This window comes from Stenotrophomonas maltophilia, from assembly GCF_004920835.1.
GTDB classification, from domain to species: Bacteria; Pseudomonadota; Gammaproteobacteria; order Xanthomonadales; family Xanthomonadaceae; genus Stenotrophomonas; species Stenotrophomonas maltophilia_AQ.
In genome coordinates, this window is the sequence record NZ_QFHO01000003.1 from 1 (window position 1) to 57671 (window position 57671).

At 66.1% G+C, this 57671-nt stretch carries 45 protein-coding genes (1 of these 45 running past the window's edge); 25 read left to right on the forward strand and 20 right to left on the reverse strand.

The genetic code is table 11. The features are described 5' to 3' along the window. Positions 1-527 precede the first annotated feature (527 nt). The 6 genes from DI041_RS02940 to DI041_RS02965 all read left to right on the forward strand — a co-directional run bounded on the left by DI041_RS02940 (position 528) and on the right by DI041_RS02965 (position 6613). Positions 528-1115: a glutathione peroxidase gene (locus tag DI041_RS02940; RefSeq protein WP_046982654.1), complete on the forward strand. Its 588-nt coding sequence runs from the start codon at positions 528-530 to the stop codon at positions 1113-1115. A gap of 96 nt (positions 1116-1211) precedes the next feature. Next, the gene (locus tag DI041_RS02945) at positions 1212-2189 is read left to right on the forward strand and encodes an FKBP-type peptidyl-prolyl cis-trans isomerase (protein ID WP_046982652.1); all 978 of its coding nucleotides are present in this window, start codon (positions 1212-1214) and stop codon (positions 2187-2189) included. A 23-nt stretch (positions 2190-2212) separates the two neighbouring features. After that, complete coding sequence (locus DI041_RS02950; RefSeq protein WP_046982651.1) at positions 2213-3562, forward strand: UDP-glucose dehydrogenase family protein; 1350 nt, start codon at positions 2213-2215, stop codon at positions 3560-3562. Continuing rightward, positions 3555-3794: a SlyX family protein gene (locus DI041_RS02955; RefSeq protein WP_136638281.1), complete on the forward strand. Its 240-nt coding sequence runs from the start codon at positions 3555-3557 to the stop codon at positions 3792-3794. Before DI041_RS02950 ends, DI041_RS02955 begins: the two co-directional genes overlap by 8 nt. A 10-nt stretch (positions 3795-3804) precedes the next feature. Next, positions 3805-4491 (forward strand): DUF2058 domain-containing protein, encoded by a 687-nt coding sequence (locus tag DI041_RS02960; RefSeq protein WP_136638279.1) that lies wholly within the window; start codon positions 3805-3807, stop codon positions 4489-4491. 49 nt (positions 4492-4540) lie between these two features. Beyond that, positions 4541-6613: an acyltransferase family protein gene (locus DI041_RS02965; protein ID WP_136638278.1), complete on the forward strand. Its 2073-nt coding sequence runs from the start codon at positions 4541-4543 to the stop codon at positions 6611-6613. A gap of 12 nt (positions 6614-6625) precedes the next feature. Here the strand turns inward: DI041_RS02965 and DI041_RS02970 are convergent, their stop codons facing one another. From DI041_RS02970 to DI041_RS02980, 4 genes are all read right to left on the reverse strand, one after another. Then, complete coding sequence (locus DI041_RS02970) at positions 6626-7810, reverse strand: MFS transporter (protein ID WP_136638277.1); 1185 nt, start codon at positions 7808-7810, stop codon at positions 6626-6628. A gap of 78 nt (positions 7811-7888) precedes the next feature. Continuing rightward, positions 7889-10573, reverse strand: coding sequence for a methionine synthase (gene metH / locus DI041_RS02975; RefSeq protein ID WP_046982646.1), 2685 nt, complete (start codon positions 10571-10573; stop codon positions 7889-7891). A 57-nt stretch (positions 10574-10630) separates the two neighbouring features. Further along, positions 10631-11722, reverse strand: a complete 1092-nt coding sequence (locus DI041_RS21295) for a homocysteine S-methyltransferase family protein (protein WP_136638275.1) — start codon at positions 11720-11722, stop codon at positions 10631-10633. 10 nt (positions 11723-11732) lie between these two features. Further along, positions 11733-12662 carry an ArsR/SmtB family transcription factor gene (locus DI041_RS02980; RefSeq protein WP_006376775.1) on the reverse strand — a complete coding sequence of 310 codons (930 nt, stop codon included), beginning with the start codon at positions 12660-12662 and terminating at the stop codon, positions 11733-11735. A 152-nt stretch (positions 12663-12814) separates the two neighbouring features. Between DI041_RS02980 and DI041_RS02985 the strand changes: the two genes are divergently transcribed. Continuing rightward, positions 12815-13963, forward strand: a complete 1149-nt coding sequence (locus tag DI041_RS02985; protein WP_046982644.1) for an acyl-CoA dehydrogenase family protein — start codon at positions 12815-12817, stop codon at positions 13961-13963. A 145-nt stretch (positions 13964-14108) separates the two neighbouring features. Next, entirely contained in the window at positions 14109-14396 is a 288-nt protein-coding gene (locus DI041_RS02990) for a hypothetical protein (RefSeq protein ID WP_046982643.1), read from the forward strand. A gap of 153 nt (positions 14397-14549) precedes the next feature. Here DI041_RS02990 and DI041_RS02995 read toward each other — a convergent pair whose 3' ends face one another. From DI041_RS02995 to DI041_RS03005, 3 genes are read right to left on the reverse strand one after another with little or no spacing between them, the layout of a single operon-like run. Beyond that, on the reverse strand, positions 14550-17723 hold the full coding sequence (locus DI041_RS02995) for a multidrug efflux RND transporter permease subunit (protein WP_046982642.1): 3174 nt from the start codon (positions 17721-17723) through the stop codon (positions 14550-14552). A gap of 15 nt (positions 17724-17738) precedes the next feature. Beyond that, positions 17739-19007, reverse strand: coding sequence for an efflux RND transporter periplasmic adaptor subunit (locus tag DI041_RS03000; protein WP_136638273.1), 1269 nt, complete (start codon positions 19005-19007; stop codon positions 17739-17741). Further along, entirely contained in the window at positions 19007-19663 is a 657-nt protein-coding gene (locus DI041_RS03005) for a TetR/AcrR family transcriptional regulator (RefSeq protein ID WP_046982640.1), read from the reverse strand. Before DI041_RS03005 ends, DI041_RS03000 begins: the two co-directional genes overlap by 1 nt. 250 nt (positions 19664-19913) lie before the next feature. On the opposite strand from DI041_RS03005, the gene DI041_RS03010 reads away from it, so the two are divergent. The 3 genes from DI041_RS03010 to DI041_RS03020 all read left to right on the forward strand — a co-directional run bounded on the left by DI041_RS03010 (position 19914) and on the right by DI041_RS03020 (position 26854). Then, positions 19914-24890 carry an NAD-glutamate dehydrogenase gene (locus DI041_RS03010; protein WP_136638271.1) on the forward strand — a complete coding sequence of 1659 codons (4977 nt, stop codon included), beginning with the start codon at positions 19914-19916 and terminating at the stop codon, positions 24888-24890. A gap of 199 nt (positions 24891-25089) precedes the next feature. Next, positions 25090-25863 (forward strand): NAD kinase, encoded by a 774-nt coding sequence (locus DI041_RS03015; RefSeq protein WP_025876850.1) that lies wholly within the window; start codon positions 25090-25092, stop codon positions 25861-25863. A 46-nt stretch (positions 25864-25909) separates the two neighbouring features. Continuing rightward, positions 25910-26854, forward strand: coding sequence for a 5'-nucleotidase (locus DI041_RS03020; RefSeq protein ID WP_033831508.1), 945 nt, complete (start codon positions 25910-25912; stop codon positions 26852-26854). 182 nt (positions 26855-27036) lie between these two features. Here the strand turns inward: DI041_RS03020 and DI041_RS03025 are convergent, their stop codons facing one another. The 12 genes from DI041_RS03025 to asnS form a co-directional block, all read right to left on the reverse strand. Next, on the reverse strand, positions 27037-27588 hold the full coding sequence (locus DI041_RS03025) for a DUF2939 domain-containing protein (RefSeq protein ID WP_046982637.1): 552 nt from the start codon (positions 27586-27588) through the stop codon (positions 27037-27039). 42 nt (positions 27589-27630) lie between these two features. Further along, positions 27631-28611, reverse strand: a complete 981-nt coding sequence (locus DI041_RS03030) for an aldo/keto reductase (protein WP_046982636.1) — start codon at positions 28609-28611, stop codon at positions 27631-27633. Continuing rightward, complete coding sequence (locus DI041_RS03035) at positions 28611-29297, reverse strand: DUF2461 domain-containing protein (RefSeq protein ID WP_046982635.1); 687 nt, start codon at positions 29295-29297, stop codon at positions 28611-28613. The genes DI041_RS03030 and DI041_RS03035 overlap by 1 nt, the downstream gene beginning before the upstream one ends. Further along, on the reverse strand, positions 29294-30733 hold the full coding sequence (gene sbcB / locus DI041_RS03040; protein WP_136638270.1) for an exodeoxyribonuclease I: 1440 nt from the start codon (positions 30731-30733) through the stop codon (positions 29294-29296). Before sbcB ends, DI041_RS03035 begins: the two co-directional genes overlap by 4 nt. Next, positions 30733-32100 (reverse strand): FAD-dependent oxidoreductase, encoded by a 1368-nt coding sequence (locus DI041_RS03045; protein WP_136638269.1) that lies wholly within the window; start codon positions 32098-32100, stop codon positions 30733-30735. Before DI041_RS03045 ends, sbcB begins: the two co-directional genes overlap by 1 nt. A gap of 31 nt (positions 32101-32131) precedes the next feature. Beyond that, entirely contained in the window at positions 32132-33406 is a 1275-nt protein-coding gene (gene kynU / locus DI041_RS03050) for a kynureninase (RefSeq protein ID WP_136638267.1), read from the reverse strand. 162 nt (positions 33407-33568) lie between these two features. After that, positions 33569-34090 carry a 3-hydroxyanthranilate 3,4-dioxygenase gene (locus tag DI041_RS03055; RefSeq protein ID WP_046982653.1) on the reverse strand — a complete coding sequence of 174 codons (522 nt, stop codon included), beginning with the start codon at positions 34088-34090 and terminating at the stop codon, positions 33569-33571. 19 nt (positions 34091-34109) lie between these two features. Further along, positions 34110-34772: a carbonate dehydratase gene (can, locus tag DI041_RS03060; RefSeq protein WP_014037740.1), complete on the reverse strand. Its 663-nt coding sequence runs from the start codon at positions 34770-34772 to the stop codon at positions 34110-34112. A gap of 72 nt (positions 34773-34844) precedes the next feature. Then, positions 34845-35483, reverse strand: a complete 639-nt coding sequence (locus DI041_RS03065; RefSeq protein ID WP_136638266.1) for an FMN-binding negative transcriptional regulator — start codon at positions 35481-35483, stop codon at positions 34845-34847. Between the two features lie 7 nt (positions 35484-35490). Next, on the reverse strand, positions 35491-35805 hold the full coding sequence (locus tag DI041_RS03070; RefSeq protein ID WP_136638265.1) for a hypothetical protein: 315 nt from the start codon (positions 35803-35805) through the stop codon (positions 35491-35493). A gap of 7 nt (positions 35806-35812) precedes the next feature. Further along, positions 35813-36112, reverse strand: a complete 300-nt coding sequence (locus tag DI041_RS03075) for a hypothetical protein (RefSeq protein ID WP_005417403.1) — start codon at positions 36110-36112, stop codon at positions 35813-35815. Between the two features lie 32 nt (positions 36113-36144). Next, positions 36145-37539, reverse strand: coding sequence for an asparagine--tRNA ligase (asnS, locus tag DI041_RS03080; RefSeq protein ID WP_046982630.1), 1395 nt, complete (start codon positions 37537-37539; stop codon positions 36145-36147). Positions 37540-37667: 128 nt separating this feature from the next. On the opposite strand from asnS, the gene DI041_RS03085 reads away from it, so the two are divergent. From DI041_RS03085 to zipA, 7 genes are all read left to right on the forward strand, one after another. After that, positions 37668-38006 (forward strand): HesB/IscA family protein, encoded by a 339-nt coding sequence (locus DI041_RS03085; RefSeq protein WP_006376495.1) that lies wholly within the window; start codon positions 37668-37670, stop codon positions 38004-38006. Between the two features lie 79 nt (positions 38007-38085). Continuing rightward, positions 38086-38628, forward strand: a complete 543-nt coding sequence (locus tag DI041_RS03090; protein ID WP_136638264.1) for a CbrC family protein — start codon at positions 38086-38088, stop codon at positions 38626-38628. Positions 38629-38857: 229 nt separating this feature from the next. After that, the gene (gene rpsF, locus DI041_RS03095) at positions 38858-39295 is read left to right on the forward strand and encodes a 30S ribosomal protein S6 (RefSeq protein ID WP_136638262.1); all 438 of its coding nucleotides are present in this window, start codon (positions 38858-38860) and stop codon (positions 39293-39295) included. 11 nt (positions 39296-39306) lie between these two features. Beyond that, positions 39307-39537, forward strand: coding sequence for a 30S ribosomal protein S18 (gene rpsR / locus DI041_RS03100; protein WP_002804494.1), 231 nt, complete (start codon positions 39307-39309; stop codon positions 39535-39537). A 104-nt stretch (positions 39538-39641) separates the two neighbouring features. Beyond that, a complete protein-coding gene (gene rplI / locus DI041_RS03105; protein ID WP_046982628.1) occupies positions 39642-40094 on the forward strand; it encodes a 50S ribosomal protein L9 in 453 nt (150 codons plus the stop codon). A gap of 262 nt (positions 40095-40356) precedes the next feature. Next, complete coding sequence (smc, locus tag DI041_RS03110) at positions 40357-43860, forward strand: chromosome segregation protein SMC (protein WP_136638260.1); 3504 nt, start codon at positions 40357-40359, stop codon at positions 43858-43860. A 46-nt stretch (positions 43861-43906) separates the two neighbouring features. Then, the gene (gene zipA / locus DI041_RS03115) at positions 43907-44647 is read left to right on the forward strand and encodes a cell division protein ZipA (RefSeq protein ID WP_046982626.1); all 741 of its coding nucleotides are present in this window, start codon (positions 43907-43909) and stop codon (positions 44645-44647) included. Positions 44648-44721: 74 nt separating this feature from the next. Here zipA and DI041_RS03120 read toward each other — a convergent pair whose 3' ends face one another. Continuing rightward, positions 44722-45846 (reverse strand): pyridoxal phosphate-dependent aminotransferase, encoded by a 1125-nt coding sequence (locus tag DI041_RS03120; protein WP_136638259.1) that lies wholly within the window; start codon positions 45844-45846, stop codon positions 44722-44724. Between the two features lie 278 nt (positions 45847-46124). Between DI041_RS03120 and ligA the strand changes: the two genes are divergently transcribed. The 7 genes from ligA to DI041_RS03155 all read left to right on the forward strand — a co-directional run. Further along, entirely contained in the window at positions 46125-48596 is a 2472-nt protein-coding gene (ligA, locus tag DI041_RS03125; protein ID WP_211195179.1) for an NAD-dependent DNA ligase LigA, read from the forward strand. A 50-nt stretch (positions 48597-48646) separates the two neighbouring features. Beyond that, positions 48647-49132, forward strand: coding sequence for a GNAT family N-acetyltransferase (locus DI041_RS03130; protein ID WP_006376440.1), 486 nt, complete (start codon positions 48647-48649; stop codon positions 49130-49132). Beyond that, entirely contained in the window at positions 49129-50085 is a 957-nt protein-coding gene (epmA, locus tag DI041_RS03135; protein ID WP_136638257.1) for an EF-P lysine aminoacylase EpmA, read from the forward strand. The genes DI041_RS03130 and epmA overlap by 4 nt, the downstream gene beginning before the upstream one ends. Before the next feature lie 139 nt (positions 50086-50224). Then, complete coding sequence (locus DI041_RS03140) at positions 50225-50956, forward strand: DUF3011 domain-containing protein (RefSeq protein WP_046986789.1); 732 nt, start codon at positions 50225-50227, stop codon at positions 50954-50956. Positions 50957-51003: 47 nt separating this feature from the next. Further along, entirely contained in the window at positions 51004-52068 is a 1065-nt protein-coding gene (gene mtnA, locus DI041_RS03145) for an S-methyl-5-thioribose-1-phosphate isomerase (RefSeq protein WP_136638255.1), read from the forward strand. A gap of 244 nt (positions 52069-52312) precedes the next feature. Beyond that, entirely contained in the window at positions 52313-55027 is a 2715-nt protein-coding gene (gene gyrA / locus DI041_RS03150; protein ID WP_012511546.1) for a DNA gyrase subunit A, read from the forward strand. 131 nt (positions 55028-55158) lie between these two features. Then, on the forward strand, positions 55159-57671 hold the 5' portion of the coding sequence (locus DI041_RS03155) for a membrane-bound PQQ-dependent dehydrogenase, glucose/quinate/shikimate family (RefSeq protein WP_136638253.1). Its footprint extends 10 nt past the window's final position; only the first 2513 of its 2523 coding nucleotides appear in the window; the start codon lies at positions 55159-55161; its stop codon lies beyond the right edge, outside the window.

Consider the following 57671-nt stretch of genomic DNA (forward strand, 5'->3'; position numbering starts at 1 on the left):
GGGGAGGGGGCAGCATTGCCTGCCGGTGAAGCGGTCGCGTCCTGCGCACTATCGGTTGAGGCGGGGGAGGTTGGCGCGGCCAGCCAGGCCAGCACGATCAGGGTCGAAACGGCAGCGGCCGCGGGTGCGGTGAGGTTGCGACGTATCCGGACGTTCATGGCTTCCCCCTGTCTCAGGTGACTGGTGTTGTATGCAACTATAACACCGGCACGCCTACGTGCAACCCCCTACCGTCCCCAACTGATGGCAGGGGTGGTCAGATTGCTGAAATATCCCTTTATTCAATTGATTTAAAAGAGAAATAAAACTGTCGCAGGGGGCAGTCCACATCCGCCTTGCATTCAGTGATGTCCATGCTATGTCATCACTGCGCCGTCGATCGCGCCCGGGCGGCGCATTCGCCACGCCGCGCAAAGCCCGGGTGGGCCTGTGCCATCAGGGGCGCCGGAGCCCGGTGCTATAGTTCGGCCGATCCCCGGCCGGTGCTGGCCGGGCCCCTGTTGAATGGCTACCGCGGACCGCTCCTGATGCCCCTGCCGACTGTTTCCCCGCGCCGCCTGCGCGGTCTGTCCCTGCTGGTCCTGATGGTGGCCGGCGCTGTTGGTTCCGGCAGTGCCCTTGCTGCCGATCTGCTCGACCTGGATTACCGGCCGCTGGCCGGCAAGCAGCAGGTCAACCTGCAGCAGCGCTACCACGGGCAGGTGCTGCTGGTGGTCAACACCGCCAGCAAGTGCGGCTATACCCCGCAGTACGAAGGGCTGGAAGCGCTGCAGAAGCGCTATGCGGGGCGTGGCTTCGCGGTGCTTGGCTTCCCGTCCAATGATTTCAAGGGCCAGGAGCCGGGCGACGAGAAGCAGATCCAGGATTTCTGCACCCTGACCTACGGCGTCAAGTTCCCGATGTTCGAGAAGGTGCATGTGGTGGGGGAGCAGGCAACGCCGCTTTATCAGCGCCTTGCCGCAGCCACCGGCGTAGCCCCGGCCTGGAACTTCCACAAATACCTGGTCGGCCGCGATGGCAAGGTCATCGCCCAGTTCGCCAGCAAGGTGACGCCGGATGATGCACAGCTCACCGCCGCCATCGACAAGGCGCTGGCCGCTACCGCCACGCATTGATATCCGGCATGTATGCCTCGACATCGACGGCATGCGTGCGACAATGACTCTTTTCGCGCCGACGTCGGCGCCCGGACACTTTCAGGAATGCAGCGAATGAAGATGGGAATGCGCGGCGCCGCGGCGTCGGTTCTGATTCTGGCAATGGGCACTTCGGGTGTCGCTCTGTCGCAACAACCGGCTGCCCCCGCAGCCGCCAAGGAGACCGCAACCTTGAATTCCCCCAAGCAGAAGCTCGGCTACGCCATTGGCCTGGACGTGGCCAAGTCGTTCACTCCGATTGCCGATGAGATTGACGTAGCTGCCCTGCGCACCGCCGTGGAGCGCTCCTTCGAAGGCCTGCAGCCCCAGATCACCCAGGAACAGGCCAAGGCCACCGATGCCGCACTGCGCCAGGTGGTGATGGCCCGCAGCGGCCAGCAGGTGCCGGGCATGGCGCCGGGCTCGCAGCCGGCGAAAGTGGACCGCGTCAAGGTGTCGCAGATGATCGGTTCCTATTCGGTCGGTCCGTCGCTGGCGCAGCTGAAGGACGACATCGACGTCGCCTCGCTGTTTGACGCGATCAGCACCGGCCTGAGCAAGGGCCAGCCGAAGATGACGGAAGCTGACGCGACCGCCACCATCCAGTCGTTCATGGGTGCCAAGCAGGCCGAAATGCAGGCCAAGGCCGCCGCCGCCGCGCAGACCAACCGCGAGGAAGGCAATGCGTTCATGTCCAAGAACAAGACCCAGCCGGGCGTGGTGACCACCGCCTCGGGCCTGCAGTACCAGGTGATCCGCCCGGGTAGCGGCGAGCGCCCGCTGCCGAGCAGCAAGGTGCGCGTGAACTACGAAGGCAAGCTGCTCAACGGTACCGTGTTCGACAGCTCCTACGGCCGCCAGCCGGCCGAGTTCGGTCTGGACCAGGTGATCAAGGGCTGGACCGAGGGCGTCGCGCTGATGCCGGTCGGCTCGAAGTACCGCTTCTGGATCCCGGGCAACCTGGCCTATGGCGAAAACGGCACCCCGGGTGGCCCGATCGGCCCGAACGCAACTCTGACCTTCGACGTCGAGCTGCTGGGCGTCCTGCCGTAAGTCATCCAGGAGCGAATACGGATATGCGCGTTGCGATTTTTGGTACCGGCTACGTTGGACTGGTAACTGGTACCTGCCTGGCCGATGTGGGTCATCAGGTGGTCTGCGTCGATATCGACCAGGCCAAAGTGGATGGCCTCAACCAGGGCATCATCCCGATCTACGAGCCGGGCCTGGAGCCCATGGTGAAGGCCAACCATGCCGCCTTGCGGCTGGCATTCACCACCGATGCCGCGGCCGCCATCGACCATGGCCAGGTCGTTTTCATCGCCGTAGGCACGCCACCGGACGAGGATGGCAGCGCCGATCTGCAGTACGTGCTGGCCGTGGCCCGCACCATCGGCCGGCACATGAGTGTGCCGACCGTGGTGGTCAACAAGTCGACGGTGCCGGTCGGCACCGCCGACAAGGTGCGCGCGGCCATTGCCGAAGAGTTGGCTGCGCGCAATGCGGACATCGCCTTCGACGTGGTGTCCAACCCGGAGTTCCTGAAGGAAGGCGATGCGGTTGCCGACTGCATGCGCCCGGACCGCATCATCATCGGTGCGACCAGCGAAGAATCGGTGGCGGTCATGCGCCGTCTGTATGCGCCGTTCAACCGCAACCACGACCGTGTGGTGGAAATGGACGTACGTTCGGCCGAACTGACCAAGTACGCGGCCAACGCGATGCTGGCGACCAAGATTTCGTTCATGAACGAAATCGCCAACATCGCCGAGCGTGTCGGTGCAGATGTCGAGCAGGTCCGCCAGGGCATCGGTTCGGACCCGCGCATCGGTTGGCATTTCATCTATCCGGGCGCCGGCTATGGCGGCTCGTGCTTCCCCAAGGATGTGCAGGCGCTGGCCCGCACCGCGCAGCAGTACGGCCTCGAGCCGAAGCTGCTGAACGCGGTGGAAGCGGTCAACGATGCACAGAAGGGCCATCTGTTCGCCCTCATCCAGCGCCACTATGACAAGGGCGAGGACGAAGGCGTGCGCGGCAAGACGTTTGCCGTGTGGGGCCTGGCCTTCAAGCCGAACACCGACGACATGCGCGAAGCCTCCAGCCGTCGCCTGCTTGCGCAGCTGTGGGAAGGTGGTGCGACGGTGCGTGCGTATGACCCGGAAGCGATGCATGAATCGCAGCGCATCTTCGGCGAGCGCGACGACCTGGTGTTCTGCAACAGCGCTGATGAAGCGCTGCAGGGTGCCGACGCACTGGTCGTGGTTACCGAGTGGAAGCAGTTCCGCAGCCCCGATTTCCAGAAGCTGCGTGAGCAGCTGAAGGACGCGGCGGTGTTCGATGGCCGCAATCTGTACGAGCCGGCCGAGGTGGAAGCTGCAGGCCTGGCGTACTACGGTATCGGCCGGGGGCGTTCGCTGCATGTCTGAGCTGCCGAGCGAACGTGAGCAGGCGCTGGAAGCGCGCCTGGTCGAGCTTGAAATGCGCGTGTCCTTCCAGGAACAGGCGCTTGCCGAACTGAGCGATGCGCTGGCTGATGCCCGCATGCAGGGCATGCGCAACGCCGATGTGCTGCGCGTGCTGCTGGAAGATCTGGGCAAGGTCCGCAACGCACTGAATTCTTCCGATCCGGCGAGCGAACCGCCGCCGCCGCACTACTGATCCGAACTCTATGAGCGATACCCTCCGCGACCAGCTGATGGGCCTGGGCTTCAAGCCGGCGCCCAAGCCCGAGCGCAAGAATGATGGCCCCCGCCGTGATGGCCGCCCGCAGGGCAAGGGTGGCAATGGCAATGGAAAGCCGCAGGGCGCAGTCAAGGGCGAGCACAAGCCCGGCGAGCGCCGTGGCCATGGTCACCACGCTGGAGCCGGCAAGCCCGGCGGCCAGGCGCGTGGCCAGGGCCAGCAGGGTCCTCGCAAGCCGCGCAGTGCCGAAGAGATGGATCTGGCCAAGGCCTATGCCATCCGTGCGCAGAAGGAAAAGGAAGAACGCATCCAGGCAGAGCGCCTGAAGCAGGAAGAGGCGCGCGTGCGCCGCGAGGCGAAGGCCAAGCTGGAAGAGCTGCTGAAGGACAAGGGCCTGAATGCCGAGGATGCCGACATTGCCCGCCACTTCCCGTATGGCGGCAAGATCAAGCGCATCTACGTGACTGCCGAGCAGCTGACTGCGCTCAATGCAGGTGAACTGGGCGTGGTCCAGCTCAATGGCCGCTACCTGCTGGTCACCGCCGAAGTGCTGGCGCAGTCCGAGGCAGTGTTTGCCGCGTCGGTGGCGCTGAAGGTCGATCCGAACGCGCCGGCCGAGGAAGATCCATACGCCGACCCGCAGTTCCAGGTGCCGGACGACCTGGTCTGGTAAGGACGCAACCACCGCGGATGGCGCTGCCTCCGCGGTTGTGGGGAAAGGGATGACCGCTGAACCAATCCGTGGCTACGTGCCGCACATTGACGGTCTGCGCGCGATTGCCGTGCTGGCCGTCATCGTGTTCCACCTGGACCCGGCCTGGTTGCCGGGCGGGTTTACTGGCGTAGATGTGTTCTTCGTCATCTCCGGTTTCGTGGTCAGCGCGTCGGTGCACCGGCTGCCACCGTTGTCGCTGTGGCAATCGATGCTGCGCTTCTATTCGCGCCGTATCCGCCGCATCGCACCTGCGCTGATCAGCTGCCTGCTGCTGACCGCCGTTGCCAGCGTGCTGTTCATTCCCGAGTCCTGGCTCAGCGAGGCCAGTGACAAGACCGGGCTGATGGCGTTCTTCGGCTTCAGCAACTGGGTACTGGCGCTGATCGGCAACGATTATTTCGCGCCCAAGGCCGAATTCAATCCCTACACCCATACCTGGTCGCTGGGCGTGGAAGAGCAGTTCTACCTGCTGTTCCCGCTGCTGTTCCTCGCCTGGGCACGCGGCGCGCGCGGGCGTTGGATGAGCCTGGGCTTGTTTGCCGTGGTCAGCGTGGCGTCGCTGCTGCATGCGGCGGTGCTGGGCCTGCGCGAGACACCTCCATCGTGGGCGTTCTACGCCACCAGTACGCGGCTGTGGCAGTTGGGTGTTGGCGTACTGTTGTTCCAGGTGCTGCATGTTCGCCAGCCACAGGATCCAGTGACGACGGCTGCACTGAAGCGCGCCGCCCCCGTGTTCTCGCTGCTTGCGATGGTGGCGCTTGCCCTGCTGTGTTGGGCGTTGTGGACCGCACGGGCCGGACGTTCGCCGTGGCCTGACGGCCTGCTGCCGACCTTCGCTGCGGCAGGCCTGCTGTGGGCGCTCCATCATCATCCGCGGTCCTGGGTGGCACGCCTGCTGGTCAGCAAGCCGATGCGCTACATCGGCCTGCTCTCGTACTCACTGTACCTGTGGCACTGGCCGGTATTCGTGCTGATGCGCTGGACCGTAGGCCTGCAGACCCCCTTGCAGATGACCACGGCGATGGCGCTGGTATTGCTGCTGTCATGGTTGTCGTGGCGCTGGGTGGAGCAACCGTTCCGCGGCACATTGGCGCAACGCGTGCGCCCAGGTCGTTGGGTGCTGGCAGGCGCGGCCATTCTGATGGTCGCGGCCGGCACCCAGACGCTGCTCTACCTGCAGGCATCGCGGATATCACTGAGCACGGTCAGCCGGCATCCGGCCGACTGGTATCCCAACGGCAAGAGCGTGTCAGGCGACTATCCTCATTGTGCATTGGTGACGGACAAGCAACGCTTCGCAGGTGGCAGCATGCGGACCTATGCCCGTGGCGCCTGCGAACGGCCGCTGTCGGCCGGCGCGCCAAAGCGGGTCTTTGTTGCCGGTGATTCGCATGCGATGGCTTACATCGAGCTGCTGCAGCGGCTGGCGCTTGAGGCCGGCTCGGAGGTCGTCCTCTATGGACGAGGTGGATGCCCGCAGGTGAGCCTGCAGAAGTGGCGCGGCGCGGGTGCCGGTTGCACTGATTTCGACGCAGCGATGCTCGCTGACGTCACGCAGCGAGCGCAGCCAGGTGATGCCGTGGTACTGGTGTCGCTGCGGATACCGCGCTTGTCCGATCAGTTCGTGTTGTTCGATGCGCAGGCGCAGCTGGCAGGCGAGCTGACCCCGGAAGCCGCTGCAGGACGTGAGGCCGAAGTGGCAGAGGCGATCACCCAGTGGAAGCCGCTGGCCGAGCGCGGTGTACGTATAGTGCTGGAGGCGCCCAAGCCGGTGTTGCCGGCGCCGCCGTATCGCTGTTCGGATCGCTTCAATGCGCGCAACGAGATCTGCCGCAATGGCTTGGACAGCACGCGCGAGGCGATGGAAACGCTGCGTGCGCCGATGCTGGGCAGCCTGCGGCAAGTGGTCGATGGCCTGCCGGGCGGCGTGCTGTGGGACCCGATGCCGGTGCTGTGCGATGACGTGCTATGTCCAGCACAGCGCGATGGTCGACCGTTGTTCTTCGATGGTGATCATCTCAGCGCTCACGGCAACCGTGTGTTGCTGCCTTCGTTGCAGCAGGCTCTGCAGCAGCGCTGACTTGGCGCATGGTCAGTGCGCGCGACGCCGCCGTCTCGCGCGGATCAGCGGCAGGCTCAATGAGAAGAAGCACAGCAGGGCACCGATCAGGGCGAAAGCACTGCCGGCCAGGAATGCAGTGCGGCCATCGTCGATCTTCCACAGCTGGCCGGCGATGAGCGCGCCCAGCACGCCGCCGACACCGGACGAGAATCCGTACAGCAGGCCCTGGCCATGGCCATTGAGGCGGCCGGGGAAATAGGTCGCCAGCATCTGCATCGCAGCCGCGAAGAAGGCAGCAAAGCCGAGCGCATGGGCGCTCTGCGCGACCAGCATTACCGGCAGGTTCTGCGGGAACAACGCGGTCGCCGCCCAGCGCAGGCAGGAGCTGACCAGCGCGATCAGCAGCATCCAGCTGGCGTCGTAGCGGCGGAAGAAGCGGCCGATGGTGAAGAACACGCCTACCTCGAACACCACGCCGATGGTCCACAGCAGGCCGAGGGTGGAGGTGCGATAGCCGTGGTGGTCCATGTAGACCGAGAAGAACGTGTAGTACGGGCCGAACGACAGCTGCTCCATGAACGCGGCCAGGAAGAACGCGAGCACTGGTGGCCGGCGCACGATCTGCCAGAAGCCAGTGGCATCGCCGTCGGCCTTGCTGATGTCACGTGCATAGTGGTTGCTGAAGGCCGAGGCCACCATCAACACAAACAACGGCAGCATCAGCCACGGCAGCAGCGCGGCGCGGTTGCCGCTGCCATCGCCCTCGATCAACCAGCCGAACAGGGTCACGATGGCGATGAAGCCGAGCGAGCCCCAGACCCGGATCAGGCCGTAGCGATGGCTGTCGCTGCCGAGGTGAGTGAGGGTGATCGACTCAAACTGCGGCATCACCGCGTTGTAGAAGAAGCAGAACACGACCATCGCCGGGTACATCCATGGCTGTGGCAGCGGCAGCAGGAAGGCGGTGAAACTGATCAGCGCCAGCACGCACCCCAGCCGCAGCAGGCGGATCGGTCGTGGTGAGGCTGCGGCCAGGGTGGTCCACATGCTGGGGGCGACCACGCGGGTGGCATACCACAGGCCCATCATCACGCTGATGGCGGTGACGCTCATGCCGCGCGCCGTCAGGAACAGGCTCCAGTACGGAGTGAACGCACCGAGCGCCGCGTAGTAGAACAGGTAGAAGCTGGAGAGGCGGGCAACGGGAACGGTCATCGCAGAATAATGCACGGTAGCGCCGGGCCATGCCCGGGGGACAGGAGATGACGCCGGGTATGGCCCGGTGCTACCGGATCATTCCGGATCGTAGTCGAGGTTGGAGGCCAGCCAGCGTTCGGCCTGGGCGCGATCCACGCCCTTGCGCCGAGCGTAATCGCCCACCTGCTCGCGGCCGAGGCGCCCGACCACGAAGTACTGGCTCTGCGGATGGCTGAAGTAATAGCCCGACACCGCCGCGGTCGGCAGCATCGCGAAGCTTTCGGTCAGCTCCATGCCGGCGTTGGCTTCTGCCTGCAGCAGGTCGAACAGCCGGCGCTTCTCGCTGTGCTCCGGGCAGGCCGGGTAGCCGGGAGCCGGGCGGATGCCGCTGTACTGCTCGTCGATCAGCGCCTCGTTGTCCAGTGTCTCGGTATGGTCGTAGCCCCAGAAATCGGTACGCACGCGCTGGTGCAGGCGCTCGGCCAGCGCTTCGGCGAAGCGATCGGCGAGGGCCTTCAGCAGGATCGCGTTGTAGTCGTCGTGGTCGGCCTCGAACCGGGCCACGTGCGCATCGATGCCGATGCCGGCGGTGACAGCGAATGCACCGATCCAGTCCTGGCGGCCACTGTCGGCCGGTGCGATGAAATCGGCGAGGCAGAAGTCCGGGCGCTCGGCGGGCTTGTCCACCTGCTGGCGCAGGAAGTGCAGGGTGGTCTCGCCTCGCGGGTGTTGTACGCGCACGTCGTCGCCGACGCTGTTGGCCGGCCACAGGCCGAACACGGCCTTGGCGGTGAGCCACTTCTCGCCCACGATGCGGTCGAGCATCACTCGGGCATCCTTGTACAGATCGCTGGCCTGCGCGCCGACGATTTCGTCGGTGAGGATGGCGGGATACTTGCCGGCCAGTTCCCAGGCCTGGAAGAAAGGTGTCCAGTCGATGTAGGGCACCAGTTCGGCCAGCGGGTAATCGTCGAACACATGCAGGCCGGGCTGGTTCGGAGCCGGCGGTACATAGCTGTCCCAGCCGCCCTGGAACTTCTGCCCACGAGCGTGTTCCAGCGAAACCAGTCGCTTGGCATCACCACGGTTGCGGTGACGTGCGCGGATCTCGGCATAGTCGGCTTCGTTGGCCGCGACGAAGGCCGCGCGCAGGTCGCGTGAGATCAACGACTGGGCAACGCCAACCGCTCGTGAGGCGTCCTTCACCCATACCGTGGGCGCGTGATAGTGCGGGTCGATCTTCAGCGCGGTATGCGCGCGCGACGTGGTGGCGCCGCCGATCAGCAGCGGCAGATCGAAGCCCTGGCGCTGCATCTCGCGGGCGACGTGGCTCATCTCCTCCAGCGACGGAGTGATCAGCCCGGACAGGCCGATCAGATCGGCATTGTGCTCGCGCGCGGCGTCGAGGATCTTCTGCGCCGGCACCATCACCCCCAGATCCACCACCTCGAAGTTGTTGCAGGCCAGGACCACGCCCACGATGTTCTTGCCGATGTCGTGCACATCGCCCTTCACCGTGGCCATGATGATGCGGCCGTTGCTCTTGGCGGTATCGCCGCTGCGCGCCTTTTCAGCTTCGATGTAAGGCAGCAGGTAGGCCACCGCCTTCTTCATCACCCGCGCGGACTTGACCACCTGCGGCAGGAACATCTTGCCGGCGCCGAACAGATCGCCGACTACATTCATGCCATCCATCAACGGACCCTCGATCACGTCCAGCGGGCGGCTCGATGCCTGCCGTGCCAGCTCGGTGTCTTCTTCGACCCAGGCGTCCAGGCCGTGCACCAGTGCATGTGCCAGGCGCTGCGCGACCGGCTTCTCGCGCCAGGCCAGGTCCTCGGTCTTCGCCGCGCCCTTCTTGCCCTTGTAGCGTTCGGCAATCTCCAGCAGTCGCTCGGTGGCGTCGCTGCGGCGATTGAGGATCACATCCTCGACGCGTTCGCGCAGTTCCGGCTCCAGCTCGTCGTAGATCGGCATGGCGCCGGCGTTGACGATGCCCATGTCCATGCCGGCAGCGATGGCGTGGTACAGGAACACCGAGTGGATCGCCTGGCGCACGGTCTCGTTGCCACGGAACGAGAACGAGACGTTGGAAACGCCGCCGGATACATGGCAGTGCGGAAGGGTCTGCTTGATGATGCGGGTAGCTTCGATGAAGTCCACCGCATAGTTGTCGTGCTCTTCGATGCCGGTGGCGACAGCGAAGATGTTCGGGTCGAAGATGATGTCCTGCGGCGGGAAACCGATCTCGTCGACCAGCAGGCGGTAGGCGCGGGTGCAGATCTCGACCTTGCGCGCGCAGGTATCGGCCTGGCCGGCCTCGTCGAAGGCCATCACCACCGCGGCCGCGCCATAGCGCAGCACCTTGCGTGCATGTTCGCGGAACAGCGTTTCGCCTTCCTTCAGCGAGATCGAATTGACCACGCTCTTGCCCTGCAGGCACTTCAGGCCGGCCTCGATCACGCTCCACTTCGACGAGTCGACCATCACCGGAATACGCGCGATGTCCGGTTCGGACATGATCAGGTTGAGGTAGCGTGTCATCGCCGCTTCCGAATCGATCAGGCCCTCGTCCATGTTGACGTCGAGAATCTGCGCGCCGCTGGCCACCTGCTGGCGGGCCACGTCCACCGCCTCTTCGTAGCGACCTTCCTTGATCAGCTTGCGGAACTGCGCACTGCCGGTGACGTTGGTGCGCTCACCGACATTGATGAACAGCAGGTCCGGGGTGATGACCAGTGGTTCCAGGCCGGACAGGCGTGTAGGGCGGACAGGCGTCATGGTTGGCGGCGGCTCAACAGCAATAGGACGGAAAGTGCGGGACGATGGCGGCGACGTTCATGCGGCCTGTTCCTGCGCGCCGGGCAGGACGCGCGGCGGCAGCCCGGCCACCGCCTGCGCGATGGCGCGGATGTGATCGGGCGTGGAGCCGCAGCAGCCGCCGACCAGGTTCAACAGCCCATCCTCGGCGAAGCCGCGCAGGGTCGTGGCCATTTCTTCAGGTGTTTCGTCGTACTCGCCGAACGCGTTGGGCAGGCCTGCATTGGGATGCGCACTGACATGGCAGTCCGACACCTGCGACAGGGTTTCCACATGCGGGCGCATCGCATCGGCGCCCAGCGCGCAGTTCAGGCCGATCGACAGCGGCCGCGCATGCGCCAATGAGGCATGGAAGGCCTCGGCGGTCTGCCCGGACAGGGTGCGTCCCGATGCATCGGTGATGGTGCCGGAGATCATCACCGGCAGCCGCGCACCACGTGCATCGAAAGCTTCCTCCACGGCATACAGGGCGGCCTTGGCATTGAGCGTGTCGAAGATGGTCTCGACCATGATGGTATCTGCACCACCGTCGATCAGGCCGTCGATGGCCTCGCGGTAGGTGCCGCGCAACTCGTCGAAGCTGGTGTTGCGGAAGCCGGGATCATTCACGTCGGGGCTGATCGAGGCGGTGCGGCTGGTCGGGCCGAGCACGCCGATGACAAAGCGCGGCTTGCCCGGCGTGGTCGCGGCCACGGCATCGCAGCAGGCGCGTGCGACTGCCGCCCCAGCTTTGTTCAATTCGTACACGAGGTGTTCGAGGTGGTAGTCGGCCTGGCTGACCGAGGTGGCATTGAAGGTATTGGTCTCCACCAGGTCGGCGCCAGCGTCCAGGTACGCGGTGTGGATGTCGGCGATGATCTGCGGCCGGGTCAGCAGCAGCAGATCGTTGTTGCCCTTCAGGTCGTGGCCTTCCGGCACTGCGTGGTCGCAGCCGGGGCCATGGGCGTGGTCGAAGCCACCGGCGAAGCGCTCGCCTCGATAGTCGTCCTCCTGCAGCCCATGGCGCTGGATCATCGTGCCCATCGCGCCGTCGATGATCAGGATCCGCTCGCGCAGGGCATCGAGCAGGGCGTTGGCGCGATCGGGATGCAACCAGGGCAGGGTGGGCATGGTCTCGGGCTCAGGGCTTGTTGGCGATCAGCGAAATCACTTCGAAGTGCGGCGGGCGCTTCTCGCGGGTGACGGTCTCCAGGCTCGACACCTGCAGGCCGGCCTTGTCGACGAACTTGCGCAGCTCCTTGTCGCTGAAACCGAGGTTGACGTGGCCGTAGGCCTCCACCGCGGCCTTGTGTTCGTGCCGGGCCAGGCTGCACAGCAGCAGGCGGCCACCGGGGCGCAGCACGCGCGCGGCTTCGGTTACCGCCTGCGCCGGCTTGCTGGCATAGGTCAGCGCGTGCATCAGCACCACCAGGTCGAAGCTGCGGTCCTTGAACGGCAGGGCGTGCATGTCGCCTTCGCGCACTTCCACGTTGGGCAGGCGGCGCAGGCGCTCGCTGGCGGCGGCAACCACACGCGCACTGGTGTCGATGCAGATGTAGCGCTTGGCATGCGGGGCCACGAGTTCGGCCAGCACGCCGTCACCGGAGGCGATATCGAGCACGTCACCGGTTTCCAGCAGCGGCAGCGCAGTGCGTGCAAGCGCTTCCCAGGTACGACCCGGGGAGTAGTGGCGCTCCATGTCGCCGGCCACGCTGTCGGCCCAGTTCTGGTCGGAAGCACGGTGGGCCAGCACGGCGGCAACCCGTTCAGCATCCTGGCGCAGCAGCGGGTCGTCGCTTCCGTTGCTCAAGGCATGCCACAATGCGCGCTGCGCCGGGTCCAGCTGGGCCTCATCGAAGCGGTAGTAGGCCGACACGCCGGCACGGCGGTCGCGGACCAGGCCAGCTTCCTTCAGGCGCGCCAAGTGGGTGGACACGCGCGGCTGCGCCAGCCGGGTGATCGCCGACAGTTCGGCCACGGTCAGCTCCTCCTGCTCCAGCAGCGCCAGCAGGCGCACGCGGGTGGCATCGGCGAACACCTTCAGGCGTGTCGACCAGTCTTCCAGATCCATAGATATCTACCTATCGCGATATAGAGATATATTCGCTGAGGTTGCCTGTCGCGGTCAAGTCGCTGGCGTACGGAAGCGCTCGGCCCCGTTACAATCTGGGCACCTGGGCGCGCCGTGTGCGGCCCACATCATCATGTACCCGGGAGGGTGTTGTGGATTTCAGCTTTACTGAAGAGCAGTTGATGCTGCAGGACGTGGCGCGGCGCATCGCGCAGGAGAAGATCGCCCCCAGCGCGGAGCACCATGACCGCACCGGCGAATTCCCGTTGGACAACATCCGCCTGCTGGGCGAGAACGGCCTGATGGGTATCGAAGTGCCGGCCGAGTATGGCGGCGCGGGCATGGACCCGATTGCGTACGTGCTGGCGATGGTGGAGGTCGCCGCCGGTGATGCTGCGCATTCGACCATCATGTCGGTCAACAATTCGCTGTTCTGCAACGGCATCCTCACCCACGGCAATGAAGCGCAGAAGCAGAAGTACGTGCGTGCCATCGCCGAGGGTGAAGCCATTGGCGCGTTCGCGCTGACCGAGCCGCAGTCCGGGTCCGACGCCACTGCCATGCGCTGCCGCGCGGTCAAGCAGGCCGACGGAACCTTCGTCATCAACGGCAAGAAGAGCTGGATCACCTCCGGCCCGGTGGCCAAGTACATTGTGTTGTTTGCGATGAGCGAGCCTGACAAGGGCGCGCGCGGCATCACTGCGTTCATGATCGATACTGACAAGGCGGGCTTCGGGCGCGGCAAGACCGAGCCGAAGCTGGGCATCCGCGCATCGGCGACCTGCGAGATCGAGTTCAACGATTACGTGGCACAGGCCGAAGACGTGCTGGGCCAGGAAGGCGAGGGCTTCAAGATCGCCATGGGCGTGCTCGATGCTGGCCGCATCGGCATTGCTTCGCAGGCCATCGGCATCGCCCGCGCCGCCTATGAAGCGACGATCGAGTATGTGAAGGAGCGCAAGGCATTCGGCGCCGCAATCGGCACCTTCCAGATGACCCAGGCCAAGATCGCCGACATGAAGTGCAAGCTGGACGCAGCGCTGCTGCTGACCCTGCGCGCGGCGTGGGTGAAGGGGCAAGGCAAGCGCTTCAGCAATGAAGCGGCCATTGCCAAGCTGACCGCTTCGGAAGCGGCGATGTGGATCACCCACCAGGCCGTGCAGATCCACGGCGGCATGGGCTACTCCAAGGAAATGCCGCTGGAGCGCTACTTCCGTGATGCCAAGATCACCGAGATCTACGAAGGCACCTCGGAGATCCAGCGCCTGGTGATCGCCCGTAACGAGACCGGGCTGCGCTGATTTTCCCGTGCCGCGCCGCTGCAATGGCGGCGCGGCAGTAGATCCACGCCATGCGTGGATGGCGTTGTGTCCAGATGGCGTGCCCGCCTCTTGCCTGCCAGGATTCATGCTGCTCCAATGCGGATCGTTTTTCTGGAGATACCGCATGATCTACCGCGGCTGGGGTTTCATGACGCTGGTGACGCCGATCGCAGGCATCCTGTTGCTGGCGTACTTCTTCCCGCACGACGGCCCCAAGGGCAACATCCCGCTGCAGCAGGTGCTGCTGGGTGGTGGCATCGGTGCGGCAGTGAACGTGCTGCTGGGCCTGTGGCTCAACCGTGCGCCGCGGCATCAGGGTGAGGCCGCACCCCATCATTTCTTCTTCGTGCCCATGCAATGGGCCGCGCTGGTTCTCGTGGCGGTGTGCGCCGTGATCGCGCTGCTGCGCTGACACGTCGCCTTGGAGAGCGCCAACCAAGGTTGGCGGCTACCGGGCATGCCGCTGCTTTGGTAGATGCCAACCTTGGTTGGCATGGATTCAAAAGCAGCAAAGAAAAAGGCCCCGGATCGCTCCGGGGCCTTTTCATTTCAGCTCACCATCGGATCAACGATCCGGACGGTGGGCGGTTTCCGCATCGCGCTGGCGTTCCATGAACTCCTTGGAGGGTTCATCCAGCTTGTCGCCCAGCATGCGGCGCACGACCACGAAGAACACCGGGATCATCAGCAGGCCGAGCAGGGTGGCGAACAGCATGCCGCCGATCACGCCGGTGCCGATGGCGTGGCGGGAGTTGGCGCCGGCACCGCTGGAGATCGCCATCGGGATCACGCCCATGATGAACGCGAACGAGGTCATCAGGATCGGGCGGAAGCGCAGGCGAGCGGCCTCGATGGTGGCATCGCGCAGGTTCTTGCCTGCGGCACGTTGCTCCACCGCGAACTCGACGATCAGGATCGCATTCTTCGCGGCCAGGCCGATCACGGTGATCAGGCCGATCTTGAAGAACAGGTCGTTGGGCAGGCCACGCAGCATCGACAGGCCCAATGCACCCAGCACGCCAAGCGGAACCACCAGCAGCACCGCCACCGGAATCGACCAGCTTTCATACAGCGCGGCCAGGCACAGGAACACCACCACGATGGACAGCACCAGCAGCAGGGTTGCGGCATTGCCGGCCAGGATTTCCTGGTAGGACATGCCCGACCAGTCATAGCCGAAGCCGGCCGGCAGGTCGTCGGCGACGATCGCCTCCATGGTCTGCATTGCCTCACCCGAGCTGGTACCCGGGGCCTGCGAGCCGACGATGTTGATCGCCGAGTAGCCGTTATAGCGGCTCAGCGACGGCGGTGCCGAGACCCACTCGGACTTGACCACCGTGTTGAGCGGGATCATCGAGTTGGTGCCATCGGCGTTCTTGACCAGGCTGGACGGGCTGTAGAAGCTCTTCAGCGACTCCTGGCCGGTGCGGTACGGGCCATCGGCCTGCATGGTCACGCGCTTGATGCGGCCTTCGTAGAAGAAGTCGTTGACGTACACCGGGGCCAGCATCAGCTGGATGGTGCTGTACACGTCCGACACCGACATGCCCATCGACTGCGCCTGCACGCGGTCGACATGCAGCTGCAGCTGCGGGGCGTTTTCCAGGCCGTTCGGGCGCACGCCGACCAGATGGTCCGGCTTCTGCGCGGCCTGGCCGAGCAGGATGTTGCGCGCCTGGGTCAGCTGCTCGTAGCCGGCACCGCTGCGGTCCTGGAGCCACATGTCGAAGCCGCCGAACTGGCCCAGACCCTGCACGGTGGGCAGGTTGACCACGAAGATCTGCGCTTCCTTGATGCCGTAGAACGCGCCGTTCATGTTCTGGATGAACTCCGGCGCGGTGAACTTGCGTTCCTCCCACGGCTTCAGGCGGATGAAGCCCATGCCCACGTTCTCGCCGGAACCGACGAAGCTGAAGCCGGCCACCTGCAGCATGCCTTCATAGCCATCCTGCTTTTCCAGCACGCCACGCATCTGCGCGAACACTTCGTTGGTCTGGCCCTTGGTCGAACCCGGCGGCAGCTGCACGATCGCCAGCGCATAGCCCTGGTCTTCTTCGGGCAGGAAGCTGCCCGGCATGCGGGTGAACAGGAAACCGCACAGTGCGGTCAGGACCACGAACAGGATCATCCAGCGCGGCGCGTGGCGCACCGCCGAAGTTATGTGGCCCACATAGGTGTGGCTGATCTTGTCGTAGTACTTGTTGAAGGTGCGGTAGATGATGTTCGGGTTGTCGTTGTGCGTCGGCTTGAGGAACGTCGCGCACAACGCCGGGGTGAAGCCCAGCGCCAGGAACGCCGAGAACGCCATCGAGATGGCGATGGTCAGCGCGAACTGCTTGTAGATCTCGCCGGCGGCTCCGCCCTGCAGGGCGGACGGGATGAACACCGCGGCCAGCACGACGGTGATCGCCACCACCGCGCCGGTGATCTGGGTCATCGCCTTCTGCGTGGCCGGCTTCGGCGCCAGGCCTTCCTCGGTCATGATGCGCTCGACGTTCTCGATCACCACGATCGCGTCATCGACCACGATGCCGATCGCCAGCACCATCGCGAACAGGGTCAGCTGATTGATCGTGAAACCGATCATCCACATGCCCAGGAAGGTACCGAGCAGGGCCACCGGGATGACCAGGGTCGGGATCAGCGTGGCGCGGAAGTTCTGCAGGAAGATCAGCATCACCAGGAACACCAGCAACACCGCTTCGAACAGGGTCTTGACCACTTCCTGGATCGAGATCTTGACGAAGGTGGTGCTGTCGTACGGCGAGAACCAGGTCACGCCGGATGGGAAGCTGGGCTGCAGCTCGTCCATCTTGGCGCGCACCGCATCGGCCACGTTCAGGGCGTTGGCGCCCGGCAGCAGCTGGATCGCGAAGGCACCGGTCGGCTTGCCGTTGTACTGGGTATCGAAGCCGTAGTTGTTGGCGCCGAAGGCAACGCGGGCGATGTCCTTCAGCAGCACGCGCGAGCCGTCAGGATTGGCCCGCAGGATGATGTCCTCGAACTCCTGCGGCGAGCTGAAGCGGCCCTCGGCCGAGACGGTCGCGGTGAAGTGCTGGCCTTCCGGCGACGGGTCCGAACCCAGCGCACCCGCAGCGAACTGCACGTTCTGCGCGCGCACCGCAGCCAGCACCTGGCTGGCCGACAGGCCGTAGCCCTGCATCTTTTCCGGGTTGAGCCAGATGTTCATGGCGTACTCGGAACCGAACTGCTGGGTGCTGCCGACGCCCGGAATACGCGAGACCTGGTCGAGCACGCGCGAACCGACGATGTCGTTCAGCGCATCACGGTTGATGGTCGGCGTATCGGACTGCAGTGCGATGACCATCAGGAAGCCGGCGTTGGCCTTGGCCACCACCACGCCCTGCTGGGTCACTTCCGAAGGCAGGCGTGGCGTGGCCAGCGACACCTTGTTCTGCACCTGCACCTGGGCGATGTCCGGATCGGTACCGGTCTCGAAGGTGAGGGTGATCGAGGCACGGCCGTTCGATGCGGACGAGGAGCTGAAGTACAGCAGGTGATCGATACCGGTCAGCTGCTGCTCGATCACCTGGGTGACCGATTTTTCGGTGGTATCCGCGCTGGCGCCCGGGTAAGTGGCCGAGACGGTCACCTGCGGCGGGGCGATGTTGGGATAGGACTCGACGCCGAGGTTGAGGATCGCGATCACGCCGCTGAGCGAGATCAGGATCGCAACCACCCAGGCGAAGACTGGATGTTCGATGAAAAATTTAGGCATGACGGAAGGTTCCCGTTACTGCTTGTTCGAATCGGTGGCGGCCGGCTTGGCCGCATCGGCCTGCTCGGGCTTGGCCGCATCGGCCGGTGCCTTGGCTGCGGCCGGCGCCGCGCCCGCCGGAGCGGCGCCGCCTGCGGCGGGCTTGCCGTTGGCGTCCTGCCCCGGGGTCCACGGCTTGGCCACCGCCGGTGCGCCTTCCTTGACCTTCTGCACGCCGGCCACGATCACCTTGTCACCGGCGGCCAGGCCGTCGCTGACCAGCCAGCTGCCGTTCTGTGCGCCATCGGTCTTGACGTTCTTGCGTACGACCTTGCCGTCGGTGCCGACCACCATCACGTAGCCGCCGGTGGTGTCGCGCAGCAGCGCCTGCTGCGGCACCAGGTAGGCGTTGTTGCGCTCGCCCAGGTTGGCCTGGAAGCTGACGAAGGCACCCGGCAGCAGGATCTGCTGCGGGTTCGGCAGCTGCGCACGCAGCGACACCGCGCCGGTGGCCGGGTCGACCGTGGTCGAGGAGAAGTCCAGGGTGCCCGGTTCGCTGTAAGTGCTGCCGTCGGCCAGCTTGACGTTGACCGTGGCCTTGCCGTCGCCGGACAGCGCCAGCGCACCCTTGGCCTGCTGTGCGCGCAGCTGGGTCAGCTCATCCACGCTCAACGAGAAGTTCACATACAGCGGGTCGAGCTGGTCGACGGTGGTCAGCAGGGTCACATCGCCCTGGCCGACCAGCGCACCTTCGGTCACCTGCTGCTTGTTGGCCACGCCACTGATCGGCGCGGTCACTTCGGTGTAGCCCAGGCTGATGCGCGAAGAGGTCACCGCGGCTTCGGCCTGCTTGACCGCGGCCAGCGCGGTGCGTTCGGCCGATTCGGCGTTGTCCAGGTCGGACTTGGACACGAACTGCTGCGGCGCCAGCGAGCGAGCGCGGTCGGCGGCGACCTTGGCGTTCGCGTAGGTCGCGCGGGCCGAGGCCAGCTGCGCCTCGGAGGCATTGAGCGAGGCGCGCAACGGGGCGGGGTCGATCAGGAACAGGGTCTGGCCCTGCTTGACCTGGGAGCCTTCCTGGTAGACGCGCTTGAGCAGCACGCCCGGCACGCGCGCACGCACGTCGGCGCTGCGGAACGGCGACAGGCGGCCGACCAGCTCACGTTGCAGCGGCAAGGTCTGCGGCTTGGCGTCGATCACGCCCACCTCCGGCGGCGGGGGCGTCTGCTGTTCCGGCTTCTTGCAGGCAGCCAGCGCGACAGCAACGGCGCACGTCAAGGCAAGGGTGCGGAGTGGGGCGGTCATCAGGAGGAACTCCGGGGTTGGTTTGTAGACGGGGCCGGCGACGGCTGTGGCGCAAAGGCGCGCAGGAAGCTGTCGACGGAGAACTCTGCCCAGCGCCGACGCAGCTGCGCGTCATCACGATGGGGGGTATGGAAGCGCTGTTTGTCGAAATCCTGACCGGCGATCATGCTCAGCAGCAGTTCGGCCATGAAGTGCGGGTCGTCATGCCGGAGCTGACCACTTCTGCAAACGGTTTCAATCCATTCAGCAAGATGAAGCGTCAGCGCGCCGGCACCATGCCGGTACAGCGTACGCGCCTCTTCGGGAAACTGGGATGCGTCGGCGGCGATCAGCCGACAGGCCTGTCCTACGTGCGGCTGGTTGAAATGCTCCAGGAAGTCGATGGCGAACTGGAGCAGGCTGGCACGCAGGTCGTCACTGCGGAGTGCACGAACCATGGCGCCGGTGGCGTGGCCGACATGACGCTGCATCACCCGGCGCAGCAGTTCCTGCTTGCTGCCGTAGCGCGAATACAGGGTCTGCTTGGAGCAGCCGGCGTGCTGGGCCACCGCGTCCATGCTCATCTGCATGCCCTGTTGGGCCAGCAGTTCGCGCACGGCGTCGAACACGCGCTCATCGCGCGCGTCGAGGGCAACGGGGAGGTAGGCCGGATTCACGCGGTGGACTATACCGTCCAGTTCAGGATTGTGGAATCGCACAATCGTCGCTGCGTGTGTCTTCCCGTAACACGCTTTGCCGATCCTGTCGGTAGTGCTGCGCGCCTTGATCACTCCATACCGGAGCGAACTGAATAGGCGTCTAAACCGCAGCAAACCCGAATCTACTTATTCCGTCCTGCAGCAAGGCCTTTTCGTGCGGTAGGGCTACAATTTCATTTTCCCAACTGAGCAAGCGCCCCGCTCTGCCATGAAACCGCAAAAGACCGCAGCCAAGACCGTGAAAAACAAGACCAAACCAGCAGAGTCGGAGGTCGCAGTGACCGCTGGTTTCTCCCTGGAGCCGGTGTACACGGCTTTGCGCAAGCGCTACCCGGCGGCCGCACAGGCCGAAGCAGTGGCCTTCGCCACTGATTTCTACAAGCGCATGGAGGCGGACGAGTTCCCGCACCACAGCGCCGAAGAGTGGGCCGCGCTCGCGGCTGAAACGCTGGAGTTCGCCCGTGCCCGCAAGACCGGCAAGGCCAACGTCCGCGTGTTCAATCCGACTGCCAAGGTCAACGGTTGGGAATCGCCGCACACCGTGCTGCAGATCGTCAATGACGACATGCCGTTCCTGGTCGACACCGTCACCATGTCGCTGGCAGAACAGGGCGTCGGCGTCCACGTGCTGGGCCACCCGGTGCTGCGCTTCACCCGCGACAAGGCCGGCAAGCTGGTCAAGGTCGGCGAGGGCCAGCTGGAATCGGTGATGCTGCTGGAGATCGACCGCCAGCCGGCCGAAGCCATGGCCGCCATCGAGCAGGCGATCAACAAGGCGCTGGATGAGGTGCGTGCGATCGTACGCGACTGGCAGCCGATGCAGGACAAGGCGCTGGCGCTGGCCGACGACCTCGGCAGCCGCCAGCTGCCGGTCGACGATGCCTCGCGCAAGGAAGCGCAGGAATTCCTGCGCTGGGCCGCCGATAACCACTTCACCTTCTTCGGCTACCGCGAGTACCGCGTCGAGAAGCAGGGCAAGGAAGAAGTACTGGCACCGCTGAACGACACCGGCCTGGGCCTGATGCGCGGCAAGGACAAGTCCGCTGCACGTCCGGTCAAGACCCTGGCCGCGCAGGGCCTGAACACCACGTCCGGGCTGAAGGACGCGCTGATCCTGACCAAGACCAATGCCCGTTCGCGCGTCCACCGCGCCGGTTACATGGACTACATCGGCGTGCTGGAATTCGACGCCAAGGGCAAGATCATCGGCGAGCAGCGCTTCCTCGGCCTGTTCACCTCCAGCGCCTACAACCGTCGCCCGTGGGAAATTCCGCTGGTGCGCCAGCGCTACGAACACGTGATGACGCAGTCCGGCCTGGCCGGCTCGAGCCACAGCGGCAAGGCGCTGCGCCATATCCTGGAAACCCTGCCGCGCGAAGAACTGTTCCAGTCCAGCGAGGACGAACTGTTCCGCACCGCAATGGGCGTGCTGGGCCTGCAGGAGCGCGTGCGCAGCCGCCTGTTCCTGCGCCGTGACAAGTACAGCCGTTTCATCTCCGCGCTGGTCTACCTGCCGCGCGAGCGTTTCAACACCGACGTGCGCCTACGCATCGAAGCGATGCTCAAGGAAGCGCTGCACGGTGAGTACGTGGACAGCTCGGTGGTGCTGGGCGAATCGCCGCTGGCCCAGGTGCACCTGATCGTGCGCCCGAAGCCGGGCGAAATGCTCGACGTCGATACCGCCGAACTGGAGCAGAAGCTGGCCCAGGTGCTGCGCAACTGGCAGGACGATCTGCGCGAAGCGCTGGTTACCCGCCATGGTGAAGCCGAAGGCCTGCGCATCGCTGCGCGTATCGGCAAGGCGCTGCCGGCCGGTTACATCGAAGACAACAGCACCGCTGTTGCCGCCAATGATGTCAGCCAGCTCGATGCCCTGACCGGCCCGGACGACCTGCGCCTGAGCCTGCAGGCGGTGCCGCGTGAATCCGGTGATGGCCTGCGCCTGAAGCTGTATCGCCAGCTGGATGACATCCCGCTGTCGGACGCGCTGCCGATGATGGAAAACATGGGCCTGCGCGTGATCGCCGAGCGTCCGTACCGTCTGTCGGTGGACAACGCGCCGGTGTACGTGCAGGACTTCGAGGTCGAATCGACCGCCGGTGCGATCGATGCCGCCAGCGTCGATGAAGCCTTCGGCGAGACCTTTGCCCGCGTCTGGCACGGCGATGCCGAGAACGATGCGTTCAACCGCCTGGTGCTGGCTGCCGGCCTGCACTGGCGCCAGGTCGCCATGCTGCGTGGCTACTGCAAGTACCTGCTGCAGACCGGCGTGCCGTTCTCGCAGGCCTACGTGGAAGGCACCTTCACCCGTTACCCGCTGCTGGCACGCCTGCTGGTGGAGCTGTTCGAAGCCCGCTTCGATCCAGCCACCGGCCACGAAAGCAAGGACGACATCGCCGCCGGCCAGGCCCAGCTGAAGGCACACCTGGATGTGCTGGCAGCCGGCGACGAGGCCACGCTGAAGGTGCTCAAGACCGTGGTCGATGCCCGCAAGGGTGACCGTGATGCGCAGATGCAGGCCGCGCGCGATGCGCTGCTGAAGCTGATGGACCGCGTGTCCAGCCTGGACGAGGACCGCATCCTGCGCTCGTTCATGGGCGTGATCGACGCGACCCTGCGTACCAGCTACTACCAGACCGATGCCAACGGCCAGCACGGCCATGTCATCAGCTTCAAGTTCGATTCGGCGCTGGTGCCGGACCTGCCCAAGCCGCGTCCGTACCGCGAAATCTTCGTGTACGGCCCGCGCGTGGAAGGTACCCACCTGCGCTTTGGTGCGGTGGCTCGTGGTGGCCTGCGCTGGTCGGATCGCCGCGAAGACTTCCGTACCGAAGTGCTGGGCCTGGTCAAGGCGCAGATGGTCAAGAACACCGTCATCGTGCCGGTCGGCGCGAAGGGCGGCTTCTTCGCCAAGATGCCGCCGGTGAACGGCGATCGCGATGCGATCTTCGCCAACGGCGTGGCCTGCTACAAGCTGTTCATCCAGGGCCTGCTGGACATCACCGACAACATCGTCAACAACAAGATCGTGCCGCCGGTGGATGTCGTGCGCCATGACATGGACGATCCGTACCTGGTGGTGGCCGCCGACAAGGGCACCGCGACCTTCTCCGACATCGCCAACGGCCTGGCCATCGCGCACGGCTTCTGGATGGGCGATGCGTTCGCCTCCGGCGGTTCGGTCGGTTACGACCACAAGGGCATGGGCATCACCGCACGCGGTGCGTGGGAGTCGGTCAAGCGCCACTTCCGTGCGCTGGGCCGTGACAGCCAGAGCCAGGACTTCACTGCGGTCGGCGTCGGCGACATGTCCGGCGACGTGTTCGGCAACGGCATGCTGCTGTCGCGCCACATCCGCCTGCTGGCCGCGTTCGACCATCGCCACATCTTCCTGGACCCGAACCCGGATGCGGCCACCACGTTCGTCGAGCGTGAGCGCCTGTTCACCGTGCCGCGTTCGAGTTGGGCGGACTACGATGCCAAGCTGATCAGCAAGGGCGGCGGCGTGTACCCGCGCAGCCTGAAGTCGATCGAGATCACCCCGCAGGTGCGTGAAGTGCTGGGCCTGGACGAGAGCGTCAAGGCGCTGTCGCCGAACGATCTGATGAGCGCGATCCTGAAGGCGCCGGTCGACCTGCTGTGGAACGGCGGCATCGGCACCTACGTCAAGGCCGCCAGCGAGCAGCACAGCGATGTAGGCGACCGCGCCAACAACGCGCTGCGCGTGAATGGTGGCGAGCTGCGCTGCAAGGTGGTGGGCGAGGGCGGCAACCTGGGTATGACCCAGCTGGGCCGCATCGAAGCTGCCCAGGCCGGCGTGCTGCTCAACACCGACTTCATCGACAACTCGGCCGGTGTGGATACCTCCGACCATGAAGTCAACATCAAGATCCTGCTCAACGATGTGGTGCGGGCCAAGAAGCTGACCGTTGAACAGCGCAACAAGCTGCTGGCGTCGATGACCGACGAAGTGGCCGCGCTGGTGCTCAACGACAACTACCGCCAGAACCAGGCCCTGAGCCTGATGGAGCGGATGGCGGTCAAGCGCCTGGGTTCCAAGCAGCACTTCATCCGTACCCTGGAACAGCAGGGCCTGCTGGATCGCCAGATCGAGTTCCTGCCGTCCGACGCCGAGCTGTCCCAGCGCAAGGCACGCGGCCAGGGCCTGACCCGTCCGGAACTGTCGGTGCTGCTGTCCTATTCCAAGCTGGTGGCGTTCGCGCAGCTGCTGGATTCGGACATCCCGGAAGATCCGTACCTGTCCAAGGAACTGCAGCGCTACTTCCCGACGCCGCTGCAGAAGAAGTACGCCGACGCGATGGAGCGTCACCGCCTGAAGCGCGAAATCATCGCCACGGCCGTGACCAACCAGACCATCAACCGCATGGGCGCCACCTTCCTGATGCGCATGCAGGAAGACACCGGCCGCTCCATTGCCGAGGTCGCCAAGGCCTACACCATCAGCCGCGAAACGCTGGACGCACGCGCGCTGTGGGCACAGATCGACGCTCTTGATGGCACGCTGCCGGAGTCGGTGCAGATTGACGCGCTGGAAGTGATCTGGAAGCTGCAGCGTTCGTTCGTACGCTGGCTGCTGTCGCGCCCGGGCCCGATGCCGGGCATCACCGAGGCGGTCAACCGCTACCAGGGTCCGTTCAACGACATCCGTGTTGCTTCGGGTGTGCTGCCGGATTCGCAGCGTCCGACATACGAAGCCCTGGTGGCCGAGTGGAAGGAAAAGGGCCTGCCGTCGGCGCTGGCACAGCAGCTGGCCGAACTGCACTTCCTGGAACCGGCGTTCGACATCATCGAACTGGCCCGTACCCGCAAGCTGAAGCCGGTGGATGTCTCCAAGATCCACTTCCGCCTGGGCAACGCCCTGCAGCTGCCGTGGCTGTTCGAGCAGATCGACGCGCTGGAGGTCAACGGCCGCTGGCACGCGGTGGCACGTGGCGTGCTGCGCGACGAACTGGCCGCACACCACCGCAGCCTGGCCGGCCAGGTGCTGGCCACCAAGGGCAGCACCGCTGAAGCCAAGGTGGCCGCGTGGATCGGTCGAGACGACAGCAGCCTGCGCTTCACCCTGGCGATGCTGGCCGAACTGGCCGAGCAGAAGACCCTGGACTACCCGACCGTTTCGGTCGCGGTGCAGCGCCTGGGTCAGCTCGCTGCCCACGGCGCGTAAGTGATGTAGTGCCAGGCCACGCCTGGCATGCGTGAACCGGAACGGCCCCGCGAAAGCGGGGCCGTTTTTTCTTGCGGACGACCGCCGGGCATGGCCCGGCGCTACCGATGTACGGCGGAGCAGGTAGCGCCGGGCCATGCCCGGCGAGCGCAGCGGCGCTCGGTTATGCTCTCCACCGAGCCTTCCCCCGGATCCACCGATGAGCGACACCCCCCGCATCGCTTTCCTGGCCAGTACCACCGAACCTGCACAGATGGCCCGTGCCGCGATGGTCTCGCGCTACGGCGACCACGCCCCGGATCAGGCCGACGTGCTGTGCCCGCTCGGCGGCGATGGCTTCATGCTGCAGACCCTGCATCGTCACGGACACCTGGGCAGGCCGGTATTCGGGATGAAGCTGGGCACGGTGGGTTTCCTGATGAACCAGTACCGCGGCGACGACGACGTGCATGCGCGTATCGCCCGTGCCGAGCCGGCCCACCTGCGCCCGCTGGAAATGATGGCGCTGACCGAATCGGGTACCACCACCGGGTCGCTGGCCTACAACGACGTCTCGCTGCTGCGCCAGACCCGGCAGGCGGCGCATATCGGCATCGACCTCAATGGCCAGGAGCGGGTGGGTGAACTGATCGGTGATGGCGTGCTGGTGGCCACCCCGGCCGGAAGCACCGCCTACAACTATTCCGCACATGGGCCGGTGCTGCCGTTAGGCTCGCACACCATCGCCCTGACGCCGCTGGCCCCGTATCGCCCGCGGCGCTGGCGCGGCGCCATCCTCAAGGCCGACACCGAAGTGCGCTTCCGCGTGCTCGATCCCTACAAGCGTCCGGTGAGCGTCACTGCCGATTCGCACGAGACCCGCGATGTGGTCGAAGTGACGATCCGTGAGTCGCGCGAGCACCGGGTGACCCTGCTGTTCGACCCGGAGCACAACCTCGAAGACCGGATCCTGAGCGAACAGTTCGTTTTTTGACGACAATAGGCGGCCGGCACTGCCGACCGCTTGAAGGACCCCACCGATGGGCGACAACTCCCCCCGTTTGCTGACCGTCGCGGTGACCTCGCGTGCGCTGTTCGACCTGGAAGAAAGCCATGCGCTGTTCGAGAGCGATGGCGTGGCCGCCTATGCCGAGTACCAGCGCCAGCACGAGGACGACATCCTCGGGCCGGGCGTGGCCTTCCCGGTGGTGCGCAAGCTGCTGGCACTGAACCAGGGCGCCAGTCCCGAGAACCCGCGCGTGGAAGTGATCCTGCTGTCACGCAACTCGGCCGATACCGGCCTGCGCATCTTCAATTCCATCCAGCACTACGGGCTGGGCATCATCCGCGCGACCTTCACCGCCGGAGAGCCGACCTGGCCGTACGTGAAGCCGTTCGGCACCGACCTGTTCCTGTCGGCCAATCCGGAATCGGTGCGCAGCGCGCTTCGCCATGGCATCGCTGCGGCCACCATCCTGCCCAAGCCGCCGGGCGAGACCGCTGCTGCGGCTGCCGACCAGATCGATATCACGCGCCCGGCCGGGCAGCTGCGCATCGCCTTCGATGGCGATGCGGTGATCTTCGGTGACGAGAGTGAGCGCATTTCGCGCGAGCAGGGCGTGGAGGCATTCGGCCGGCACGAGCGCGAACGTGCGCGCGAACCGCTCAGCGGGGGGCCGTTCCGTGGTTTCCTGTCGGCCCTGCATACGCTGCAGGAAGTGTTCCCGGCGGGGGATAGTGCGCCGATCCGCACCGCGCTGGTGACCGCGCGTTCGGCGCCTGCGCACGAACGGGTGATCCGCACCCTGCGCGAGTGGGGCGTGCGCCTGGACGAGGCCCTGTTCCTCGGTGGCCGCCACAAGGGCCCGTTCCTGCAGGCGTTCGGCGCCGACATCTTCTTCGATGATTCGCAGCACAACATCGACAGTGCCCGCGAGCATGTGGCCGCTGGCCATGTGCCGCATGGCGTTGCCAACGAGGGGTGAAACCATCCCGGGTGGGTGCCAACCGTTGGTTGGAACTGCCATGCATCGGCGCCCACCAAGGTGGGCATCTACCAGAGCGCTGTACCCCCCGTAGTTGCCAACCTTGGTTGGCGCCGTCCTGGATCCATGCCCACCAAGGTGGGCATCTACCGAAAGCAGGGCCATCGAAGGGGCATGGCCCGTCAAGGGCTGCCCGACATCCCCAGCTGCAGGTCAACCACCTTCCAGCGCAGGCCCTGCGGTTCCAGCACCACCTTCAACGGCGGCTGGCCCGGGCCTCGATCGACGTCAATGACGAAGCGGTCCAATGCTTCGAAATGGTGCTCGGCATGCTTCAACGGCCTCGCCGGTTCGGTCGGGCCGAATGCATCGCCCCCCTGCAGTTCATTGCGGCCACGCTTCCACAGCACATGGCCCTGCAGCATCGCGCCGATGCCAGTCGGGGTCACCATGGTGTCCACCGCTGCACCGCCCAGCTGGTCACCCAGCCCGTAGAGCAGCGCACCGAACGGGCTGGCTGCTACATCCGGGCCTGCCTGGCGCACCAGGTAGTCGTTGAGCTGGGCGCGCACGCTGCTGCGCACCCGCGGGAAGTCGACGTAGCGCTCCAATCGGGCGGTGTCGCGCTGTTCGATGGCCTTGGAGAGGCCATGCACGGTCATGTACGGGCCGCCAAACCACCAGGCGGCCAGCGCCAGGACCAGCAGGACCACGAGTGCACTGAGCTTCTTCATATCGGCCAGACTGCCGCAACTCCGGCAGCAACGGGTGAAGGCTCAGTGACTGGGCGAGCCGCGGCCGTCCCCGAACGCGTCCACCAACTGTTGGCGTTCGGCTGCCGTCAGCGCTTCCAGGCGCGTTGCCAGTACTTCATCCAGGCTCTGCGTGCGGGTGGTGCCGAGGATGCCGCTGGCCACCCCGGGATGGCCCAGGGCGTAGGCAAACGCGGTCTGGGCGGGGTGCTGGCTGCGGATGGCGGCGATGGCGTGGCGCATCCGGCGCGCGCTGCGCATCAGTTGGCGGCTGCTGGGCTTGAGCCAGGCTCTGGCCAGATACCAGGCGTCGGCCGGGCGCGGCAGGCGGGCCCGTGAGGGCAGCAGATGGCCCTGCGCCAGCACGGTACCGGCCAGCACGCCGATGCCTGCTGCCTGCAACTGGTCGATGAGGGGTTCACGGTCCTGCTGCAGGGCGTTGTAGTCAAGAAGCACCACGTCGAACAGCGTGGGATGGTCGATCATCCAGCGCAGGGTCGAGGCCGTGTGCGTATTGATACCGGTGTGCCGGATCAGCCCGCGTTCGCGAAGTCGTTGCAGTGCGGCCAGCAGGTCATCGTTGATGTCGTGCTGGCTGGCACCGTGCAGCTGGTAGATATCGAGGTAATCCAGGCCGAGGTTGCGCAGCGAGGCTTCGCAGCTGGCGGTAATGGCTGCCGGCGAGAAATTGCGCTGCTCGGCGCCGCTGACGCCGGCCTGGCCGGTCAGCGTGCCGCCCTTGCTGGAGATCACCAGCGACTCGCGGGGGTATCGCTTCAGCAACGGGCGCAGGATGCGGCCCAACCGCGGCTCGGCGTGGAAGCCAGAATAGTTGTGGCCGGTATCCAACAGGTTCACGCCCTGTGCCAGTGCATGCTCGACCACGTTCGCGGCCGACTGTTCCGGGAAGCGGCGATGCCCCCAGAAGCCGGAGCAGCCCAGGCCCACCGGCGAAACCGCCAGGCCGGTGCGGCCCAGCGTGCGGCGTTGCCGTGCCAACGGCATCAGAATTCCAGGTCCAGCGCCGCGCACAGATAGTCGACGAACGGGCCGAGCGCAGCCAGATCCTTGCCCAGCGTGGACAGCAGTCGCGGGCCGGTCATGGTGGCGTCGTCCAGCGAGCGCCACATCACCCAGTTGCGGTGCTTGAGGTCTTCGATGAATTCGAAGTCGGCCGGGAAGCCGCGCGGCGGCCGCACCAGTTTTTCGCTCTCCTCGAAGTCGAAGCGCTTGCGCAGAACCGGTGCATGCGCCGCGGCCTTCCAGCTGCCGGGGTTGTCGAGGATGAAGTGGCGCACGCGGCGCTGGGTTTCCGGCTCCGGATGCCACAGGCCGGCACCGACGAAGCTCTCGCCCGGCTGCAGGTGCACATAGAACGATGGCGCGGCCACTTCGCGGCGGCGCTCATGGAACAGGCGTGCACCCTGCCAGGTTTTGTACGGCGACTTGTCGTTGGAAAAGCGCGCATCGCGATGGATGCGGAACAGCGAGCCGCCGACGCCGCGGGTATCGGCGCGGAAGTGCTCGCTGACCTCGGTCAGGGCCGGCTGCAGGTCGCCCAGCAGGCGCAGGAACGGCTGCCGCACGTGGTCTTCATACTGCTGGCGATGATCGTTGAACCACGCCTTGTCGTTGTGCCGCGCCAGGCTGCGCAGGAACTTGAAGCTGGCGTCCGAGAAATAAGTGCTCACAGGGTCTCCTGCAGGTGCTGGCCCCAGTCGCGCAGCGATTGCAGCAGGGCCTGGTGTCGCGCGTCGTCGGGCGCTTCGGCAGCCAGTGCGTCGAGCTGCTGCTGGTACTGGGGCAGGTTGAGTTCGCCCAGGCCGCCATCCCCGAGCAGGCGCTGGCGGCGGTAATCCTGCCAGCGCTGGCGTTCACCCGGTGCGAGGCTGTCGGGATGGTTGCGCGCACGGTAGCGGAACAGCAGCTCCGGCAGTCGCGGGTCGCGGAAACGGCCCTCGAGCGCTGCCAGCTGCTCCGGCACGGTGGTGCGCGCCAGTGCGAGCAGTGGCTTGTCGCCGGCCCCGAGAAAGCCGTCGTACAGCGAGGCATCGACGTCGGCCACGCTGTCCACGCGCGGCTGGTTGTAGACCTGTCGTGCCTTCTCGGCCAGCTGGGGGGCGAACGCACGCAGGCGTTCGGCCCTGGCCTCGATCGCGGCCACGTCCAGGCCGAGCCGTGCGTGGTCATCGGCGCGCAGGTGGTTCCAGGCGATCAGCGCCGGCACCTTGTTCAGTTGCACTTCCTTCAGGGGAACCCGCGTCGCGCCCTCGGGTAGCTCGCTGGTGCGCATGTACAGGCGCTGTGCGATCACCTCGGCCGGGAGCTCCAGCAGGTCGTCGATGTCACCCTCCAGGTCGAACACGATCACCCGGTTGTTGATGGTGGGATGCATCGACAGCGGCAGCACCGGTGCCGCGCATAGGCGGCTGGCCGGGTAGCGCATGGAAATGTGCAGCACCGGCTTCATCGCGGCCACGTCCAGCAGGCTGCCGACGAAGCGCTTGTCGCGCAGCTTCAGGGCGTAGTCCCACAGGCGCGGCTGCGACTGCTTGAACAGGCGGGCCATGCCGATGGTGGCGCGCACGTCTGAAAGTGCTTCGTGCGCATCGCCTTCGCGCACGTTGTTGGCCTCGGCCAGGTGCTCGAGCTTGAACGAGGTGGCGCCATCCTCGCGCAGCGGCCATTGGATGCCATCCGGGCGCATCGCGCGCATCAGCCGCAGCATGTCCAGCAGGTCCCAGCGCGAATTGCCGTTGCGCCACTCGCGTTCGTACGGGTCGTGGAAGTTGCGGAACAGCCCGTAGCGGACGAACTCATCATCGAAGCGCAGCGTGTTGTAGCCCAGTGCGCAGGTGCCCGGCCGCGACAGCTGTTCATTGATGCGGTCGAAGGCTTCGGCTTCGCTGATGCCTTCGGCCAGTGCCTGCTGCGGAGTAATGCCGGTCACCAGCGTGGCCATTGGCGAGGGCAGCAGGTCATCGGCCGGGCGCACGAAGAAGCTGACCGGGGTATCGATCTCGTTGAGGTCGGCGTCGGTGCGGATTGCAGCGTACTGCGAGATGCGCGTACGCCGCGGGTCCTGGCCGAAGGTTTCCAGGTCGTAGAACAGGAAGCTGTCGGCCATCAGTGCGCGCCCTCCAGGACCGGGAGCTGCGCATGGATCTGCGCTTCCAGTGTCGCCCAGTCGATGTTGTCCAGTGAATCGTGACCTGCGGTGGCCGCCACCAGCATCCCGCGCTGCAGTTCGGTGCGGTGCAGGGCCTCGGCGTAGGGCGTGTGCAGGAAGGTGACCATGGTGTAGTGCGGCACGAAGCGGGTCGGCCAGCGGCGCTGCAGCTCCTGTTCCAGTTCGCGCTGCAGCAGGAATGCAGGGTCGGCCACGCGGTCGCGCATCTCCAGGTAGTTCTCCAGCGCCATCTGCTGGATGGCACGTGCATTCGGCTTGCGTTCGGCTTCGAACGCGGCGAACGCAGCTTCCAGATCATCGGCCTCCATCAGGTGACGGGCCAGCGCAACACAGTCCTCGAACGCGCAGTTCATGCCCTGGCCGTGGAACGGCACCATCGCATGTGCGGCGTCGCCGATCAGTACGGCACGGCCCTGCTGATGCCAGCGCTCCAGCGTGAGCGTGCCAAGCAGGCCCGGCGGGTGCTGCTCCCAGTCCGCGCGCAGGTTCGTGATCAACGGCAGGGTGTCGGCGAACTCGCGCGCGAACAGCGCCTCGGCCTGTGCGCCGGTGTTGACCGTGGCAAAGCTGGGGTCGCCCTGGTTGGGCAGGAACAGGGTGACGGTGAAGGTGCCTTCGTGGTTGGGCAGGGCGATGCACATGTAGTGGCCGCGCGGCCAGATGTGTAGTGCGTTGCGCTCGATGCGGAAGCTGCCATCGGCGGCCGGCGGAATCTCCAGCTCCTTGTAGGAGTGGTCGAGGAAGGCAATGTCCTCGCCCAGCGGCGCACGGCGGTTCATCGCCGCGCGCAGCGCCGAGCCGGCACCGTCGGCGCCGATCAGGGTGTCGAAGCGGATGTCGTGCGGGCTGTCGTCGCGGTCATCGATGAAACGCGCGTAGCCGGCATCAAAATCGACGGTGTGCAGGCGGCGATGGAAGTGCACGGTGGCGCCGGCCTGTTCGGCCAGTTCCAGCAGCGTGGTGTTCAGGTCGCTGCGGTGGATCGACCAGATCACTTCGGTGTCGTCGCGGCCGTAGCGCTGCAGCTGCGGTTCGCCCTCGCGCGGGTGCACCATGCGTCCGCGCATCATCACCGCGCGCGCCATCACCTCGTCTTCCACGCCCGCCTGACGCAGTGCGTTGCGCCCACGCTCGGCCAACGCCAGGTTGATCGAGCGGCCACTCTCGTAGTCGGCCACGCGTGGATCGCCGCGGCGTTCGTACAGGGTGATGCGCCAGCCCTGGCGTGACAGCAGGATGGCCAGCAGGGACCCGGCGAGGCCGGCACCGATAATGCTCAACGAGCGGGAGGCGTGTGCGATCAACGAACTGTCCAGCAGTAGGGGAGGGGCCGGCTTAGAGGCCGGCCCAGGCTTCCACTTCCTCGACGAAGTGGTGCACGTCCAGGTAGCGGTTGTAGAGCGGGGTGGGCGAAATGCGGATCACGTCGGGCTCACGCCAGTCGCCGAGCACGCCGATGCCGCGCAGGTGTTCGAACAGTGCGCGGCCACGTTCGCGGCCACCGATCACACGCAGCGACAGCTGGCAGCCGCGGCGTTGCGGGTCGGCCGGGGTGATGATGTCCAGCACCTGAGGCAGGCGCGCGCGCACCAGCGCTTCGAGCATGCCGGTCAGCGCCAGCGACTTGCTGCGCAGCGATTCCATGCCGGCACGCTCGAACAGCTCCAACGAGGCACGAAGCGGCGCCAGGCCGAGGATCGGCGGATTGCTCAGCTGCCAGCCTTCGGCACCGATGGCCGGGGTGAACTGCGGTGCCATCTGGAAGCGGGTGGACTCTTCATGGCCCCACCAGCCGGCAAAGCGCGGCAGGCTGGTGTCGCGATGGTGGCGCTCGTGCACGAAGGCGCCGGCCACCGCGCCCGGGCCGCTGTTGAGGTACTTGTAGTGGCACCACACGGCAAAGTCCGGCGCCACGTCGTGCAGGCGCAGCGGCAGGTTGCCGACCGAGTGCGCCAGGTCGAAGCCGATGCGCGCGCCCTGCAGGCGCGCGGCACGGGTGATCGCATCGAGGTCGAAGGCCTGACCGGTGCGGTATTGCACGCCCGGCCACAGCACCAGCGCCAGGCGCGGGCCGTGTTCGGCGATGGCACGTTCGATCGCTGCCAGTGAGATCGTGCCGTTGGCCTCGTCCGGCTGTACTTCCACCAGGCACTCGGCGGGGTCGAAGCCATGGAAGCGGATCTGCGCCTCCACCGCATGGCGGTCGGTCGGGAATGCACCCGCCTCCATCAGGATCACCGGGCGCTCGGCCGTGGGTCGGCAGAAACTGACCATCATCAGGTGCAGGTTCACGCTCAGCGTGTTCATCGCCACCACTTCGCTGGGCAGCGCACCGACCACGCGGGCCAGCTGCGCGCTCACCAGGCGGTGGTAGGACAGCCACTGCGTCGGGCCGGTGAAGTGGCCTTCCACCGCCAGCTCGCCCCACTGCTTCATCACTTCCTGTACGGCCGCCTGTGCGCCGCGCGGCTGCAGGCCCAGCGAGTTGCCTACGAAGTAGGTCTGCTCACCGCCACCATGGCGCGGAATCAGGAATTCACTGCGCAGCGGGCGCAGCGGATCGGCGGCGTCCAGGGCGATGGCGTGGGTGCGGCTGAGCAGGTCGGACATGGTCGGGCAACAGGCTGCAACGGGACCGCCAGTGTAGCGCCTGGGGCATGGCCCGGTAGCGGCCAGCCCAACACCAGCACCGCATGATCCGGTAGCCGCCAACCCTGGTTGGCGCACGTACAAGCAAGCGCCCACCAAGGTGGGCAACTACCGTTCGATGGCTCAGCCTGCCGCCGGCGCCGGCAGCGGGTCCACGTGCCCGCACGCACTGCAGGTGCGCAGCTCCAGGCTGGCGTGGTAACGCGCGAACACCTTGGGCAGGTCGGTTTCGATGTTCTGCAGCGGAAAGTACTCTTCGTGCAGCTTGTGGTTGCAGCGTTCGCAATGCCAGATCACGCCGTCCATCTCATGCGGAAGGCGTTTGCGCTCGACCACCAGGCCGATACCACCGGGCGGGCGCCGCGGCGAGTGCGGAACCTTCGCCGGCAGCAGGAAGATCTCGCCGGCACGGATCGGAATGTCGCGCACCGCGCCGTCTTCCTGCACCTTCAGCACCATCTCGCCTTCGAGCTGGTAGAACCACTCCGGGCCTTCGTCGTAGTGGAAGTCGGTACGCGAGTTCGGCCCGCCGACCACCATCACGATGAAGTCGCCGTTGTCGATCATCTTGTTGCCCACTGGCGGCTTCAGCAGGTGGCGGTGTTCTTCGATCCAGGCGTGCAGGTTGATCGGCGAAGCGAGCATGGTGGTCATCCGTAAGGGATCAGTCGCGCTTGCCCTTGCGCGGGACGTAGGACAGGGCCTTTTCGTAGGCCGGCTGCAGTTCTTCCTGCGAACCGACGTCGATGCCCATCTCGCGCACGCGCCCGTCCTTCAGGCTGTAGACCCAGCCGTGCACCATCAGCTTCTGGCCGCGGGCCCAGGCGTCCTGCACGATGGTCGAGCGGCACAGGTTGGCCACCTGCTCGATCACGTTCAGTTCGCACAGGCGGGCGTGCTTGAGCTCGTCGGTCTCGATCGCATCGAGGATGCCGGTGTGCTTCTGCATCACGTCACCGACGTGGCGCAGCCAGTTGTCGGCCAGGCCGACACGGGTATTGTGCAGGCAGGCGTGCACGCCGCCGCAGCCGTAGTGGCCGACGATCAGGATGTGCTTCACCTTCAGCTGGTCCACTGCGTACTGCACCACGCTCAGGCAGTTCAGGTCGGTGTGCGCGACCACGTTGGCGACATTGCGGTGCACGAACACCTCGCCCGGTGCCATGCCGATGATCTGGTTGGCCGGCACGCGCGAGTCGGAACAGCCGATCCACAGGTATTCCGGATGCTGCTGCTTGGCCAGCTGGTGGAAGAACTCCGGATCTTCCTTCTCGATCCGGTCCGCCCAGTCGCGGTTGTTCTGCAGCAGCTTGTGGATGTCTTTCATGTTCGGGTCCCTGGCGTCGGGTGGGGGCGCGCCGCAGCCATCCGGCTGCGTCGTCGCGGAAATCTGCGGCGTTCAGTCGTTGCGGGCGGCCTGTTCGTGGTGCCAGCGCATCCACTGCGCCAACTCGGTGGAAGAGGGGGTGCCCAGCTGTTCCAGTTCGGCGATCACTGCGCGCTGGTTGGCATCGGGATGGTTCTGGCTCAGCTTGAGCTTCAGCTGCACGTGTTCGACCTGGAAGCAGAAGCCGACGATGGCGCGCAGTTCCGGGCCGTGTTCGGCGCGCGTGGCATTGAACTGCCAGGCCTGGCCGACGCTGGCTTCGAAGCGGTCACTGATCGCACCGACCAGGTCGGCCAGCGCATCGGTGTCGTCGAAGGTGTGCAGCTGGCCGCGCAGCTCGGCAGCAGCGTAGTTCCAGGTAGGTACCCGAGCGGCGGGCTCCTTGTCCGGATACCAGCTGGCCGAGACATAGCCATGCGGGCCGTCGATCAGGACCTTGGCCGCGCCGGCATGGCGCGACTGCGGATTGGCGCGGGCCCAGTGACCGCGCAGCTCGATGCGCTCGCCGTCACGCCGGTACAGCACCGGTATCCGGGTCAGCTCCGGCAGGCCATCGCTGCCGGGGGTGAGCACGGTGACGAATGGATCTCGCGCCAGCAGGCGGTCCAGCCAGAGCAGGTCAGTCTCGGCGAATGCGCGTGGGGTGAACATGCAAGGGTCAGGCGCGCCCGCCCAGCGACTGGATCATGCGGCCGCGCAGGCCTTCATCGCTGTCGGCCTGCGGTGGCTGCACTTCGTGCAGGCTGAAACCGCGCAGCAGCGCGTCCTCCTCATCCAGGCCGTCAAATTCGACGAACTCGGCGTCGAACAGCTGCGAACGGGCGGTGTCTTCGCTGTCATAGCTCAGCGTGTTGCCGTCGCTGTCGAGAACCTCGGCAGTGCCGGCCGGGCGAACGCGCAGGCGCGCCCAGATCAGGGTGTTGCCGAGGCTGGCCAGCCACCAGCTGTCGCGCGAAGCGGAGATGTCATTCATGGATGTGTTACCAGAGCGAGGCCAGCCAGAGCAGGGCAGCCATGCCCAGTCCGGCCAGCAGAGTCAGCAGCGATACCCAGGCCGGCGTCGCCAGCCCGGACAGCGAGCGGTCAGGCTGCTGGCGATAGTCACGGCGCAGCAGCCAGGCCAGGGCATCGGGCTTGAGGAAGGCGCCGCTGCCGAAGCGCTCGGCCAGCGCCGGATGGCGGTCACGCACGTGCACCAGGGTCAGCGGCCAGAAGATCACGAAGGCACTGAACCCGGCCACTGCAACGCCGACGAAACAGAGGGCGAAGAACAGGGTCATGGGAGAGCAGTACCTCCGTGGTCGAGTAGGGCTTAGAAGTCCGCGCTGCCCGGGGCGCGCGGGTAGGGGATCGCATCGCGGATGTTGGACAGACCGCAGACATACACCACCAGGCGCTCGAAGCCGAGGCCGAAGCCGGCGTGCGGCACCGAACCATAGCGGCGGAAGTCGCGGTACCAGCTGTAGTGCTCACGGTCCAGGCCGAACTGGGCCATGCGCGCGTCCAGTACGTCCAGGCGCTCCTCGCGCTGGCTGCCGCCGATGATCTCGCCGATGCCCGGGGCCAGCACGTCCATCGCGGCAACGGTCTTGCCGTCGTCGTTCAGGCGCATGTAGAAGGCCTTGATGTGCTCCGGATAGTTGGTCACCACCACTGGGCGGCCGACATGTTCCTCGGTCAGCCAGCGCTCGTGCTCGGTCTGCAGGTCCAGGCCCCATTCAACCGGGAAGTCGAACTTCTTGCCGGACTTCTGCAGCAGGCTGACCGCATCGGTGTAGTCGATGCGCTCGAACGGCGCATTGATGAAGTCTTCCAGCTTGGTGATCGCGTTCTTGTCCACGCGCTCGGCGATGAAGGCCAGGTCGTCGCTGCGCTCGTTAAGCACCGCGCGGAACAGGTACTTCAGGAATTCTTCGGCCAGGCGCGCGTCTTCGGCCAGGTCGGCGAAGGCGATTTCCGGCTCGATCATCCAGAACTCCGCCAGATGGCGGGTGGTGTGGCTGTTCTCGGCACGGAAGGTCGGGCCGAAGGTGTAGACCTTGCTCAGCGCCAGGCAGTAGGCCTCGACGTTCAGCTGGCCGGACACGGTCAGGAAGGTTTCCTTGCCGAAGAAGTCGCGGCTGAAATCGATGGCGCCCTTCTCGTCACGCGGCAGGTTCACCATGTCCAGGGTGGACACGCGGAACATCTGGCCGGCGCCTTCGGCGTCGGAGGTGGTGATGATCGGGGTGCTGATCCAGTTGAAGCCGTTCTCGTGGAAGAAACGGTGCACGGCCTGGGCCAGGCAGTTGCGGATGCGGGTGACCGCGCCGAACAGGTTGGTGCGCGGGCGCAGGTGTGCCACTTCGCGCAGGAACTCCGGCGACATCGGCTTGGGCTGGATCGGGTAGGTGAGCGGGTCTTCGACCCAGCCGACCACTTCCAGTGCGTTGGCCTGGATCTCGAACGACTGGCCCTTGCCCTGCGACTTCACCAGGGTGCCGGTGGCGATGACCGAGCAGCCGCTGGTCAGGCGCTTGATCTCATCGAAGTTGGCCAGGCTGTCGCCGGCCACGACCTGGATCGGGGCGAAGCAGGAGCCGTCGCTCACATTCACGAAAGCCAGATTCGCTGAACCGCGCACCGTGCGCACCCATCCGCGTACCGTGACTTCGCCGCCTTCCGGGATCTTCCCGGCAAGCGCATGTTCAACGCTGACCACCGTCATGACTTGAATCCTCTGCTGATCGACTCGATCTGTGAACACGGGAGTTTACCGGTTGCAGCGTTCTGCTTGCGAGGCATTTTTCGTGGCAACGGCTCCTTATAATGTCCCCGTACCTCTGGAGTAGCCCCATGGCCGTCAGCCTGACCCCCATTGCCTTCGAGCGCGTGCAGCGCTTTGTCGCCCAGACCCCCGGCGCGCTGGGCCTGCGTTTCGGCGTGACCAAGACCGGCTGCTCGGGCTGGGGTCACATCACCGACCTGGCCCGCGACGAGCGCGAGGGCGATACCGTGTTCGACCAGGACGGCGTGAAGATCTACGTCGATGCCAAGAGCCTGGCGCTGGTGGACGGCACCGTGATCGACTTCGGCAAGCACGGCCTGAGCGAAACGTTCACGTTCAGCAACCCCAACGCCACCGCCGAGTGTGGCTGCGGCGAAAGCTTCACCACCGACGCCGACAAGGCCTGACGGCCGGTTCTGGCGTCCGCCGCTAGCGGAACCTGCTCTGGTAGATGCCGACCTTGGTCGGCAGGGAAGGGATCCACGGATGGAACGACCGCTTTTCATTTATCACCCCAACGCCTACGCCCTCTCCTTCGAAGAGGTCGACGGGGTCTGTGACTGCTGCGGTCAGGCGCGGACACTTCAGTACCGGGGGCCTTTCTACACGTGCCTGCGACCGGAGTATCTGTGCCCATGGTGTATTGCCGATGGCAGGGCGGCGGCCAGTTACGAGGGTGAATTCACCGGCTGGAGCGATATTGAAGGGGTATCCCCTGATCCAGCCGACCCGCCGCCAGCCATCGCCCGTGAGCTGCTGCTGGAGATCTGCGAGCGCACCCCGGGCTACTCGTCCTGGCAGCAATCGGTCTGGCTGAGCCATTGTGAACGGCCCTGCGCCTTCCTCGGCTTTGCCGGCAGCGAGGACCTCCTGCCCATCCTCGACCAGGTCCGGCCGGACGTGGCCGAAGTCAACCCGCGCGACGCCGACTGGGTGCTGGCGCACCTGAGCCGGGACGGGATGATGGTCGGCTGCCTGTTCCAGTGCCTGGAATGCGGCCAGCATCGCCTTCACGTCGACCTGGGGTGAATCCAGGCGGATTCGTGGACTGTGCTGGGCTCCGGTAGCGGCCAACCTTGGTTGGCATGAAGGCTGCCCCCCGGTTCAGGTTGCCCTGTGACCCGCCGGTTGCCCGGCCACCCCATCTGCGCCATAATGCGCGGCTTCCTGCCTCCCTGGCGGGAATCCTTGCCCCACCGCGGTATCAACGGCGGGGGGCTGTCCGGCCGCAAGGCCACATCCGAAAGGTAGAAAAAACATGAGTCGTCATTACGAAATCGTGTTCATGGTCCATCCGGACCAGAGCGAGCAGGTCCCGGCCATGATCGAGCGCTACAAGTCGCTGGTCGAGAACGGCAACGGCACCGTCCACCGTCTGGAAGACTGGGGCCGCCGCCAGCTGGCTTACCCGATCCAGAACCTGGTGAAGGCGCACTACGTGCTGCTGAACATCGAAGCCGACCAGGCCGTGCTGAACGAGCTGACCGAAAGCTTCCGCTTCAACGACGCCGTGCTGCGCAACCTGGTCATCAAGCGTGACGAGGCTGACACCGAGCAGTCGCTGATCATGAAGAGCAAGGACGAGAAGGGCGACAAGCCCGAGCGTGGTGAGCGTCGTCGTCGTGATGACGAAGAAGGCGAAACCACCCCCGCCGCTGACAACGATGCCGGCGACGACGCCGCTTCGGCCGCCTAAGGAGCACTGACATGTCCAAGTTCTTCCGTCGCCGCAAGTTCTGCAAGTTCACCGCTGAAGGTGTCAAGGAGATCGATTACAAGGATCTCAACACCCTGCGCCAGTACCTGACCGAGAACGGCAAGATCGTGCCGAGCCGCGTCACCGGTACCAAGTCGAAGTACCAGCGTCAGCTGGCGACCGCCGTCAAGCGCGCTCGCTTCCTGGCCCTGATCCCGTACACCGACAACCACGACGTCTGATGCCGGCGGGGCGGCCCGGTGCCGCCCCCGCTGTGCCAGCTATTCGGACAGCCCTAGTTGCGGGGCCCAGCCTCGCTAACGAATAACTTATCTGGAGCAATACCATGCAGCTGATCCTTCTGCAGAAAGTCACCAACCTCGGCAACCTGGGCGACCTGGTCGACGTGAAGCCGGGCTACGGCCGTAACTTCCTCGTGCCGCAGGGCAAGGCCGTGCCGGCCACCGAGAGCAACAAGGCCGAGTTCGAAGCCAAGCGTGCCGAGTACGAAGCCAAGGCCCAGTCGATCCACGCCGACGCTGAAGCCCGCAAGGCCAAGCTGGAAGGCGCGAGCGTCACCATCGCCGCCAACGCTTCGACCGAAGGCAAGCTGTACGGCTCGGTCGGCGCCCGCGAAATCGCCGATGCCTTCACCGCTGCCGGCCTGCCGGTCAGCAAGAGCGAAGTCATCCTGGGCGAAGGCGCCTTCCGCAACATCGGTGAGTACGACGTCCTGGTGCACCTGCACGCTGACGTTGAAACCACCGTCAAGGTTGTGGTCGAAGCCGAAAAGGCCTGATCCCACGCCGCAAGGCCTGGTATCACCGCAGAACGGGCGCCCGCGAGGGTGCCCGTTTTGTTTTGTGCGGAGGTCCGATCCGTGGCGCTGGACGATGCTCGGCCGGCGCCCCCGGCCGGGCAATGTTCCACGCCCATTCGTAGAACACGGCCACATCGGTATACTCAGGGCGTCACATCCGTTCCACGGCCAGCGATCCCAATCGGATCAATGACTTGGAGGGTAAACGCAGGCCGCTCGCCGGCCCCAGTCCGGAAACCCTATGCGTCTTTCCACGATCAAGCTGTCCGGCTTCAAGTCGTTCGTCGATCCGACCACCCTGCACCTGCCGACCAACATGACCGGCGTGGTAGGGCCTAATGGCTGCGGCAAGTCGAACATCATCGACGCCGTGCGCTGGGTCATGGGCGAAAGTTCGGCCAGCCGCCTGCGTGGTGACTCGCTCACCGACGTGATCTTCTCCGGTTCCAATGCCCGCAAGCCGGTCTCGCAGGCCACCGTCGAGCTGATCTTCGACAACTCCGACCACACGATCTCCGGCGAGTACGCCTCGTTCAACGAGATCTCGGTCAAGCGCACCGTCAGCCGCGACGGCAGCAGCAACTATTACCTCAACGGCACCAAGTGCCGCCGCCGCGACATCACCGATCTGTTCCTCGGCACCGGCCTGGGCCCGCGCAGCTACTCGATCATCGAGCAGGGCATGATCAGCCAGATCATCGAGGCGCGCCCGGAAGACCTGCGCGTGTACCTGGAAGAGGCCGCCGGCATCTCCAAGTACAAGGAGCGCCGCAAGGAGACCGAGACCCGCATCCGCCACACCCGCGAGAACCTGGACCGCCTTGGCGACCTGCGCGAGGAAATCACCAAGCAGCTCGAGCACCTCAAGCGGCAGGCCAAGCAGGCCGAGCAGTACCAGGCGTTGCAGGAAGAACGCCGGGTCAAGGATGCGGAGTGGAAGGCGCTGGAATACCGTGGCCTGGATGGTCGCCTGTCCAAGCTGCGCGAAGGGCTGTCGCAGGAAGAAACCAAGCTGCAGCAGCTGATTGCCGACCAGCGCGACGCTGAGGCGCGGATCGAGACTTCCCGCGTGCGCCGCGAGGAGGCTGCCGACGCGCTCAATGCCGCGCAGGCCGAGGTCTACCAGGTGGGCAGCACGCTGGCCCGCCTCGAACAGCAGATCCAGCACCAGCGCGAACTGTCGCAGCGCCTGCACAAGGCGCGCGATGAAACCCGCCAGGCACTGGCCGAGCTTGGCCAGCACATCAGTGGTGACGAAGCCAAGCTGATGGTGCTGCGCGAAGCGGTCGATGCGGCCACCCCGCAGCTGGAAGAACTGCAGGAAGAGAACGAGATCAAGCAGGAAGGCCTGCGTGAGGCCGAAGCGCGGTTGTCCGATTGGCAGCAGCGTTGGGAGCAGCACACCTCGCAGAGCTCGGAAGCCTCGCGCGCTGGCGAGGTCGAGCGCACCCGCGTGGACTACCTGGACAAGCAGGTCCTCGATGCCGACCGTCGTCGCGAGGCGCTGGCGGCCGAACGCGCGGGGCTGGACGTGGACGCGCTGGAAGAAGCATTCGAGCAGCTGCACCTGCAGCACGACACGCAGAAGACCGCGCTGGACGAGTTGAGTGAAGACGTCGAGCTGCGCAAGCAGGGCGTGGCGGCGGTGCAGGAGCAGCAGCGGAATGGCCAGAACGAACTGGCCGAACTGCGCAAGCAGGCCAACGGCCTGCGTGGCCGGCTGGCCTCGCTGGAGACCCTGCAGCAGGCCGCGCTGGGCCAGGAGCAGGGCGCTGCCGTGGCGTGGCTGAAGGCGCGTGGGCTGGATTCGGCGGCGCGTGTCGGCGAACGCCTGGACGTTGATGCCGGCTGGGAAAATGCGGTGGAAAGCGCGCTTGGCCAGTTGATCGAAGGCGTGCTGGTCGACGACCCGGCCAGCCTGGTCGATGCACTGGGTGAGCTAGGCGATGGCCGTATCGCGCTGGTTGCCAGCGGCGACGCAGATCTGAAGGTTGCCCCTACCTCGCTGGCCGCTCGTGTGCGTGGCCCGGCGGCGATCCGTCGCCTGCTGGCCCATCTGCACGCTGCAAGCGATCTGGCCGAAGCGAAAACGTTGCAGGCCCGCCTGCCCGAAGGCGATTCGATCATCACCCAGGGCGGCGAGCGCCTGGGCCAGGGCTGGCTGCGCGTCGCGCGCTCTGGCGCGGCCCAGCAGGGCGCGCTGCTGCGCGAACGCGAAATCAACGAACTGCGCGAGCAGATCGAGCAGCTGCAATCGCGCGAAGCCGAACTGGAAGAACAGCTGGCCGGTTTCCGCGAACACCTGTTGGCCGCCGAACAGCAGCGCGAGGATGCACAGCGCGCGCTGTACCTGGCGCACCGCGCTGTGTCCGAACTGGCTGGCCAGCTGCAGGGCCAGCAGGGCAAGGTCGAGGCGGCACGCACACGCATCGACCGCATCGAAGGCGAGCTCAGCCAGTTGCTGGAGACCCTGGACATCAATCGCGAGCAGGCGCGTGAAGCGCGTGCGCGGTTGGAGAATGCGGTCAACAGCATGGGCGACCTGGAGTCGAACCGGCAGGGCCTGGAGGGCGAACGCCGTCAGTTGACCGAGGCGCGCGATCTGGCCCGCGACGCCGCCCGTGCGGTACGCGAGCGGTCGCACGCGTTGGCCCTGACCCTGGAATCGCAGCGCGCCCAGGTGGCCTCGTTGAGCCAGGCGCTGGAGCGCATGAGCACCCAACGTGGCCAGCTGGATTCACGCCTGGGCGAACTGCACTCGCAGCTCGATGAGGGCGATTCGCCGGTCGAATCGCTGCAGGCCGAGCACCAGAACGCGCTGGAAGAGCGCGTGCGTGCCGACCGTGTGCTGACCGAGGCGCGTACGCTGCTGGACGGCATTGATGCCGAACTGCGCAATTACGAGCAGACCCGCCACCAGCGCGACGAACAGGCACTGGCCCAGCGCGAGCGTATTTCCCAGCGCAAGCTGGACCAGCAGGCGCTGGTGCTCAGTGCCGACACGCTGCAGGCTGCGGTGGAGAAGGCCGGTTTCGTGATGCAGGATGTGCTCAACGCGTTGCCCGAAGAAGCCCGCCTGGGCGACTGGGAGCAGGCCGTGCACCAGATCGACGGCCGCATGCGCCGGCTGGAGCCGGTCAACCTGGCTGCCATCCACGAGTACGGAGAGGCCTCGCAGCGATCGGAGTACCTGGACGCGCAGCATGTTGACCTGACCACCGCTCTGGAGACCTTGGAAGATGCCATCCGCAAGATCGATCGCGAGACCCGCGGCCGCTTCAAGGACACCTTCGACCGCGTCAATGCCGGCGTGCAGGCCCTGTACCCGCGCCTGTTCGGTGGCGGCCATGCCTACCTGGAACTGACCGGAGAAGACCTGCTCGACACCGGCGTGACCATCATGGCGCGCCCGCCGGGCAAGCGCGTGTCCAGCATCTCGCTGTTGTCCGGTGGCGAGAAGGCGATGACCGCGGTAGCGCTGGTGTTTGCCATCTTCCAGCTGAACCCCGCGCCGTTCTGCCTGCTGGACGAGGTGGACGCGCCGCTGGACGAGGCCAACGTCGGCCGCCTGGCCAACATGGTCAAGGAAATGAGCGAGAAGGTGCAGTTCCTGTTCGTCAGCCACAACAAGGCGACGATGGAGGCTGCGCACCAGCTGTCGGGCGTGACCATGCGCGAGCCGGGCGTCAGCCGCCTGGTCAGCGTGGACCTGGAAGAAGCCGCACGATTGGCGGGCGCGGCCTGACGTGCCATCCTAGTTACCTGAATGAACTAGCCGGAGAACCTATCGAATGTCCGACACGGCACTGTTGCGCATCGGCATCCTGGCCGCCGGCCTGCTGTTGATCGCCGCGATCTTCCTGTTTGGCCGTCCGAAAAAGAAGCCCCAGGGGCGCCGCGTGGAAGGCGCGGAACCGACCAGCGGTCAACGCCGCGAGCCGGTGCTGGGCGATGACGGCGTCCCCGTGGCCGATGGCCGCATTGAACCGGGAATGGGCGGGGAAGGCGAGCAGGCCGAACTCGGTCTCCCCGACACCGATCTGGGCGCAGCCAGCGACCTCGGCAAGCGCGCCACCCAGGATTTCGACAAGATCGTTTCGCTGCTGGTGGCGGCCCGCGCCGGCGAGCAGCTGCGCGGGGAGGACATCGTAGTGGCCGCCGAGAAGACCGGCCTGGTCTTCGGCCATATGAACGTGTTCCACCGCCTGGTGGAGGGCTATCCCGAGCGCGGACCGATCTTCTCGATGGCCAGCGTCATCAATCCGGGCAGCTTCGACATGGCCAACATCCGCGCCATGGAAACTCCGGCCATCGCCTTCTTCCTGACCCTGCCGGCACCGCTGACCGCGCTGGATGCCTGGGAGAAGATGCTGCCGACCGTGCAGCGCATGGCCGAACTGCTCGACGGCGTGGTGCTGGATGACGGCCGCAATGCCCTGGGTCGTCAGCGCATCGCACACATCCGTGACGAGCTGCGTGCCTATGATCGCCAGCACCAGGCACCGCCGCTGACCAAGACCCCGCGCTGGTAAAAGCGTTTTTTCCGGTGTGCCGACCAGCGGTCGGCACCCACCCCGACCAGCGGCCGGCATCCACCCGGATGGGGTTACGCCGGTACGCCAGCCACCTTCGCGAACGCCTGGCGGAACGCCGCCATTTCCTCTTCGGTACCGACGGTCACCCGCACGCGCTGCGGCCAGATCGGCCAGTTGCGACCGATCACCACGCCGTTCTCCGCCATTGCCTTGGCGAACGCGCCGCCGTCACGCTGGACGTCGACCACGAAGCAGTTCGCCTCCGAAGGCACGCAGTTGAAACCGCGCTTGCCGAGCCACGCGACGGTGGCCTGGCGTGCCTTGGCATTCTGCAGGCGTCGCTGCGGGATCAGCTGCGGATCCCGCAGACTGGACAGCGCCGCCGCCAGTGCCGGTACCGGTAGCGGGTTGTCGCCGAGGCTGGCCAGTTCACGCAGCCGGTCCGGATGTGCAGCGGCCACGCCAAGGCGCAGACCGGCCATGCCGTACAGCTTGGAAAACGTGCGCAGCACGATCAGGTCATCGCGCTGGGCCACCTGGCCGATCAGGCTGGGCTGCTCGCTGTACTGCAGATAGGCCTCGTCGACCAGTACACGGGTGGCCACAGGCTTGTTGGCCAGCAGCCAGGCGAGCTCGACCGGTGGGCTGATCGAGCCGGTGGGGTTGTTCGGATTGCACACGTACAGCAGCCCGGTCGGGTGCGCATGTGCGGCAGCAACCATCGCACGCAGGTCGTGCGCGCCGTCATCGCGCAGCGGCACCTTCTGCACGTGCGCGCCGTGTGCGGCGGCCACTTCGCCCAGCGTTTCGAAGGTCGGGTCGGCAACTACCAGTCCTGCCTGCGGGCCGGTCCACAGCGTGGCCGCACGATTCAGCGGTTCGCTGGAGCCGGGGTAGAGGCGCACATGATCGGCCGGGATGCCGGCCTGCCCGATGAAAGCGTCGCGCACCTGGCCCGCCAGCTCGAAGCGGTAGCGGCCGCAGCTTGCGATGCTCTCGCGTGCCGCCTGCTGGGCAGCGGGTGAGGGGCCGTACGGGCACTCATTGAAGTTCAGCAGTACCGCGCCCTCGCTGGGAGTCGGCGTTGTGGCCGCAGCAGGCTGGGCCTGGGCCAGGCGGGGCAGGCTGCTGCCGGCCACGGCAAGGCCGGCACCGGCCAGTTGCAGGAAGCGGCGACGGGAGGCGGGCAGGGTCACGGGCGGGGTTCCGAAGGTTGGCTGCTGCACGCTAGCGCTGGTGGGGGCGGGCGGCAAGCTGCTTTTTGTAGAGTCGAGCCGTGCTCGACTACAGATGTGCCAACCAAGGTTGGCACCTACCAGAGCGGGGAATGGTTGGCACCTACCGGAGCGGGGGAGTGGTTGGTATCTGCCAGAGCGGGGGAGCAGTCGAGCAAGCTCGACGCAACAAAGGCGGTGGTGTTACAGGGCCTGACGCCCGGGCGCGGTAGAATTCCCGGCCATCCCAGAACCACCGGATCCCGATGAGCCCCAGCCCCGCCGAACGCGCCGAAGACCTTCGCCGGCAGATCGCCCAGGCCAACCGCGCCTACCACGAGCTGGATGCGCCGGAGATCCCCGACGTCGACTATGACCGGATGGTGCGCGAGCTGGAAGCGCTGGAGCGCGAGCATCCGGAACTGGCCCGTGCCGACAGCCCTACCCAGCAGGTTGGAGCGCGTCCCTCGGGCCGTTTCGCCGAGGTGCGCCATGCGGTGCCGATGTTGTCGTTGTCCAATGCTTTCAGCGATGAGGAAGTGGCCGATTTCGTGCGTCGCATCGATGAGCGCCTGGGCCGCCGCAGCCTGCAGTTCTCGGCAGAGCCGAAGATGGACGGCCTGGCAATCAGCCTGCGCTACGAAGAGGGGCATTTCGTACTGGGCGCGACCCGCGGTGATGGCAGCACTGGCGAAGACGTGACGGCAAACCTGCGCGAGATCGGCGATGTCCCCAAGCGCCTGCACGGCAAGGACTGGCCGGATGTGCTGGAAGTACGCGGCGAGGTCTACATGGCCCGCGCCGACTTCGAGGCCTACAACGAGCGTGCGCGCCTGCAGGGTGGCAAGGTGCTGGCCAATCCGCGCAATGCTGCAGCCGGCTCGCTGCGCCAGCTCGACCCGAAGATCAGCGCGCAGCGCAAGCTGAGTTTCTTCGCCTACGGCACCGGCGAGGTGCAGGGTGGCGAGCTTCCCGATACCCATTCGGGCACGCTGGCACAGCTCGGCAGCTGGGGCTTCCCGGTCAGTGCGCTGTGCAAGGTGGTGGATGGCACCGATGGCCTGCTTGGCTACTACCGTGACATCGGCGAGCGCCGTGATGGCCTGCCGTTCGATATCGACGGCGTGGTCTACAAGCTGGACGACCGCGCCGGGCAGCAGGCGATGGGCTTCGTCTCGCGCGCACCGCGCTGGGCCATCGCACACAAGTTCCCGGCGCAGGAACAGAGCACCACCGTGGAAGCGATCGAGATCCAGATCGGCCGCACCGGTGCCGCCACGCCGGTCGCGCGCCTGGCGCCAGTGGCCGTGGCCGGTGTGATCGTCTCCAACGCCACCCTGCACAACGCCGACCAGATCGCGCGCCTCGATGTGCGCGTCGGCGACAGCGTGATCGTGCGACGTGCGGGTGACGTGATTCCGGAAGTGGTCAGCGTCATCCTCGACCGTCGTCCGCAGGGCACCACGCCGTGGCAGATGCCGACGCAGTGCCCGGTGTGTGGCTCGGAGATCGTGCGCGAGGAGGGAGCGGCGGCGTGGCGTTGTTCGGGCGAGCTGTCCTGCCCGGCGCAGCGCAAGGAAGCCATCGCGCACTTCGCCTCGCGCCGCGCGATGGATATCGACGGCCTGGGCGACAAATACATCGAGACCCTGGTTGACGCCGGCATCGTCAAGAGCGTGGCCGACCTGTACCGGCTCAGCCGTGACCAGCTGCTGCACCTGAAACTGGTGCTGGATGCCGAAGATCCTTCGGCACTGGCTGCCGCATTGAAGCTGCATCTGCCTGCCGAAGGCAGCGGCGCGGTGCTCAATGCCGTGCTCAAGCTGGACGGCAACGATCCAGGCTGGCGCGCGCAGGCACTGGTGCAGCCGGCCAGCTTTGAATGGAACACGAAGAAGATCGCCACCAAGTGGGCTGACAACCTGATCGCGGCGATCGACGCCAGCCGTGCGGCCACGCTGGAGCGGCTGCTGTTCGCACTGGGCATCGAACACGTCGGCGAAAGCACGGCCAAGGCGCTGGCGCAGTGGTTTGGCGATCTGGAGTTGATCCGCCACCTGCCGTGGCCGCTGTTCAAGCGGGTGCCGGACATCGGTGGCGAAGTAGCCCGCTCGCTCGGTCATTTCTTCGAGCAGCAGGGAAACCAGCAGGCCATCGATGATCTGTTGCAGGTCGGCCAGGTACGCATCAGCGATGCACACGCCCCCAGTGCCAAGCTGCGTGAGGGCCTGGACCTGGCGCAGTTGATGGTGGAATCGGAGATTCCCGGCATCACCCGCCTTCGTGCGGAAAAACTGGTCGCTGCGCTGCCCGGCGCGCAGGCAGTGCTCGACGCCGAGCATGGTCAGTTCGTCAATGCAGGCCTGCCCGACGATACTGCGCGTGGCCTGGCCGAGTGGCTCGATACCGAGGGCCACGGCGCGATGCTGCTGGCCGCTGAGAAAGCGATGCGGCAGATCCTGGTCAAGGCCCCCGCGCTTGCGGAGATCGTCGCCGGCCCGCTGGATGGACAGACCGTGGTGCTGACCGGCACCCTGGCCCAGCTCACCCGCGATGCCGCCAAGGAGCGCCTGGAGGCACTGGGTGCGAAGGTCTCCGGCAGTGTGTCGAAGAAGACCAGCTTCGTGGTGGCCGGTACCGAGGCCGGCTCCAAGCTGGACAAGGCGCAGTCGCTGGGCGTGCCGGTGTGGGACGAAGACCGCCTGCTGGCCTATCTCGCCGAGCACGAATGAAGCCTCCGCCGGGCGCTCCTGCGGCCGGCATGAAATACAAAGGAACACCGATGCAGACCGCCCCGCTGGACTTCCGCCTGGCCACCCGTGCCGATGAGGAACTGTTGATCGCGTTGATGCGCGAGTTCTACGCCGAAGACAAGATCGACTTCGACGACGCCCGCGTGCGTCGCGGTGTGGATGCACTGCTGGCCGACCCGCGCAACGGTGAAGTACTGCTGTGGCTGGACGAAGCCGGCGAGGTGGTCGGCTATGCGGTGATCGCGATGGGTTTCAGCCTGGAGCAGGGCGGTCACTTCATGCTGCTGGACGAGCTGTACCTGAGCCATCGCGCGCGCGGTCGTGGTCGCGGCAAACAGGCCCTGGCGATCTGCGAACAGCGCGCACGCGGTCGTGGCGTCAGCCGCCTGCGCCTGGAAGTGAACCACCACAACGAACTGGCCCGACGCCTGTACCTGGCCAGCGGCTACATCGACGACACCCGTGACCTGCTGACCCTGCCGCTGGACCATCCGCGCCCGGAGGGCATCCTGTGAGCGAGGCCCTGCTGCGGGCGCTGCAGCAGCGCGCCGCGCTGAACGCGCTGCTGCGCCGCTTCTTCGCCGAGCGCGATGTGCTGGAAGTGGAAACCCCGATCCTGTCGGTGGCCGGCAACACCGAGCCGAACATCGACAGCTTCCACACCGATTTCACCGGGCATGTTGATGCCGGTGGCCGCCGCCGCTGGTTGCGGACCTCGCCGGAGTATCCGCTCAAGCGCCTGCTCGCTGCAGGCGTCGGCGACTGCTATGAACTGGGCCGCGTATTCCGCAATGGCGAAGCGGGTGGTCGCCACAATCCTGAATTCACCATGCTGGAGTGGTACCGGGTCGGCTGGGACCACCATCGGCTGGTGCAGGAAACCGCCGAGCTGGTCGGGCAGGCGTTGGCGCTGGTCGGGCGCAGTGCCCGCTTGCGCGTGATGAGCTATCGCGAGCTGTTCCAGCAGCATGTAGGCGTGGATCCGTTCGATGCCGACGAAGCCGCGCTGCGTGCCGCACTGGGCGACGTGCATATCGATCCGGTCGGGTTGACCCGCGACGACTGGCTGGACCTGCTGATGACCCACCACATCCAACCGCACTTCGATGACGCGGTCATGACCGCGGTCCATGACTGGCCGGCCAGCCAGGCCGCGCTCGCGCGCATCCGCCCCGGCACACCGCCGTTGGCCGAGCGTTTCGAGCTGTACCTGGGGGCGGTGGAGCTGGCCAACGGCTATCACGAACTGAATGACGCGCAGGAGCAACGTGCGCGCTTCCAGCATGATCTGCAGCGTCGGCACGAGCGTGGGCAGGTACAGCCGGCGCTGGATGAGGCGCTGTTGGCAGCGCTGCCGTCGATGCCGGCCTGTGCCGGCGTGGCGGTGGGCATCGACCGCCTGCTGATGGCGATGAACCGCACGCCGCGCATCGCCGATGTGCTGGCCTACGATTTTGCCCACGCCTGAGTTTTCGGGTCTTTCTGAAATCTGCAGGCTGAACGGAATCGACGGATTTCGCGCTTGATTCAGCAAGCATGATGATGCTCTCATCATCCCACGTGCCTCACACTGGCATGGCAGTTCATCCAGTCTCGTGGGGAAGCCTTTGGTCAAGTGGTTCGCGGTCGTCGCTGCACCGGTGTACTCCCTCGCGATATGGGGGGTGTTCGCACCGTCGTCGGCGTTGGCCCAGCAGGCCGGCTATGACGGCGAAGTGGTGACCTGCGAATCGCGTGACATGGCCTGGGTGCACTGCGATATCGATGTCAGCAACGGCATCGACCTGGTTCGCCAGCTGTCCAGCAACAGCTGCATCCGCGGCAGTGAGTGGGGGACCGACCGCAGTGGTGTGTGGGTCACTCTTGGCTGCCGTGCCGAGTTCCGTGCACGCCGTGCGCAAGGAGCGGCAGCGCCGGCCAGCACCCAGGGCAAGCGCCTGGTGCGCCGCGTGGTGCGCTGTGAGTCCAATGGTCGCCCGCAGAGTTGCCCGGTGCGGCTCGATGGCGCCCCGGTGCGCCTGCTGCGCCAGTTGTCGGTGCTTCCGTGCCGGGAGGGGCAGGGCTGGGGCTACAAGCGCAATGAAGTCTGGACCACGCGTGGCTGCCAGGGTGATTTCGAAGTGGCCGACGAGGAGGGTCGTTTCGTCGACGTGCCGCGGCGCCTGACCTGCGAGTCGAAGTCGAAGAAGCGCCGCTTCTGCGGTGCCAGCATTTCCGTTGGAGCGGTCGTCACCCAGCAGCTGTCCAGCACGCCGTGCGAAGAGGGCAGCACCTGGGGCTGGAGCCGCAACGGGATCTGGGTGGACGGCGGCTGCCGGGCCGAATTCTCGGTGAATTGAGCCCGGGCAGGCTCCAACCACGTGGGGCCTGGCCCTACAATGGGCCCATGAACACTGCCTCCGACATCGACTACGCCCGTTACGACCACATCCGCCCGATCCTGTGGACAGGCGAAGCCCTGCAACTGCTCGACCAGCGCAAGCTGCCGTTCGTGGTTGAACACGTGGTCTGCCATGACAGCGACGAGGTTGCTGCGGCGATCCATGCGCTGACCGTGCGCGGCGCGCCGGCGATCGGCATTGCCGCTGCCTGGGGCGTGGTGCTGGCTGCGCGGGATGTGCATGCAGCTGATGGCGTGCATGCCCTGCAGCAGCTGGAACCAGCGCTGCAGCGGCTCAATGCTTCGCGCCCGACGGCGGTGAACCTGGCCTGGGCGCTGGCGCGCATGCGTCGTTGCCTGACTGCCGCCGGTGCCGATTGGAAGGCGTTGCTGGAGGCGGAGGCGCAGGCCATCGCCGAGGAAGACCTGGCCGCCAACCGCCATATGGGCGCGCTCGGTGCAGGCCTGATCGAAGCGGGCAGCGGCGTGCTGACCCACTGCAACACCGGCTCGCTGGCCACCGCTGGCTTCGGCACCGCCCTGGGGGTGATCCGCGCCGGCATGGCCCAGCATCGCATCGCCCGCGTGTTCGCTGGCGAGACCCGGCCGTGGCTGCAGGGCGCGCGCCTGACCGTGTGGGAGCTGCAGCAGGATGGCATCGACGCGACGCTGATCGCCGACTCGGCGGCTTCGCACCTGATGAAGACCGGCGCGGTGCAATGGGTGATCGTCGGCGCTGACCGCATCTGCGCCAATGGCGATACGGCCAACAAGATCGGTACCTATCAGCTGGCCATCGCCGCCCGCCACCATGGGGTGAAGTTCATGGTCGTGGCCCCGTCCTCCACGGTGGACATGGAGACCGTGGATGGCAGCCAGATCGAGATCGAGCAGCGTGACCCGGGCGAGCTGTACGGGGTGGGCGGTACCCGCACCGTGGCCGAGGGCATCGCCGCCTGGAACCCGGTATTCGACGTAACCCCGGGTGAGCTGATCGACGCCATCGTGACCGAACGTGGCGTGATCCTGAACCCGACCGTCGAGAACATGCGCGCCGCCTTCGGCGGTTGAGGCAGGCAGGGTCGTGGTCGGATCCCTTTCCGCAGGGAAGGGCTCCGACCCCCAGCCCCCGGTAGCGCCGGCCGCTGGCCGGCAACCCCCCTAAGTTCCTGATTTGTGCCGGTAAAATCACCGTAAAGGCAGGCGGGAAACGCCCCTTTGTGGTAGAATCCAGCGGTTGAATCGAGGTTCCGGCACGACTCCCTCCCGCAGGGGGCTGCGCCGGACTGGACCGCTACCAGACAACGGAACCCGAATGGCAGAAACCGCCAAGGAAATCATCCAGGTCAACCTGGAAGACGAGATGCGCAAGAGCTACCTCGATTACGCCATGAGCGTGATCGTGGGCCGCGCGCTGCCAGATGCGCGCGATGGCCTCAAGCCGGTGCATCGTCGTGTGCTGTTCGCGATGAACGAGTTGAACGCGCACAGCAACAAGCCCTACTTCAAGTCGGCGCGTATCGTCGGTGACGTCATCGGTAAGTACCACCCGCATGGCGATCAGTCGGTGTACGACACGCTGGTGCGCCTGGCGCAGCCGTTCTCGCTGCGTTACATGCTGGTCGATGGCCAGGGTAACTTCGGTTCGGTCGACGGCGATTCCGCTGCGGCGATGCGATACACCGAGGCACGCATGTCGCGCCTTGCGCATGAGCTGATGGCGGACATCGACAAGGAAACCGTCGATTTCCAGCCCAACTACGACGAGAAGGAACTGGAGCCGACGGTCATGCCGACCCGGTTCCCGAACCTGCTGGTCAACGGTTCGGCCGGCATCGCGGTGGGCATGGCCACCAACATCCCGCCGCACAACCTGACCGAGTCGATCAACGCCTGCATCGCGCTGATCGACAACCCGGAAATCGATGTCGACGGCCTGATGGAGTACATCCCGGGCCCGGACTTCCCCACTGCCGGCATCATCAATGGCACCGCCGGCATCATCGCCGGCTACCGCACCGGCCGTGGCCGCGTGCGCATCCGTGCCAAGGCGGACATCGAAGTGGCCGACAACGGCCGCGAATCGATCATCGTCACTGAAATTCCTTACCAGGTGAACAAGGCGCGTCTGATCGAGAAGATCGCCGAGCTGGTCAAGGAAAAGAAGATCGAAGGCATCAGCGAGCTGCGCGATGAGTCCGACAAGGACGGCATGCGCATCTACATCGAGATCAAGCGCGGTGAATCTGCCGAGGTTGTGCTGAACAACCTGTACCAGCAGACCCAGATGGAATCGGTGTTCGGCATCAACATGGTGGCGCTGGTCGATGGCCGCCCGCAGTTGATGAACCTCAAGCAGATGCTGGAGGCGTTCGTCCGCCACCGTCGCGAAGTGGTCACCCGCCGCACCGTGTTCGAGCTGCGCAAGGCGCGCGCCCGTGCCCACGTGCTGGAAGGCCTGACCGTCGCGCTGGCCAACATCGACGAGATGATCGAACTGATCAAGACCTCGCCGAACCCCGCCGAAGCCCGTGAGCGCATGCTCGCGCGCCTGTGGGAACCGGGCCTGGTCGGTTCGATGCTGGGCGCTGCCGGTGCCGAAGCCTCGCGTCCGGATGACCTGCCCAAGGGTGTGGGCCTGATCGAAGGCGGCTACCAGCTGACCGAGATCCAGGCGACCCAGATCCTGGAAATGCGCCTGCACCGCCTGACCGGGCTGGAGCAGGACCGCCTGACCGAGGAATACAAGCAGCTGCTGGAAGTGATCGCCGGGCTGATCCACATCCTGGAAGATCCCGATCGCCTGCTGCAGGTGATCCGCGAAGAGCTGATCAGCGTCAAGGCCGAGTTCGGCGACGAGCGTCGTACCGAAATCCGCCACAGCGAAGAAGACCTGGACATCCTCGACCTGATCGCGCCGGAAGACGTGGTGGTCACCGTCTCCCATGCTGGCTACGTCAAGCGCCAGCCGGTGAGCGTGTACCGCGCGCAGCGCCGGGGTGGCCGTGGCCGCAGTGCAGCGTCCACCAAGGAAGAGGATTTCATCGAACAGCTGTGGCTGGTCAACACGCACGACACGCTGCTGACCTTCACCAGTTCGGGCAAGGTGTTCTGGCTGCCGGTCTACCAGCTGCCCGAAGCCGGTTCCAACGCCCGTGGCCGCCCGATCATCAACTGGATTCCGCTGGAACCGGGTGAGCGCGTGCAGGCCGTACTGCCGGTGCGTGAGTACGCTGATGGCCAGTTCGTGTTCTTCGCCACGAAGAACGGTACGGTCAAGAAGACCCCGCTGGGCGAGTTCGCCTTCCGTCTGGCCCGCGGCAAGATCGCGATCAACCTCGACGAGGGCGATGCCCTGGTCGGCGTCGGCCTGACCGATGGCGAGCGCGACATCCTGCTGTTCGCCTCCAACGGCAAGACCGTGCGCTTCGGTGAGGACAAGGTCCGTTCGATGGGCCGTACCGCTACCGGCGTGCGCGGCATCAAGATGCCGGCCGGCGAGGAAGTGGTCAGCCTGATCGTGGCCGAAAGTGCGGGTGGCAGCGAGGACGAGAACGAGGACGACAACGGTGTCGAGGAAACCGCAGCCAATGGCGATGCAGTGATCGACGGCGCCGATGACGCCAGCGTGCAGTACATCCTTACCGCCACCGAAAACGGCTATGGCAAGCGGACCCCGCTGCCGGACTACCCGCGCAAGGGTCGTGGCACGCAGGGCGTGATCGGTATCCAGACCACCGAGCGCAACGGCAAGCTGGTCGCTGCGGTACTGATGGGCTCGGGCGACGAGGTCCTGTTGATCTCCGATGGTGGCACCCTGGTGCGTACGCGTGGCTCGGAAATCAGCCGCGTCGGCCGCAACACCCAGGGCGTGACCCTGATCCGCCTGTCCAAGGACGAGAAGCTGCAGGCGGTGGAGCGCATGGATGCCTCGATCGACGAGGACGAGGACGAGGTGGCTGTCGCCGCCCCGGCCGCGACCGATGGCGCCCCGGCTGCTGCCAGCAGCGAGGACGCCGCGCAGGAGTGATCCTGCCGCGAGGTTGAGGTACCCGACGACGCCGGCCCTGTGCCGGCGTCGTCGTATCCGGTGCCCGCACTTACGCGCGCGCTTCACATCGGCGGTGGGATAACGGCGCATGCTGCCCCCGGAGATCGACGATGTCCGCCACGCCGCAGTCTGCTTCCGCGCCTCCGCCCCGCCATCCTCTGGTCACCGTGCTGTCGCTGCTGCTGGTCGTGCTCGGCCTGGTCATCGGCGGGCTCGGTGCGTGGCTGCTCAGCCTCGGTGGCTCGGCGTACTACGCCATCGCCGGCCTGGGGCTGCTGGTCAGTGGCATCCTGCTGTTCGGCAACCGCCGCAGTGGCGCGCTGCTGTACGCGCTGGTGTTCGTGGGCACGTTGCTGTGGACCTGGTGGGAGTCGGGCAGCGACTACTGGCGCTGGGTGCCACGGCTGGGCCTGGTGACCGCGCTGGGCATCGTGCTGGCGCTGCTGGCGCCGACGCTACGCGAGCCGGTTTCAAAGCGTCTGTCGCGCAGCGTGGCGGGCTCGCTGATGCTGGTGTTCGTGGCCGCCTTCAGCCTGGCTTTCGCCCCGCATGGTGAAGTGGACGGGCACCTGCCGTTCCCGGAAGGCGCCGTCAGCGCCGGACTGGAACCAACGCGCGATACCACTGGCCTGCAGCCGGCTGACCAGCCCGCCGAAGGCGACTGGCCGGCGTGGGGCCGCAGCAATGCGGGCACCCGCTATTCGCCCCTGCAGCAGATCACCCCGGCCAATGTGGCCACGCTGCAGCCGGCCTGGCAGTTCCGCACCGGTGACCTGCCGAAGAAGCGCTGGGGCGCGGAAACCACGCCCCTGAAGGTCGGCGACCGCCTCTACCTTTGCACCGCGCGCAACCGCCTGATCGCGCTCGACGCCAGCAGTGGCAAGGAGCTGTGGCGGTTCGATCCGAAGGTGAAGGACGCCTCGATCCCGTACACCGCCGCCTGCCGTGGCGTGAGCTACTACGAGCAGCCGAACGCGCCTACGATGGCCGATGCAGCGCTGGCCGATGTCGCGGCCGATCTGGCGCTGCCCGAACCACCGCCCAGCGTCACCCGCAGCGCTACGCCGGGCAGTCATCCCGCGTGCTGGGCCCGCATCATTGAAGGCACCCTGGACGGCCGCATCATCGCGGTGGACGCAGACAGCGGCCGTCCCTGCGCCAACTTCGGCAACAACGGCCAGGTCGACATCACCCTTGGAATGGGCGAAGTGCCCCCTGGCTACGTGTCGATCAACTCGCCACCGGCGATCGTGCGAGGCGTGATCGTGACCGGTCACCAGGTGTTGGATGGGCAGCGCCGCGACGCGCCCTCGGGCGTGATCCAGGCCTATGACGCGATCACCGGCAAGCTGCGCTGGGCGTGGGATATGGACCAGCCCGAGCGCAACGGCCTGCCGCCGCGCGAGCAGACCTACACGCGCGGCACGCCGAACATGTGGACCACCGCGACCGGCGATGAGGCGCTGGGCCTGGTCTACCTGCCACTGGGCAACTCGGCGGGCGACTACTGGAGTGGCTCACGCAGTGAAAACCAGAACCGCTATTCGACCTCGCTGGTGGCGATCGACGTGGCCACCGGCAAGCCGGTCTGGCATTTCCAGGCGGTGCGCAAGGACGTGTGGGACTACGATCTCGGTTCGCAGGCCAGCCTGGTCGACTACCCGACGGCGGCCGGCAAGGTGCCGGCGATCCTGCTGCCGACCAAACAGGGCGACATGTACATCCTCGACCGCCGCAATGGCCAGCTGCTGACCGCCGCCGAGGAGCGCAACGTACCCGTCGGTGGCGTCGAGCCCGAGCAGCGTTCGCCCACGCAGTTGTTCTCGCTGTACCACACACTGCGCCGCGAGCATGACCTGACCGAGCGCGACATGTGGGGCATCACTCCGATCGACCAGCTGGTCTGCCGCATCCAGTTCCGCAAGGCGTACTACGAAGGCTTCTACACGCCGCCGAGCAGCGATCGGCACTCCATCGAGTACCCCGGCTACAACGGTGGTTCGGACTGGGGAAGCGTGGCGGTGGATACCCGCCGTGGCGTGATCGTGGCCAACTACAACGACATGCCCAACTACAACCGGCTGGTACCGCGCGCGGAGGCCGATCGCATGGGCTGGCTGCCGCGCGAGAAGATCCGCGTCGACAAGGGCGGCGCTGAAGGGGCTGGTGACCCGCAGGTGGGAACGCCCTATGGCATCCAGGTGAACGCAGGTTGGCGGCTGCCGTTCACCGGGCTGCTGTGCAAGCAGCCACCCTATGGCGGCATCCGTGCCATCGATCTGCGCACCGGCAAACTGCTGTGGGACCGCCCATTCGGCAGTGCGCGCGGCAATGGGCCGTTCGGAATCCGCTCCGGCCTGCCGATCGAGATCGGTACGCCAAACAATGGCGGCTCGGTGGTCACCGCCAGCGGCCTGATCTTCATCGCCGCTGCGACCGACGATCTACTGCGCGCCATCGACCTGAAGACCGGCAAGGAACTGTGGCATGCCAAGCTGCCGGCGGGTGGGCAGGCCAACCCGATGGTGTACGAGCAGGGCGGGCGACAGTACGTGGTGATCATGGCCGGCGGCCACCATTTCATGGAAACCCCGAACGGCGATTACGTGATGGCGTTTGCGTT

Bases quoted from the DNA above. Each gene is read 5' to 3' on its own strand.
- mtnA (WP_136638255.1), top strand. From the start codon at position 51,004: ATGAACACTGCCTCCGACATCGACTACGCCCGTTACGACCACATCCGC.
- rpsR (WP_002804494.1), top strand. From the start codon at position 39,307: ATGTCCAAGTTCTTCCGTCGCCGCAAGTTCTGCAAGTTCACCGCTGAA.
- DI041_RS02970 (WP_136638277.1), bottom strand. From the start codon at position 7,810: ATGACCGTTCCCGTTGCCCGCCTCTCCAGCTTCTACCTGTTCTACTAC.
- DI041_RS03065 (WP_136638266.1), bottom strand. From the start codon at position 35,483: ATGTTCACCCCACGCGCATTCGCCGAGACTGACCTGCTCTGGCTGGAC.
- DI041_RS03015 (WP_025876850.1), top strand. From the start codon at position 25,090: ATGAGCGACACCCCCCGCATCGCTTTCCTGGCCAGTACCACCGAACCT.
- DI041_RS03030 (WP_046982636.1), bottom strand. From the start codon at position 28,611: ATGCCGTTGGCACGGCAACGCCGCACGCTGGGCCGCACCGGCCTGGCG.
- DI041_RS02965 (WP_136638278.1), top strand. From the start codon at position 4,541: ATGACCGCTGAACCAATCCGTGGCTACGTGCCGCACATTGACGGTCTG.
- can (WP_014037740.1), bottom strand. From the start codon at position 34,772: ATGAAAGACATCCACAAGCTGCTGCAGAACAACCGCGACTGGGCGGAC.
- asnS (WP_046982630.1), bottom strand. From the start codon at position 37,539: ATGACGGTGGTCAGCGTTGAACATGCGCTTGCCGGGAAGATCCCGGAA.
- kynU (WP_136638267.1), bottom strand. From the start codon at position 33,406: ATGTCCGACCTGCTCAGCCGCACCCACGCCATCGCCCTGGACGCCGCC.
- DI041_RS03130 (WP_006376440.1), top strand. From the start codon at position 48,647: ATGCAGACCGCCCCGCTGGACTTCCGCCTGGCCACCCGTGCCGATGAG.
- DI041_RS02955 (WP_136638281.1), top strand. From the start codon at position 3,555: ATGTCTGAGCTGCCGAGCGAACGTGAGCAGGCGCTGGAAGCGCGCCTG.
- rpsF (WP_136638262.1), top strand. From the start codon at position 38,858: ATGAGTCGTCATTACGAAATCGTGTTCATGGTCCATCCGGACCAGAGC.
- DI041_RS02960 (WP_136638279.1), top strand. From the start codon at position 3,805: ATGAGCGATACCCTCCGCGACCAGCTGATGGGCCTGGGCTTCAAGCCG.
- zipA (WP_046982626.1), top strand. From the start codon at position 43,907: ATGTCCGACACGGCACTGTTGCGCATCGGCATCCTGGCCGCCGGCCTG.
- DI041_RS03025 (WP_046982637.1), bottom strand. From the start codon at position 27,588: ATGAAGAAGCTCAGTGCACTCGTGGTCCTGCTGGTCCTGGCGCTGGCC.
- DI041_RS03075 (WP_005417403.1), bottom strand. From the start codon at position 36,112: ATGACCCTGTTCTTCGCCCTCTGTTTCGTCGGCGTTGCAGTGGCCGGG.
- DI041_RS03070 (WP_136638265.1), bottom strand. From the start codon at position 35,805: ATGAATGACATCTCCGCTTCGCGCGACAGCTGGTGGCTGGCCAGCCTC.
- DI041_RS02990 (WP_046982643.1), top strand. From the start codon at position 14,109: ATGATCTACCGCGGCTGGGGTTTCATGACGCTGGTGACGCCGATCGCA.
- DI041_RS03000 (WP_136638273.1), bottom strand. From the start codon at position 19,007: ATGACCGCCCCACTCCGCACCCTTGCCTTGACGTGCGCCGTTGCTGTC.
- metH (WP_046982646.1), bottom strand. From the start codon at position 10,573: ATGACGCCTGTCCGCCCTACACGCCTGTCCGGCCTGGAACCACTGGTC.
- DI041_RS03055 (WP_046982653.1), bottom strand. From the start codon at position 34,090: ATGCTCGCTTCGCCGATCAACCTGCACGCCTGGATCGAAGAACACCGC.
- DI041_RS03085 (WP_006376495.1), top strand. From the start codon at position 37,668: ATGGCCGTCAGCCTGACCCCCATTGCCTTCGAGCGCGTGCAGCGCTTT.
- DI041_RS21295 (WP_136638275.1), bottom strand. From the start codon at position 11,722: ATGCCCACCCTGCCCTGGTTGCATCCCGATCGCGCCAACGCCCTGCTC.
- DI041_RS03090 (WP_136638264.1), top strand. From the start codon at position 38,086: ATGGAACGACCGCTTTTCATTTATCACCCCAACGCCTACGCCCTCTCC.
- DI041_RS02995 (WP_046982642.1), bottom strand. From the start codon at position 17,723: ATGCCTAAATTTTTCATCGAACATCCAGTCTTCGCCTGGGTGGTTGCG.
- sbcB (WP_136638270.1), bottom strand. From the start codon at position 30,733: ATGGCCGACAGCTTCCTGTTCTACGACCTGGAAACCTTCGGCCAGGAC.
- DI041_RS02945 (WP_046982652.1), top strand. From the start codon at position 1,212: ATGAAGATGGGAATGCGCGGCGCCGCGGCGTCGGTTCTGATTCTGGCA.
- smc (WP_136638260.1), top strand. From the start codon at position 40,357: ATGCGTCTTTCCACGATCAAGCTGTCCGGCTTCAAGTCGTTCGTCGAT.
- DI041_RS03020 (WP_033831508.1), top strand. From the start codon at position 25,910: ATGGGCGACAACTCCCCCCGTTTGCTGACCGTCGCGGTGACCTCGCGT.
- DI041_RS02980 (WP_006376775.1), bottom strand. From the start codon at position 12,662: ATGGATCTGGAAGACTGGTCGACACGCCTGAAGGTGTTCGCCGATGCC.
- DI041_RS02940 (WP_046982654.1), top strand. From the start codon at position 528: ATGCCCCTGCCGACTGTTTCCCCGCGCCGCCTGCGCGGTCTGTCCCTG.
- gyrA (WP_012511546.1), top strand. From the start codon at position 52,313: ATGGCAGAAACCGCCAAGGAAATCATCCAGGTCAACCTGGAAGACGAG.
- DI041_RS03010 (WP_136638271.1), top strand. From the start codon at position 19,914: ATGAAACCGCAAAAGACCGCAGCCAAGACCGTGAAAAACAAGACCAAA.
- rplI (WP_046982628.1), top strand. From the start codon at position 39,642: ATGCAGCTGATCCTTCTGCAGAAAGTCACCAACCTCGGCAACCTGGGC.
- DI041_RS02950 (WP_046982651.1), top strand. From the start codon at position 2,213: ATGCGCGTTGCGATTTTTGGTACCGGCTACGTTGGACTGGTAACTGGT.